Annotated in this window: 47 protein-coding genes and 6 tRNA genes (2 of these 53 cut by a window edge); 32 read left to right on the forward strand and 21 right to left on the reverse strand. The window is 67.0% G+C overall.

Features of this window, described 5'->3' with window-relative positions:
- Positions 1-893 carry the 3' portion of a mechanosensitive ion channel family protein gene (locus tag NMB40_RS01860; RefSeq protein WP_494359959.1) on the forward strand. The gene continues 253 nt to the left of window position 1, outside the view, so only the last 893 of its 1,146 coding nucleotides appear in the window; the start codon falls outside the window, past its left edge; it ends in the stop codon at positions 891-893.
- Here NMB40_RS01860 and NMB40_RS01865 read toward each other — a convergent pair whose 3' ends face one another.
- The 3 genes from NMB40_RS01865 to typA are packed head-to-tail and all read right to left on the reverse strand — an operon-like array spanning position 894 to position 4,904.
- Positions 894-2,504 carry an amidase gene (locus NMB40_RS01865; protein WP_494359960.1) on the reverse strand — a complete coding sequence of 537 codons (1,611 nt, stop codon included), beginning with the start codon at positions 2,502-2,504 and terminating at the stop codon, positions 894-896.
- Positions 2,505-2,560: 56 nt separating this feature from the next.
- Positions 2,561-3,046, reverse strand: a complete 486-nt coding sequence (locus tag NMB40_RS01870) for a DUF2127 domain-containing protein (RefSeq protein WP_282246931.1) — start codon at positions 3,044-3,046, stop codon at positions 2,561-2,563.
- A gap of 10 nt (positions 3,047-3,056) precedes the next feature.
- The gene (gene typA / locus NMB40_RS01875; protein ID WP_494359961.1) at positions 3,057-4,904 is read right to left on the reverse strand and encodes a translational GTPase TypA; all 1,848 of its coding nucleotides are present in this window, start codon (positions 4,902-4,904) and stop codon (positions 3,057-3,059) included.
- A 248-nt stretch (positions 4,905-5,152) separates the two neighbouring features.
- On the opposite strand from typA, the gene NMB40_RS01880 reads away from it, so the two are divergent.
- The 5 genes from NMB40_RS01880 (at position 5,153) to NMB40_RS01900 (ending at position 10,938) form a co-directional block, all read left to right on the forward strand.
- Entirely contained in the window at positions 5,153-5,647 is a 495-nt protein-coding gene (locus NMB40_RS01880) for a peptidylprolyl isomerase (RefSeq protein WP_282246934.1), read from the forward strand.
- Between the two features lie 114 nt (positions 5,648-5,761).
- Positions 5,762-6,748, forward strand: coding sequence for a malate dehydrogenase (locus NMB40_RS01885; RefSeq protein WP_070207580.1), 987 nt, complete (start codon positions 5,762-5,764; stop codon positions 6,746-6,748).
- 485 nt (positions 6,749-7,233) lie between these two features.
- Positions 7,234-9,111 carry a propionate--CoA ligase gene (gene prpE / locus NMB40_RS01890; protein ID WP_494359962.1) on the forward strand — a complete coding sequence of 626 codons (1,878 nt, stop codon included), beginning with the start codon at positions 7,234-7,236 and terminating at the stop codon, positions 9,109-9,111.
- 222 nt (positions 9,112-9,333) lie between these two features.
- On the forward strand, positions 9,334-9,828 hold the full coding sequence (locus tag NMB40_RS01895) for a hypothetical protein (RefSeq protein WP_282247319.1): 495 nt from the start codon (positions 9,334-9,336) through the stop codon (positions 9,826-9,828).
- 24 nt (positions 9,829-9,852) lie between these two features.
- Positions 9,853-10,938: a suppressor of fused domain protein gene (locus tag NMB40_RS01900; protein ID WP_494359963.1), complete on the forward strand. Its 1,086-nt coding sequence runs from the start codon at positions 9,853-9,855 to the stop codon at positions 10,936-10,938.
- 18 nt (positions 10,939-10,956) lie between these two features.
- Here the strand turns inward: NMB40_RS01900 and NMB40_RS01905 are convergent, their stop codons facing one another.
- From NMB40_RS01905 to NMB40_RS01925, 5 genes are all read right to left on the reverse strand, one after another.
- Positions 10,957-11,568, reverse strand: coding sequence for a glutathione S-transferase N-terminal domain-containing protein (locus tag NMB40_RS01905; protein WP_068849507.1), 612 nt, complete (start codon positions 11,566-11,568; stop codon positions 10,957-10,959).
- 89 nt (positions 11,569-11,657) lie between these two features.
- Complete coding sequence (locus NMB40_RS01910; protein ID WP_068849509.1) at positions 11,658-12,116, reverse strand: cell wall hydrolase; 459 nt, start codon at positions 12,114-12,116, stop codon at positions 11,658-11,660.
- 360 nt (positions 12,117-12,476) lie between these two features.
- On the reverse strand, positions 12,477-14,510 hold the full coding sequence (locus tag NMB40_RS01915) for an oxidoreductase (RefSeq protein ID WP_494359964.1): 2,034 nt from the start codon (positions 14,508-14,510) through the stop codon (positions 12,477-12,479).
- 61 nt (positions 14,511-14,571) lie between these two features.
- Positions 14,572-15,183: a membrane protein YczE gene (yczE, locus tag NMB40_RS01920; protein ID WP_494359965.1), complete on the reverse strand. Its 612-nt coding sequence runs from the start codon at positions 15,181-15,183 to the stop codon at positions 14,572-14,574.
- 100 nt (positions 15,184-15,283) lie between these two features.
- Complete coding sequence (locus tag NMB40_RS01925) at positions 15,284-16,309, reverse strand: zinc-binding alcohol dehydrogenase family protein (RefSeq protein ID WP_494359966.1); 1,026 nt, start codon at positions 16,307-16,309, stop codon at positions 15,284-15,286.
- Positions 16,310-16,680: 371 nt separating this feature from the next.
- Here NMB40_RS01925 and NMB40_RS01930 point away from each other — a divergent pair, with 371 nt between their 5' ends.
- From NMB40_RS01930 to NMB40_RS01945, 4 genes are all read left to right on the forward strand, one after another.
- On the forward strand, positions 16,681-17,778 hold the full coding sequence (locus NMB40_RS01930; protein WP_282247313.1) for an OmpA family protein: 1,098 nt from the start codon (positions 16,681-16,683) through the stop codon (positions 17,776-17,778).
- A 180-nt stretch (positions 17,779-17,958) separates the two neighbouring features.
- On the forward strand, positions 17,959-18,477 hold the full coding sequence (locus NMB40_RS01935) for a hypothetical protein (RefSeq protein ID WP_068849519.1): 519 nt from the start codon (positions 17,959-17,961) through the stop codon (positions 18,475-18,477).
- A gap of 19 nt (positions 18,478-18,496) precedes the next feature.
- Positions 18,497-19,336, forward strand: coding sequence for a pseudouridine synthase (locus NMB40_RS01940; RefSeq protein WP_494359967.1), 840 nt, complete (start codon positions 18,497-18,499; stop codon positions 19,334-19,336).
- Between the two features lie 56 nt (positions 19,337-19,392).
- A complete protein-coding gene (locus NMB40_RS01945) occupies positions 19,393-19,737 on the forward strand; it encodes a hypothetical protein (protein ID WP_494359968.1) in 345 nt (114 codons plus the stop codon).
- A gap of 60 nt (positions 19,738-19,797) precedes the next feature.
- On the opposite strand, the gene kbl is transcribed toward NMB40_RS01945, so the two are convergent.
- The gene (kbl, locus tag NMB40_RS01950; RefSeq protein WP_494359969.1) at positions 19,798-21,009 is read right to left on the reverse strand and encodes a glycine C-acetyltransferase; all 1,212 of its coding nucleotides are present in this window, start codon (positions 21,007-21,009) and stop codon (positions 19,798-19,800) included.
- Positions 21,010-21,158: 149 nt separating this feature from the next.
- Here kbl and NMB40_RS01955 point away from each other — a divergent pair, with 149 nt between their 5' ends.
- Positions 21,159-21,860 carry a TorF family putative porin gene (locus NMB40_RS01955; RefSeq protein WP_282247309.1) on the forward strand — a complete coding sequence of 234 codons (702 nt, stop codon included), beginning with the start codon at positions 21,159-21,161 and terminating at the stop codon, positions 21,858-21,860.
- A 67-nt stretch (positions 21,861-21,927) separates the two neighbouring features.
- Here NMB40_RS01955 and tdh read toward each other — a convergent pair whose 3' ends face one another.
- Positions 21,928-22,950, reverse strand: coding sequence for an L-threonine 3-dehydrogenase (gene tdh / locus NMB40_RS01960; RefSeq protein WP_210131951.1), 1,023 nt, complete (start codon positions 22,948-22,950; stop codon positions 21,928-21,930).
- A gap of 193 nt (positions 22,951-23,143) precedes the next feature.
- On the opposite strand from tdh, the gene NMB40_RS01965 reads away from it, so the two are divergent.
- The 7 genes from NMB40_RS01965 (at position 23,144) to NMB40_RS01995 (ending at position 32,086) form a co-directional block, all read left to right on the forward strand.
- On the forward strand, positions 23,144-25,312 hold the full coding sequence (locus NMB40_RS01965; protein WP_494359970.1) for a S46 family peptidase: 2,169 nt from the start codon (positions 23,144-23,146) through the stop codon (positions 25,310-25,312).
- Positions 25,313-25,811: 499 nt separating this feature from the next.
- Positions 25,812-26,456 (forward strand): histidine phosphatase family protein, encoded by a 645-nt coding sequence (locus tag NMB40_RS01970; protein WP_282248221.1) that lies wholly within the window; start codon positions 25,812-25,814, stop codon positions 26,454-26,456.
- A gap of 49 nt (positions 26,457-26,505) precedes the next feature.
- A complete protein-coding gene (gene folC / locus NMB40_RS01975) occupies positions 26,506-27,780 on the forward strand; it encodes a bifunctional tetrahydrofolate synthase/dihydrofolate synthase (protein WP_494359971.1) in 1,275 nt (424 codons plus the stop codon).
- A gap of 101 nt (positions 27,781-27,881) precedes the next feature.
- Positions 27,882-28,913: an SPOR domain-containing protein gene (locus tag NMB40_RS01980; RefSeq protein ID WP_494359972.1), complete on the forward strand. Its 1,032-nt coding sequence runs from the start codon at positions 27,882-27,884 to the stop codon at positions 28,911-28,913.
- Positions 28,914-28,928: 15 nt separating this feature from the next.
- Positions 28,929-29,717 carry a CvpA family protein gene (locus NMB40_RS01985; RefSeq protein ID WP_494359973.1) on the forward strand — a complete coding sequence of 263 codons (789 nt, stop codon included), beginning with the start codon at positions 28,929-28,931 and terminating at the stop codon, positions 29,715-29,717.
- A 29-nt stretch (positions 29,718-29,746) separates the two neighbouring features.
- Positions 29,747-31,213 carry an amidophosphoribosyltransferase gene (gene purF / locus NMB40_RS01990; RefSeq protein WP_068849542.1) on the forward strand — a complete coding sequence of 489 codons (1,467 nt, stop codon included), beginning with the start codon at positions 29,747-29,749 and terminating at the stop codon, positions 31,211-31,213.
- Between the two features lie 72 nt (positions 31,214-31,285).
- A complete protein-coding gene (locus NMB40_RS01995) occupies positions 31,286-32,086 on the forward strand; it encodes a ferritin-like domain-containing protein (RefSeq protein ID WP_494361025.1) in 801 nt (266 codons plus the stop codon).
- A gap of 394 nt (positions 32,087-32,480) precedes the next feature.
- Here NMB40_RS01995 and NMB40_RS02000 read toward each other — a convergent pair whose 3' ends face one another.
- Positions 32,481-33,968: a phospholipase effector Tle1 domain-containing protein gene (locus NMB40_RS02000; RefSeq protein WP_494359974.1), complete on the reverse strand. Its 1,488-nt coding sequence runs from the start codon at positions 33,966-33,968 to the stop codon at positions 32,481-32,483.
- Between the two features lie 218 nt (positions 33,969-34,186).
- Between NMB40_RS02000 and NMB40_RS02005 the strand changes: the two genes are divergently transcribed.
- Positions 34,187-35,443, forward strand: coding sequence for a zinc-dependent metalloprotease (locus NMB40_RS02005; RefSeq protein ID WP_494359975.1), 1,257 nt, complete (start codon positions 34,187-34,189; stop codon positions 35,441-35,443).
- A 47-nt stretch (positions 35,444-35,490) separates the two neighbouring features.
- Here the strand turns inward: NMB40_RS02005 and lpxH are convergent, their stop codons facing one another.
- From lpxH to NMB40_RS02050, 9 genes are all read right to left on the reverse strand, one after another.
- On the reverse strand, positions 35,491-36,231 hold the full coding sequence (lpxH, locus tag NMB40_RS02010; protein ID WP_494359976.1) for a UDP-2,3-diacylglucosamine diphosphatase: 741 nt from the start codon (positions 36,229-36,231) through the stop codon (positions 35,491-35,493).
- A 25-nt stretch (positions 36,232-36,256) separates the two neighbouring features.
- A complete protein-coding gene (locus NMB40_RS02015; RefSeq protein ID WP_494359977.1) occupies positions 36,257-36,796 on the reverse strand; it encodes a phosphatase PAP2 family protein in 540 nt (179 codons plus the stop codon).
- Positions 36,777-37,913 (reverse strand): glycosyltransferase family 4 protein, encoded by a 1,137-nt coding sequence (locus NMB40_RS02020; RefSeq protein ID WP_494359978.1) that lies wholly within the window; start codon positions 37,911-37,913, stop codon positions 36,777-36,779. The genes NMB40_RS02015 and NMB40_RS02020 overlap by 20 nt, the downstream gene beginning before the upstream one ends.
- Positions 37,914-38,060: 147 nt before the next feature.
- A complete protein-coding gene (locus tag NMB40_RS02025; RefSeq protein ID WP_494359979.1) occupies positions 38,061-40,979 on the reverse strand; it encodes a TonB-dependent receptor domain-containing protein in 2,919 nt (972 codons plus the stop codon).
- A gap of 346 nt (positions 40,980-41,325) precedes the next feature.
- Positions 41,326-42,852, reverse strand: coding sequence for an exopolyphosphatase (ppx, locus tag NMB40_RS02030; RefSeq protein ID WP_282247514.1), 1,527 nt, complete (start codon positions 42,850-42,852; stop codon positions 41,326-41,328).
- Between the two features lie 125 nt (positions 42,853-42,977).
- Positions 42,978-45,059, reverse strand: a complete 2,082-nt coding sequence (gene ppk1 / locus NMB40_RS02035; protein WP_494359980.1) for a polyphosphate kinase 1 — start codon at positions 45,057-45,059, stop codon at positions 42,978-42,980.
- On the reverse strand, positions 45,056-46,396 hold the full coding sequence (phoR, locus tag NMB40_RS02040; RefSeq protein WP_282247512.1) for a phosphate regulon sensor histidine kinase PhoR: 1,341 nt from the start codon (positions 46,394-46,396) through the stop codon (positions 45,056-45,058). The genes ppk1 and phoR overlap by 4 nt, the downstream gene beginning before the upstream one ends.
- A gap of 18 nt (positions 46,397-46,414) precedes the next feature.
- Entirely contained in the window at positions 46,415-47,104 is a 690-nt protein-coding gene (gene phoB / locus NMB40_RS02045; RefSeq protein ID WP_019185815.1) for a phosphate regulon transcriptional regulator PhoB, read from the reverse strand.
- 112 nt (positions 47,105-47,216) lie between these two features.
- A complete protein-coding gene (locus NMB40_RS02050; protein WP_494359981.1) occupies positions 47,217-48,857 on the reverse strand; it encodes a M48 family metalloprotease in 1,641 nt (546 codons plus the stop codon).
- A gap of 108 nt (positions 48,858-48,965) precedes the next feature.
- Here NMB40_RS02050 and grxC point away from each other — a divergent pair, with 108 nt between their 5' ends.
- From grxC to NMB40_RS02065, 3 genes are all read left to right on the forward strand, one after another.
- A complete protein-coding gene (gene grxC, locus NMB40_RS02055) occupies positions 48,966-49,262 on the forward strand; it encodes a glutaredoxin 3 (RefSeq protein ID WP_282247388.1) in 297 nt (98 codons plus the stop codon).
- Positions 49,259-49,651 carry a carboxymuconolactone decarboxylase family protein gene (locus tag NMB40_RS02060; protein ID WP_038690172.1) on the forward strand — a complete coding sequence of 131 codons (393 nt, stop codon included), beginning with the start codon at positions 49,259-49,261 and terminating at the stop codon, positions 49,649-49,651. The genes grxC and NMB40_RS02060 overlap by 4 nt, the downstream gene beginning before the upstream one ends.
- A 151-nt stretch (positions 49,652-49,802) precedes the next feature.
- The gene (locus tag NMB40_RS02065) at positions 49,803-50,810 is read left to right on the forward strand and encodes an isocitrate dehydrogenase (RefSeq protein WP_282247389.1); all 1,008 of its coding nucleotides are present in this window, start codon (positions 49,803-49,805) and stop codon (positions 50,808-50,810) included.
- 101 nt (positions 50,811-50,911) lie between these two features.
- Here NMB40_RS02065 and NMB40_RS02070 read toward each other — a convergent pair whose 3' ends face one another.
- Entirely contained in the window at positions 50,912-51,670 is a 759-nt protein-coding gene (locus NMB40_RS02070; RefSeq protein WP_282247390.1) for a Bax inhibitor-1/YccA family protein, read from the reverse strand.
- Between the two features lie 162 nt (positions 51,671-51,832).
- Between NMB40_RS02070 and NMB40_RS02075 the strand changes: the two genes are divergently transcribed.
- The 10 genes from NMB40_RS02075 to lon form a co-directional block, all read left to right on the forward strand.
- Positions 51,833-51,909: transfer RNA gene (locus NMB40_RS02075), tRNA-Pro, on the forward strand.
- Between the two features lie 46 nt (positions 51,910-51,955).
- Positions 51,956-52,032, forward strand: a tRNA-Arg gene (locus tag NMB40_RS02080).
- A 56-nt stretch (positions 52,033-52,088) separates the two neighbouring features.
- Positions 52,089-52,165, forward strand: a tRNA-His gene (locus NMB40_RS02085).
- 84 nt (positions 52,166-52,249) lie between these two features.
- A tRNA-Lys gene (locus NMB40_RS02090) sits at positions 52,250-52,325 on the forward strand.
- A gap of 388 nt (positions 52,326-52,713) precedes the next feature.
- Positions 52,714-52,789, forward strand: a tRNA-Lys gene (locus NMB40_RS02095).
- Positions 52,790-52,913: 124 nt separating this feature from the next.
- Positions 52,914-52,998, forward strand: a tRNA-Leu gene (locus tag NMB40_RS02100).
- A 190-nt stretch (positions 52,999-53,188) separates the two neighbouring features.
- Complete coding sequence (gene tig / locus NMB40_RS02105) at positions 53,189-54,484, forward strand: trigger factor (RefSeq protein ID WP_494359982.1); 1,296 nt, start codon at positions 53,189-53,191, stop codon at positions 54,482-54,484.
- Positions 54,485-54,549: 65 nt separating this feature from the next.
- Positions 54,550-55,176 (forward strand): ATP-dependent Clp endopeptidase proteolytic subunit ClpP, encoded by a 627-nt coding sequence (gene clpP / locus NMB40_RS02110; RefSeq protein ID WP_282247392.1) that lies wholly within the window; start codon positions 54,550-54,552, stop codon positions 55,174-55,176.
- 125 nt (positions 55,177-55,301) lie between these two features.
- A complete protein-coding gene (gene clpX / locus NMB40_RS02115) occupies positions 55,302-56,591 on the forward strand; it encodes an ATP-dependent Clp protease ATP-binding subunit ClpX (protein WP_068849575.1) in 1,290 nt (429 codons plus the stop codon).
- Between the two features lie 142 nt (positions 56,592-56,733).
- Positions 56,734-57,671, forward strand: partial view of an endopeptidase La gene (lon, locus tag NMB40_RS02120; RefSeq protein WP_494359983.1) — the 5' end (the start) only. Its footprint extends 1,528 nt past the window's final position; only the first 938 of its 2,466 coding nucleotides appear in the window; its start codon is at positions 56,734-56,736; the stop codon falls past the right edge of the window.

Genomic DNA, 57,671 nt, shown 5'->3' on the forward strand with positions numbered 1-57,671 from the left:
ATATCGGCCTGACCGCCTGCTTCATCTGGCTGCTGGTGCGCGCGGTGGCCGCCGGCGAGCAGGCGATCCTGCGCGACCACCCGATGGAAGTGGCCGACAACCTGGCCGCCCGCCGCATCCAGACCCAGACCCGCGTGCTCAGCCGCGTGCTGATGGGCGCCATCATCCTGGTCGGTGCCTCGATGGTGCTGCTGACCTTCCCGATGGTGCGCCAGATCGGCACCGCGCTGCTGGCCTCGGCCGGCATCATCGGCCTGGTCGCCGGCATCGCCGCCAAACCGGTGTTCGGCAACCTCATTGCCGGCCTGCAGATCGCGTTGACCCAGCCGATCCGGCTCGATGACGTGGTGATCGTCGAAGGCGAATGGGGGCGGGTGGAGGAGATCGGCAGCAGCTACGTCGTGGTGCGGATCTGGGACGAGCGGCGCATGGTGGTGCCGTTGACCTGGTTCATCGAAAACCCTTTCCAGAACTGGACCCGGCGCAGCGCCGACCTGCTGGGCACCGCGTTCCTGTGGCTGGACTATCGGGCGCCGATCGCGGCGATCCGCAGCGAGCTCGAGCGCATCTGCAAGGGCGAAGCGTTGTGGGATGGCCGCGTCTGCGTGACCCAGGTGACCGAAACCACCGACCACACCCTGCAGGTGCGCCTGCTGGTCAGCGCGCGCAATTCCGGCGATGCCTTCGACCTGCGCTGCATCGTGCGCGAACGCATGCTCGACTTCCTCGCCCGTGAACATCCGCAGGCGCTGCCACGCACCCGCGCCGAACTCCTCGAACGTCCCGATCCGCCGACGCGCACCCCGCGCTCGCAGCCCGCCGACGACGTGCGTTCACCCGGCGCAGAAGACGGCCCCCCGGCGGTGGTTCCCCTCGAAGACCCCGTCCAATAGCTACGGCAACAACGCCTGCGTCCCGAGCCGCGGCGGGCGACGCGCGCGGGTGCGTTGCTCGTAGTCGTACGCCAGCTCGATCAGCTTCGGCTCGCTCCAGGCCGTACCCATGAACAACAGCCCCAGCGGCAGCCCGTTCACGTGCGCCATCGGCACGGTCAGGCTGGGATAGCCGGCGACGGCGGCCGCGCTGTAGCTGCCGCCCGGGAAGTCATCGCCCTGGCCGGTACGGATCGGCCAGGCGACGCCCGTGGTGGGCGCCACCAGCGCGTCCAGGCGCTCGGCCTTGAGCACCGCGTCGATCCCGTCGGGGCCGGCCAGGCGGCGCGCCTCGGTGCGTGCAGCGATGTATTCCGGGCTGCCCAGGCCGCCAGCCTGCGCGGCCGTTTCCATCAGGTCCTGCCCGAACAACACCAGCTCCTTGTCGGCATGGGTGCGGTTGAAGGCGATGATCGCGTCCAGGTCGCGTACCGGGGCCTGGTGGCGGGCCAGGTAGCGCTGCATGCCGGCCTTGAACTCGTGCAGCAGCACCAGGCGTTCGGCGTCTTCCCACTGCCCTTCGGTAGGCAGCTCCACCGGCACCACCACGGCACCGGCATCGCGCAGCACGCCGATCGCGTGCTGCAGGGCAGGGGCCACGCCCGGCTGCTGGTCCAGCGGGCCGTGCAGGACGCCGATCCGGGCGCCACGCAGGCCGTCCGGATTCAGCCGTGCGGTGTAGTCATACACCGCCCGCCCGGGCATGGTCGCCGTGGCTGGGTCGGCGTCGTCGCGGCCGGCCATCGCGGTCAGCAGCGTGGCGGCATCGGCCACGCTGCGGGTGATGGGGCCGGCGGTGTCCTGGCTGAAGGAGATCGGTACGATGCCATCGCGGCTGACCAGGCCGACCGTCGGCTTGAGCCCGACCACGCCGTTCACCGCCGCCGGGCAGACGATGCTGCCGTCGGTCTCGGTCCCTACCGCGGCGGCCGCCAGGTTGGCGGCCACCGCCACCGCGCTGCCGCTGCTGGAGCCGCAGGGGTTGTGGCTGAGCCGGTACGGGTTGCGGGTCTGGCCGCCACGCGCGCTCCAGCCGGAGATTGACTGGCTGGAGCGGAAGTTCGCCCATTCGCTGAGATTGGTCTTGCCCAGGATGAGCGCGCCGGCTGCACGCAGCCGGCTGACCAGGAACGCATCGTCGGGGCGGAACCCGGCCAGTGCCAGCGAGCCGGCGCTGGTGCCCATCGGGCGCGCCCCGATGTTGTCCTTGAGCAGCAGTGGAATGCCGTGCAGCGGGCCGCGCAGCTGCCCGCGGCGGCGTTCGGCGTCCAGTGCCGCCGCTTCCTTCAATGCATCCGGGTTGAGCTCCAGCACGGCGTTGAGGCGCGGACCAGTGCGGTCCAGCCGGGCGATCCGTTCCAGGTACGCGCGGGTCAGGGTGACGCTGTCCAGTTCGCCGGCCGTCATCGCCGCCTGCAGCTGGGCGATATCGGCTTCGGCATAGGCGAACGGCGTATCGCGCGGGGCCGCGGAGGCGGCGGCATGGGCATGGTTGAGCCAGGGCACGGACGAGGGCGAGCAGCCGCCCAGCATTGCGATGGCCAACACGAGCGATGTCAGTGGCGCGCGCATCTGTGTATCCCCGGAACCAGCGCTCAGGCTAACCAGCGCCGCGCACGCTTGGCAACTCACGCCGGCGGGTGGGCCGGGCCGTGGCGCTTGCGGATGTCGCGGGCGAGCACGCCGACCACGATGAGGTTGATCACCAGCACCGACCACGAGGCCCAGCCCGGGTGGCGGATGATCGCGAAAATGTCGAACGGCAGGTAGATGCCGGCGGTGACGCAGCCCAGCCAGGACGCCCAGGCTTTGGCGCGCCAGAGCCCCCAGGCCTCGAAGAGATGCAGGATGCCGTAGGCAACCATGGCCGCAGCGGCCAGGTGGACGGCATCGGGGCTGATCATGTTGAGCAGCGAGGGCAGGGTGCCGTGATCCGGGTCCAGGCTGAAACGCCGGATCAGGGCATTGACCCCATCACGCAGTGGCTGCGGACCGAGCACTTCCAGCCCGGTCGCCGCCAACAGCGCCAGGACCGCCTTGCTGGCTTCCAGCAAGGCGATCAGGTGAAGCCCCGGATGCTTGTGAGGATCCGGGTTGTAGGGCGTGTCGGTCACGAGGGTCCGATCAGCCGCCGCGCGAGGCCTTCTTGCGGTCGCTTTCGGTCAGCCCCTTCTTGCGAAGGCGGATTTCCTTCGGGGTGATCTCGACCAGCTCGTCGTCTTCGATGAAGTCCAGGGCCTGTTCCAGCGAGTACTTGATGGCCGGGGTCAGCTGGATCGCATCGTCCTTGCCCGACGCGCGCATGTTGGTCAGCGGCTTGGTCTTGATCGCGTTGACGGTCAGGTCGTTGTCCTTGGAGTGGATACCGATCAGCTGGCCTTCGTACACGTTGTCGCCTTCAGCAGCGAACAGCTTGCCACGCTCCTGCAGCGGCCCCAGCGAGTAGGCGGGGGTGGCGCCCGGCGCGTTGGCGATCATCACGCCGTTCTGGCGCTTGGCGATGGCGCCCTGTTCCTTCGGGCCGTAATGGTCGAACACGTGGAACAGCAGGCCCGAACCCTGGGTCAGGGTCTTGAACTCGTTCTGGAAGCCGATCAGGCCACGGGCCGGGATCTGGTATTCCAGGCGCACACGGCCCTTGCCGTCCGGCTCCATGTTCTTCAGCTGGCCCTTGCGGGTGCCCAGCTTTTCCATGACGCCGCCCTGGTGCTGCTCTTCGATGTCCACCACGAGCTGTTCGATCGGCTCCATGGCCTGGCCGTCGATCTGCTTGATGATCACTTCCGGGCGCGACACGGCCAGCTCGTAGCCTTCACGGCGCATGTTTTCGATCAGCACCGACAGGTGCAGTTCGCCACGGCCCGAGACCAGGAACTTGTCGGCGTCTTCCAGCTGTTCCACCTTCAGGGCCACGTTGTGGACCTGTTCGCGGTCCAGGCGGTCCTTGATCTGGCGGCTGGTCAGGAACTTGCCACCGGACAGGTCCTTGTTGCCGGCGAACGGCGAGTTGTTGACCTGGAAGGTCATCGAGATGGTCGGCTCGTCGACGGTCAGCGCCGGCAGTGCTTCCGGGGTGTCCGGGTGGCACAGGGTGTCGGAGATGGTCAGCTCCGCGATGCCCGAGATGGCGACGATGTCACCGGCTTCGGCGGTGTCCTGCTCGATGCGCTCCAGGCCCAGGAAGCCCAGCACCTGCGCGACCTTGCCGTTGCGCTTCTTGCCTTCACGGTCGATCACCGCGACCTGCATGTTCTTCTTCAGGGTACCGCGCTGGATGCGGCCGATGCCGATCACGCCCACGAAGTTGTTGTAATCCAGCTGGCTGATGCGCATCTGGAACGGACCTTCCGGGTCCACTTCCGGCTTCGGCGCGTGCTGCATGATCGCTTCGTACAGCGGGGTCATGTCGCCGTCGCGCACGCTGTCTTCCAGGCCGGCGTAGCCGTTCAGGGCCGAGGCGTAGACGATCGGGAAGTCGAGCTGCTCATTGGTGGCGCCGAGCTTGTCAAACAGGTCGAAGACCTGGTCGATCACCCAATCCGGACGCGAGCCCGGGCGGTCGACCTTGTTGACCACCACGATCGGCTTGAAGCCCATCGCGAAGGCCTTCTGGGTGACGAAGCGGGTCTGCGGCATCGGGCCGTCCATGGCGTCGACCAGGATCAGCACGGTGTCCACCATCGACAGCACGCGCTCCACTTCGCCGCCGAAGTCGGCGTGTCCGGGGGTGTCGACGATGTTGATGCGGTTCTTCACGCCGGTACGCTTGTCTTCCCAGGTGATGGCCGTGTTCTTGGCCAGGATCGTGATGCCACGCTCCTTTTCCTGGTCATTGCTGTCCATCACGCGCTCGGCGAGCACGGTGCGCTCGGACAGCGTGCCGGACTGCTTGAGCAGCTGGTCCACAAGGGTGGTCTTACCGTGGTCGACGTGGGCGACGATGGCGATGTTGCGAAGATTTTCGATAGACATGCGAAAGGGGGCCAGTCGGCGCCGGATTTGGAAAAAGAAGTCCATCATTATACGGCTTTGCCGGCCAAACGCGAAAAGAACCTTTGGCCTATTCAGGCACCGACCTCCCGGGCCGGGTCTGCGGGATCCTGAGGGGCTGCCAACGGCGGGTGCTACCGGGCCTGTTCGACCATGGTCAGGTGGGTCCCGGTCGCGTGCGCGGTGTATCCTTATGGGCTGACGACAACCCCCGTAATCCAAGGATCCTCATGTCCCTCATCGCCACTTTCGACACCACCCAGGGCCCGATCAAGGTCGAGCTGTTCGCAGACAAGGCGCCGCTGACCGTGGCCAACTTCGTGAACCTGGTCAAGAACGGCTTCTATGACGGCCTGATCTTCCACCGCGTGATCCCCGATTTCATGATCCAGGGCGGTTGCCCCAAGGGCCAGGGCACCGGCGGCCCGGGCTACAAGTTCGAAGACGAGAAGAACGGCGTGAAGCACCAGGTCGGTTCGCTGTCCATGGCCAATGCCGGCCCGAACACCAACGGCAGCCAGTTCTTCATCACCCACATCAAGACCGACTGGCTGGACGGCAAGCACACCGTGTTCGGCCAGGTGCTGGATGGCCAGGCCATCGTGGATTCGGTCAAGCAGGGTGACGTGATCCATTCGATCACCCTGGAAGGCGACACCGACGCCGTGCTGGCCGCCCAGGCCGACCGCGTGGCCGAGTGGAACAAGCTGATCCCGGCCAAGTAATTCCCTTTCAACGGCCTCCCTCGCGGGAGGCCGTTGCGCATTTCCGGCCGCCCCGCCAGGTCTCTCCCCGCCCGGTGGCCACTCCCACACAGCTTCTTAGCAGAGGAAATCCCCATGAAAGCACCTGTTCGTGTTGCCGTGACCGGCGCCGCCGGCCAGATCGGCTACGCCCTGCTGTTCCGCATCGCCTCCGGCGAAATGCTGGGCAAGGACCAGCCGGTCATCCTGCAGCTGCTCGAGCTGCCGGTCGACAAGGCCCAGGCCGCCCTGCGCGGCGTGATGATGGAACTGGAAGACTGCGCGTTCCCGCTGCTGGCCGGCATGGTCGGCACCGATGACGCCGAAGTGGCGTTCAAGGACGCCGACATCGCCCTGCTGGTCGGCGCGCGTCCGCGCGGCCCGGGCATGGAGCGCAAGGACCTGCTGCTGGAAAACGCCAAGATCTTCACCGCGCAGGGCGCGGCGCTGAACAAGGTGGCCAGCCGCAATGTGAAGGTGCTGGTGGTCGGCAACCCGGCCAACACCAATGCCTACATCGCCATGAAGTCGGCGCCGGACCTGAACCCGCGCAACTTCACCGCCATGCTGCGCCTGGACCACAACCGTGCGCTGAGCCAGCTGTCGTCCAAGCTGGGCAAGCCGGTCGGTGGCATGGAGAAGCTGGTGGTGTGGGGCAACCACAGCCCGACCATGTACCCGGACTACCGTTTCGCCACCGCCGATGGCGCGTCGATCGCCGATGCGATCAACGACCAGGAGTGGAACGCCAACACCTTCATCCCGACCGTGGGCAAGCGCGGCGCGGCGATCATCGAAGCCCGTGGCTCGTCCTCGGCTGCCTCGGCCGCCAATGCCGCCATCGACCACGTGCGCGACTGGGTGCTGGGCAGCAACGGCAAGTGGGTCACCATGGGCGTGCCGTCCGACGGTTCCTACGGCATTCCGGAAGGCGTGATCTTCGGCTTCGCGGTGACCACCGAAAACGGTGAGTACACCCTGGTCAAGGACCTGCCGGTCGACGACTTCAGCCAGAAGTACATCGACAAGACCCTGGCCGAGCTGGAAGAAGAGCGCGCTGGCGTCGCCCACCTGCTGGGTTGATCGCGGCTGGCCGGCCTTTGGTTGGCACTCGATGAGAAAACGCCGGGCTTGCCCGGCGTTTTTTTTCTTCGATCACTTCCATCGCGAGGGTTGAGGGCCACGCCGCGGCCGGTAGGCCCCTGTGCAAATGTCCCCCGGCCGCCGCCCTTCGGCGACGGCCTCCTCCTTTACTTTGCCAGGAGCCTACCGGCCGCGACGTGGCTCGGCTTGCGTTTCGCGATGGAAAAGAGGACGCCGGGGGCCAACGCCGGTGGATCGAGTGCCGGGGCGCCTTACCCTTGGAGGCGAAGTAAAGGAGGAGGTGTCGGCCTCTGGCCGACGCCGGGGGACATTCGCCGGAAAGGGTAAGGCGCCCCGGCGCTCGATTCACCGGCAACCGCGTTTGATTCTGCCGTGCGCATGCGCACCGTACGACCAAGGTAGGACAGTTCATGTGCCGCCATCGGACTATGCTCGATCCCATGACTTTGTCTGGGAGGGCTGTCATGCGTTACGAAGATGTCTACCGGCGATCGGTGGAGGAACCCGAAGCGTTCTGGGCCGAGGAAGCGCACCGGATCTACTGGCATGTACCGCCGCAGCAGATCCTGGATTACAGCAACCCGCCGTTCCGCCGCTGGTACGTGGGTGGCCAGACCAACCTCTGCTACAACGCGGTGGACCGGCACTTGGCCGAACGCCCCGACCAGCTGGCGCTGGTGGCCATTTCCACCGAAACCAACGTCACCCGCGAGATCACCTACCGCGAGCTGTACCGCGAAGTGAATGCGTTCGCCGCCGTGCTGCAGCGGCTGGACGTGCAGCGTGGCGACCGCGTGGTCATCTACATGCCGAACATGGCAGAAGCGGTGTTCGCCATGCTCGCCTGCGCGCGCATCGGGGCGATCCATTCGGTGGTGTTTGGTGGTTTCGCCGCGCACAACCTTGCGCTGCGCATCGACGACGCCGCGCCCAAGCTGCTGATCGCCGCCGATGCCGGCAAGCGCGGCGGCAAGGTGATTCCTTACAAGGCCATGGTCGATGCCGCCTGCGCCGAGGCGAAGTCGCCGCCGCCGCACGTGCTGATCGTGTCGCGCGGGCTGGACCCGGCCGAACCGAAGGTGCCCGGCCGCGATGTCGACTACGCCACCCTGCGCGACGAGGTCGGCGACCAGGACGTGCCGGTGGTGTGGCTGGAATCGAGCGAGCCCAGCTACCTGCTGTATACCTCCGGCACCACCGGCAAGCCCAAGGGCGTGCAGCGCGATGTCGGCGGTTACGCCGTCGCGATGGCGCAGTCGATGGAAACCGTGTTCGACTGCAAACCGGGCCAGGTGATGTTCTCCACCTCGGACGTGGGCTGGGCCGTGGGCCATTCCTACAACGTGTACGGCCCGCTGATCGGCGGCTGTACCTCGCTCCTGTACGAAGGCCTGCCGACCAACCCGGATCCGGGCATCTGGTGGGCATTGTGTGAACAGTACGGCGTGCGCACGCTGTTCTCCTCACCCACCGCGATCCGCGTGCTGAAGAAGCACGATGCCGACTTCATCCGTCGCCATGACCTCGACGCACTCAAGTACGTGTTCCTTGCCGGCGAACCGCTGGACGAACCCACCGCACACTGGATCAACGATGCGCTGGGCAAGCCGATCATCGACAACTACTGGCAGACCGAAACCGGCTGGCCGGCGCTGACCCTGCTGCCGGGCGTGGACCTCAAGCCGGTGCGTTTCGGCTCGCCGGGCTTCCCCAACCTCGGTTACCGCATGAAGGTGATCGACGAGAACACCGGCGCCGAAGTGCAGGCCGGGCAGAAGGGCGTGCTGGTGATGGTGCCGCCGCTGCCGCCGGGCTGCATGAGCACGGTCTGGAACGACGACGACCGCTTCATCCAGAGCTATTTCAGCCACTTCAAGGAACTGCTGTACAGCTCGCTGGACTGGGCGATCCGCGACGAGGATGGCTACACCTTCATCCTCGGCCGCACCGACGATGTGATCAACGTGGCCGGGCACCGGCTCGGCACGCGCGAGATCGAGGAATGCATCTCCGGCCATCCCCTGGTGGCCGAAGCGGCGGTGATCGGGGTGAAGGACGAGCTCAAGGGCCAGGTGCCGCTGGTGTTCGTCACCCTCAAGCAGGCAGTGGAAGGCGATGGCAGCGCGGTGGTGGCCGAGATGATGCAGCGGGTCACCCAGAGCCTGGGCGCCGTCGCGCGTCCGGCGCACATCCACCTGGTCAACGCCCTGCCCAAGACCCGCTCGGGCAAGCTGCTGCGCCGCTCGCTGCAGGCCCTGGCCGAACACCGTGACCCGGGCGACCTGTCCACCCTGGACGACCCCGGCGCGCTGGACGAGATCCGCCGGGCATTGGGGCGGTAAGCCCCACCCGAATCCCGGCGACCGTGTCCCGTGCTGCGGTGCATTACCCGCCGCGCGGGACCTCGGTTAAGCTGCCGGGGTGATCGTTGTGGGCCCGATGCGCGACACGCCGGGGATGGCGTGCGCGGCCCGGGCCACTGTCTGGACGAACGCAAGGGGGCGCACGGGTTCCGGTCTTCACCGGGCCGTGCGTGCAGGGGGACCAGGTAACAGGGGGAACACATGGCGTACATCCATGCCAAGACGGCGGCTGGCCGTCAGGAAATCGAAGACCGCGCGCGCCGGCTGGTGCCGGGGTTGCGCTCCATTCTGCTGATGGTTGATGGTCAGCGCGATGACAACGAATTGACCGCGATGTTGCCCGGGCTGCGCGCGCCGGACGACGCGCTGGCCCAGCTGGCGGAGATGGGCCTGATCGAAGTGGTCGGCGGTGCGCTGGCGCCCGCCGCGCCGCGTGCGCTCACCTCCGGTCGCGAACAGGACCCGGTGCTGTACAAGCAGCTGTATGACTGGATGAGCGAATCGGTCCGCAGGCATCTTGGCCTGAAGGGCTACTTCATGCAGCTCAAGATCGAGCGCTGCACCGATGCGGCCAGCCTGGAAAAACTCTGGCCGGACATGGCCGCCGCCGTGTCCAAGGCCAAGAGTCCCGCGTTGGCCAACCGTTGGCTGGAGGAGACGCGCGCGCTGCTGCACAGCGATGCGCAGCCTGCCTGACGGGAGCGGCACGGCGCAGCGGTGATGGCGTACATTGGCGTCCTTCCGGGACGCCAGGAGCAGCGCGTGGACGAACAGGACAACGGTACACCGGGCTGGGACGCGATCAACGCGGCCCTGGCCGCGCTGTATCCCGGCCAGGAGCCGCGCCATTACGGCACGGCGCTGCCGTATACGCTGGGCGGCCGCGATCCGCTCGATGGCATCAGCGTGTACCGCGCCGCGCTGCCGCGCCCGCACTGGCACTACGTGACCTACGGCTTTTCCGAGCTGTACGACAAACAGAGCGATGACACCGACAGCAGCGGCTTCGGGTTCGAGCTGACCTTCCGCCTGGCGGCGGAGCCCGGCGAAGAAAACCCGCCGAGCTGGCCGATGAACCTGCTGCAGAACCTGGCGCGCTATGTGTTCGGCAGTGGCAATGCGTTCGAAGCCGGGCACCACATGGATGCCAATGGGCCGATCGCGCTGGACACCGATACCTGCCTGCGCCACCTGGCGTTCATGCCGGATCCGCAGCTGCCCGCGCGGGACACGCCCAATGGCGGACTGGCGTTCCTGCAGGTGATCGGGCTGAGCGACGACGAGATGGCGGCGATCAAGCGCTGGTCGACCGATGGGGTACTGCAGGCATTGGCGCCGCGCATGCCGCTGTGGGTCACCGATCTGCACCGTGCCAGCCTGCTGGATGATCCGGCGCTGGTGCGGCAGCTGCAGGAAGGCAGCGAGCGCGAAGGGTCCAGTACCGCCGTCCTGTTCGTGGAGACCCTGGACTGGCGCGAAGAAGGCGACCAGGTCGTGCTGGTGCTGGGTGCCGGCCAGGTGCCCAATGTGCTTGACCTGCTGCCGCTGCGCCTGCGCCATGGCAACCCGTTGACCATCGTCAGCCGCAAACACGAATGGGAGTTCGCGCCCGGTGACCGCGATGCCGTCGCCAAGGACGGGGAGGGCATGCGCTGCACGCTGAGTGCGCAGGGCCTGGACGCGCTGGAGCAGCAGGTGCGTCCGGAGCGCGGGCGCTACCCGGTACCGGGGACGGCGCTGGTGGTGGAGGTGGTGCCGACCGCACTGCGCGATGCGCAGGACAACGTGGTGCGCGAGATCGGCTGATCGCGCGCACCGGGTTGCTTATTGCAGGCCTTCGGCCTTCAGCGCGGCCTGCACGCCGGTGTCGGCTTCCATCCGGGTCTTGAACGCAGCGAGGTTGTCCAGGCCGGCCAGGTCGACCTTGGCGCCGGCCGCCCAGCGCAGGGTGATGTAGAAGTACGCGTCGGCATAGCTGCGGAAGCCGGCCAGCCAGGGCTTGTCGGCAAGCTGGCGGTTGGCGGTCTCGAACAGGCCGCGCAGGCGCTTGCGGGCGGCGTCGCGGATCGCGTCGTACTGGCTGTCATCGGCGATGAACTTGGCCGGTGCGAACAGCGGCGAGAACGCCGGGTGCACGTCCGAATTGACGAAGGCCAGCCAGCGGTTGGCTTCAGCGCGCTGCTGAGGGCTGCCGTCGCCGCCCAGGCCGGCCTGCGGGTAGCTGTCGGCGATGTAGCCCATGATGGCCGCGTTCTGGGTCAGCACGAAGCTGCCGTCGACGATGGTCGGCACCGAGCCGGCCGGATTGATCGCAAGATAGGCCGGGGCCTTCAGGGTGTCCTTGTCGAGCAGTTCCACCTCGAACGGCTGGCCGGTCCACTGCAGGGCGATGTGGTCGGCGGTGGAGCAGGCACCGGGCTTGCTGTACAGCTTCATGGGGAACTCCGTCGGGATGCAGGAAAGGTAAGCGGCCCACTATTCCAGAGCCGGCCCCGCATCCTCAACGGTATGGCCGTAACAGATCGTTACGACGCGCGTGGCTTGAGTTTCTGCACGCGATAGAACGTGTGGTCACCGATGGTGGCCACCTGGTAGGCGTTGCGCCAGCTCGGGCTGGCGATGGACAGCGCGGCGAAGTGGCTGGCACCAGGCACGATTTCCTTGCGCTCGCCTTCCGGCAGCGCCCAGTTGCGCTCGGCATCGAAGGCCACGGTCATGGCTTCTTCCCAGGCATCGGTGTTGCCCAGCTGGGTGCCCGGCGCCACGATGGTCGGTGCGAACTGCTTGCGTGCGGTGACCACCTTGCACATCGAATCGCCCCACAGCCCGCTGTCCAGGCGGCGCAGCGCCACTTCCGCAACGGCTTGCTGGCCGCGCAGGGTCTGGTCACGCGCTTCGAGGTAGACGGTCGTGCTCAAGCACAGCGAATCGGCGGCCGGCTGGGGCAACAACTGCGACAGCCAGAGAATCCAGGCCAGTTTCATAAATCTCCTTGCTCCGTATGGGCCGCACCTGGCTGTCCATCCGATCAACGGGATGGGGCGGGGGTGTACGACTTGGCGTCATGGGGAGGCGGCCATCGGGGCCGCCCGGGAGCGGCACCCGAAAGACGTGGGGGCCGCGCGCTCACTCGAACTGGGTGGTGAGCGGGAAAGTTGGCGCACGATAGGGGGGCATTTCGCAACGCATCCTGAACCGAAAGGCTTGACATTCAGGTTCGGACGGAGGTCATTTTCGCCCATTCAGGTGACGACCAACGGTCGTCACCTACCGTGAATCGGCGTCGCCGGCCGGTTTAGCGCGGGCACGCGGTAGGGCACGACCGTTGGTCGTGCCTCCCTGAATCAGAGCGACGCGGCCAGGCGGCTGCCCTGGTTGATCGCGCGTTTTGCGTCCAGTTCCGCGGCCACATCGGCGCCACCGATCAGGTGGGCATCCACGCCTGCGGCAAGCAGCGCGGCATGCAGGTCGCGGCGCGGTTCCTGGCCGGCGCAGACCACCACGTGGCTCACCGGCAGGGTCTGCTGCTGGCCATCGATGCGGATGTGCAGGCCGTCGTCGTCCACGCCCAGGTACTCCACCCCGCCGAGCATCTTCACGCCCTTGGCCTTCAGCGTGGCGCGGTGGATCCAGCCGGTGGTCTTGCCCAGCCGTGCGCCGGGCTTGCCCGGGCTGCGCTGCAGCAGCCAGACCCTGCGTGCGGGCGCCTCGGGCTGCGGCCGTGCCAGCGCGCCGCGTGCCTCGAAGTGCGGGTCCACGCCCCATTCGGCCATCCAGCGGGCCGGGTCCAGGGCCGGCGAGGGGCCCTCGTGCACCAGGAACTCGCCCACGTCGAAGCCGATGCCGCCGGCACCGATGATCGCCGCTTCCGCGCCGACCTGCACCCGGCCCAGCAGCACATCCAGATAGCTGACCACCTTGGGATGGTCGGCACCCGGGAAATCGACCTGGCGCGGGGTGATGCCGGTGGCGACCACCACCGCATCGAAGCCGGCCAGCGTGGCGACGTCGGCCACGGTGTCGAGCTTCACGCTGACCCCGGTTTCCTCCAGCTTGTGGCGGAAGTAGCGCAGCGTTTCGTGGAATTCTTCCTTGCCGGGAATGCGCTTGGCCACGTTGAACTGGCCGCCGATCTCGCTGCCGGCGTCGAACAGGGTGACCGCATGGCCGCGTTCGGCGGCCACGGTGGCGCAGGCCAGGCCGGCCGGACCGGCACCGACCACCGCGACCTTCTTCGGCGCCGTGGTGGGGCGGTAGACCAGTTCGGTTTCATGCACCGCGCGCGGGTTGACCAGGCAGCTGGCGGTCTTGTTCTCGAACACGTGGTCCAGGCACGCCTGGTTGCAGGCAATGCAGGTATTGATCGCGTGCGCACGGCCGGCGCGCGCCTTGTTGGCCCATTCCGGGTCGGCCAGCAGCGGCCGCGCCAGCGACACCATGTCCGCGCCGCCGCCGGCCAGGATGTGTTCGGCCACGTCGGGCATGTTGATGCGGTTGGTGGCGATCACCGGCACGCGCACATGCGGCTTGAGTTTGGCGGTGACCCCGGCGAATGCCGCGCGCGGCACCGAGGTGGCGATGGTGGGCACGCGCGCTTCATGCCAGCCGATGCCGGAATTGATCAGGGTGGCGCCGGCCGCTTCAATGGCCTTGGCCTGCTGCACGATCTCGTCCCAGTTGCTGCCGTCCTCGACCAGGTCGACCAGCGACAACCGGTAGATGATGATGAAATCCGGGCCGCACGCTTCGCGGATGCGGCGCACGATCTCCACCGCGAACTGCATGCGCTGGGTGGCGTCGCCGCCCCAGCGATCGCGGCGCAGGTTGGTGCGGGGGGCGATGAATTCGTTGATCAGGTAGCCTTCCGAGCCCATCACCTCCACGCCGTCGTAGCCGGCCTCGCGGGCCAGCCGCGCGCTGCGCGCGTAATCGGCGATATGCCGTTCCACGCCACGTGCCGACAGCGCACGCGGGGTGAACGGATTGATCGGCGCCTTCTTCTTCGACGGCGCCACCGACAGGGGGTGGTAGGCGTAGCGGCCGGCGTGCAGCAGCTGCAGGCAGATCTTGCCGTCATGGCCGTGTACCGCCGCCGTGAGCTGGCGGTGCGGACCCACTTCCCACGGCCAGGACAGCTTGCCGCCGAACGGCTTGAGCCAGCCCACCACGTTGGGCGCATAGCCGCCGGTGACGATCAGCCCGACCCCGCCCGCCGCGCGTTCGGCGAAATACGCCGCCAGCCGCGGGAAGTCGCGCGCGCGGTCTTCCAGCCCGGTGTGCATGGACCCCATCAGGATGCGGTTGCGCAGGGTGGTGAAGCCCAGGTCGAGCGGGGCGAACAGATGGGGGTAGGCGGGAGTTTCGGCGGCTGGCGACATGAAGATACGCTTGCGTACGGTAGGTGCGAAGGGTGCCGCGTATCGCCTTTGCACGCAAGGGTCACCGCAGGGCGGGCGCCGGCTCCGGCTTGCGTACACCGAACAGGGGAAGGGTGTAGCCGCAGAGGGGGCCGATGAGCACGGCGAAGGCGAGGGTGCCCAGGCCGACGTTGCCGCCCAGGTACCAGCCGATGACCAGCACGGTGCCCTCGATCAGGCTGCGCACCCGCCAGATCGGCCAGCCGGTGCGGGCATGCAGGCCGGTCATCAGGCCATCGCGCGGGCCCGGTCCGAAGCGGGCGCCGATGTACAGGCCGGTGGCGACCGCCACCAGCAGCAGACCCAGGGCAAACATCGGCACCTGCCACACCAGTCCGTGCACCTCCGGCAGCAGCCACAGGCCGAATTGCGCGCTCGGTCCGATCAGCAGCACGTTCAACACGGTGCCCAGGCCCGGCTTCTGCCGGATCGGCCACCACAGCAGCAGCACCAGGGCCCCGATCACGTTGGTGGCCACGCCGAACGACAGCGGCGTCTGCAGCGCGATGCCCTGGGACAGCACATCCCAGGGCGCCACGCCGATCGCGGCGCGGATCATCACCGCCGCGCCCATGCCGTACAGGAACAGGCCGATCAGCAGTTGCAGCAGGCGCAGAGGCAGCGAAGTGGGCATGGCGGTGTCATCGACAGGGCGTTTGACTGTAGGGCGCGCGCCGCCGCGCCGACAGATACAGATGCAGGCGAAAGCGCGCGCACACCGCGCGGGCCAACGCTCACTCCCAGCCGGACAGCACCAGTTTCCCGGTGACACCGCCGCCTTCCAGCAGGCGATGGGCCTCACGCAGGTTGGCGGCATTGATGCTGCCCAGCGAGGTATGCGCGGTGCTGCGCAGTTCGCCGGCGTCGACCAGGCTGGCCACCCGGCTGAGGATGCGGTGCTGTTCCACCATGTCCGCGGTCTGGAATCGCGAGCGGGCGAACATGAACTCCCAATGGATGCCGATGCACTTGGCCTTGTAGGGATCGCCGATGCGCAGCGGGCCACGCGGTTCCACGATCAGGCCGACATGCCCCTGCGGTGCCAGCAGTTCGCCCAGCACTTCCCAGTAGTGGTCGGTGTCGGCCAGGTTCAGGGCCACCTCCACCTGCGCGATGCCCAGCGCCTGCAGCTGTGCGGGCAACGGTTGGCGGTGATCCACCACGTGGTCGGCGCCCATCCGGCGACACCATTCGGCCGAGTCTTCACGCGACGCGGTGGCCACCACGGTGAAACCGGCATGGCGTGCCAGTTGAATCGCGATGGCACCCACGCCGCCTGCACCGCCGATGACCAGCAGGGTCTGGCCAACGTGGCGGCGATCATCGAAATGCAGCGGCATGCGCTGGAACAGCAGTTCCCATGCGGTCAACACGGTCAGTGGCAGCGCTGCGGCTTCGGCGAAATCCAGCGTGGTCGGCTTGCGTCCCACCAGGCGTTCATCCACCCACTGCCATTGCGCGTTGCTGCCCGGTCGCGTCACGTCGCCGGCGTAATACACCTCGTCGCCAGGCGCGAATGCAGTGACCTGTGGCCCCACCGCTTCGACAGTGCCGGAAGCGTCATAACCGAGGATGCGCGGCGGCGACACTTCGCCTGCGCGGGGTGCGCGCTGCTTGGTGTCGACCGGGTTGACGGAAACGGCCTGTACGCGCACCAGCAGGTCGGTTCCCTGGGGCGCGCCGGGTTCAGGAACCTGCAGATCACGCAGTGCATCCGGATCGTCGATGGGCAGGTAGTGCGTGAGGCCTACGGCTTTCATGGCGGCTCCCGTGGAGGTGAACACCTTCATCATAAGGTCGCTTTTGAACCTGTTCTGCAGCTGAATAACTGCCCTGCGACAAACTGCATCAAATACTGTGGCGGACCCTTGAAAACTCTGGGAAAGTGCCGAAAACCCTTGCCATTGTTGGGTCTTGCGGAAGTTCACCAACCTGTATAGGGTGCCACCAGCTGGACCCGGTGGAGGTCTGGTCGCTGATTTCACATGTTACGTGACCGTTAACATCGCCTTCACTCCCCTGAGCATAATGTTCGCGGCGGTGGCGTGCTGAATCGGCAGTCTTAAACGACGCAGTAGTGCTGGCCCATGCCTCTACCGGTTTCATACCCCCGAAATAGGAGCTGTATTACATGAACAAGAAGATCCTCACTGCCGCGCTGCTGGGCGGCCTGGCGTTCGCCCAGGCAGCCTCCGCGCAGTCGTCTTTCGATGACCGCTGGTACCTGACCGGTTCGGCCGGCTTCAACTTCCAGGATAGCGACCGTCTGACCAACGACGCTCCGTTCGTTACCCTGGGCCTCGGCAAGTTCATCAGCCCCAACTGGTCGCTGGACGGTGAGCTGAACTACCAGAACCCGAACTTCGACGACAACCAGGACCTGAACTGGAGCCAGTACGGCGCCTCGATCGACCTGCGTCGCCACTTCATCTCCGAAGGCCGTGGCTGGAACCCGTACCTGCTGATGGGGCTGGGCTACCAGAAGTCGGAAGAGGAATACAACAACTTCCCGTCGCCCGACAGCCCGGGTGAGCGCAAGGACGGCAACTTCGCCGCCAAGGTCGGCGTCGGCCTGCAGACCACCTTCGACAAGCGCGTTGCAGTCCGCGCCGAAGTGGCCTACCGCGGTGACTTCGACGACAAGAGCGTTGCTGCTCCGGACGAAAGCTGGTTCGGCGACGTGCTGGCCTCGGTCGGCGTCGTGATCCCGCTGGGCCCGCCGCCGGCTGCCCCGGTTGTTGCCCCGCCGCCGGTTGCCCCGAGCTGCGCAGACCTGGATGACGACGGCGACGGCGTCAACAACTGCGACGACAAGTGCCCGGATTCGCAGCCGGGTCAGACCATCGGTCCGGACGGTTGCCCGGTGCCGGTCTCCATCGACCTGAAGGGCGTGAACTTCGACTTCGACAAGTCGAACCTGCGTCCGGACGCCGTGGCGATCCTGTCTGAAGCCACCCAGATCCTGAGCCGTTACCCGGATCTGAAGGTTGAAGTCGCTGGTCACACCGACTCGAAGGGCACCGACGAGTACAACCAGAAGCTGTCCGAGCGTCGCGCCACCGCCGTGTACAACTACCTGACCACGAACGGCATTGCCGCTTCGCGTCTGGTGGGTCCGATCGGCTACGGCGAGAGCCGTCCGATTGCGCCGAACACCAACCCGGATGGTTCGGACAACCCGGAAGGCCGTGCGAAGAACCGTCGTACCGAGCTGAACGTCCAGAACTAATCCTTCTGGTAGTACAGGTTCAGGACAGGGCCCGGCATTGCCGGGCCCTGTTTTTTTTGCGGAATGCACAAAATCGGCAACAAATCCAACAAGTTGCCGTATTCATTGAATGTGGGATCTTGAAAGCCGTTGTGGCGCTGTTAAACTCGGCGCGTCGACCTCTTTCCTGGATGCACTCCCATGCTGCGTATTGCACTGGCCGCCGCGCTTGGCCTGGCCCTGGTTCCCACCGCCTACGCAGCCGTGGATTGCTCCGCTTCGGCCACGAGCGTCAAGCCGCTGCCGTTGCCGGCCACCGCGATTGCCCCGGTGGCGTCCGAGCTGTATATCCGCAACGTGCAGCTGGGCATGCCCGCGGGCGTGCTGACCTCCAATTTCGACCAGCAGCAGTCGCTCGACCGCGTGCTGCAGCGCCTGCGCATTGATGGCTGCCAGAACATCGCCAAGGCGATGCCGGGCGCCCCGGCGATCAAGCCGAACGATCCGGCCGCCTACAAGCCGCAGACCGAGTTCGACAACACGCCGTGGCGCTTCGACATGAGCCAGAACGGCAAGCGCATGACCGCCGATGAGTTCGATGCGTGGATGAAGTCGCGCGGCGTGCGCGTGGTCAAGCCGCGCGCGGCTGCCGCCGCCGCACCCGCACCGGCACCCGCCGCCGAAGCACCGGCTGAGACCAAGCCGGGCGGCAAGAAGTAAGCAACGCGCGCGGCGCCCGATGCGCAACCGTCGACCCCCAGCCGCGCCCACCGCTCGACCACGCCGCGATCCGCGGCGTGCGTCCGCCCCCGCCAGACCCGCCGCCCAGGCCGGCGATGCGCCGCGCCATGGGTTGGCGCGCGTGCTGTCCAAGGCCGGGCTGTGCTCGCGCACCGAAGCCGCGCGCTGGATCGGCGATGGCCGGGTGACGGTCGATGGCCGCACTATCAACAACCCCGAATTTCCGATCATCGACGGCCGCAACGTGGTGCGTGTCGATGGCCAGCCGCTGGATGCGCCGCGCCGCCTGCACATCGTGCTCAACAAGCCGCGCGGCCTGGTCACCACCGCGCAGGACGAGCAGGGCCGCGACACCGTGTACCGCTGCTTCGATGGGGCAGGGCTGCCGTGGCTGGCGCCGGTCGGCCGGCTGGACAAGGCCAGTGAAGGCCTGCTGCTGTTCAGCAACGACCCGCAGTGGGCCGCGCGCCTGACCGACCCCACTACCGGGCCGGACAAGACCTACCACGTCCAGATCGATGCCATCCCCGATGCCGCGCAGCTGGCCGCGCTGTGCACCGGCGTGGACGACGATGGCGAGTTCCTGCGCGCCCGCCAGGCACGCCTGCTGCGCAGTGGCGACAAGACCGCCTGGCTGGAAGTGGTGCTGGAAGAAGGCCGCAACCGCCACATTCGCCGCCTGCTGGCGGCCTTCGACATCAACGTGCTGCGGCTGGTGCGCGTAGGCATTGGCCGGCTGCCACTGGGCACGCTGGCCAAGGGCGCCTGGCGCGAACTGGAGCCGCACGAACTGGACCTGCTGACTGCCACGGCCGACGCCGCCGTGGCCGATACCTGAGATGGGGCAAGGGATGGCCTGCGACCGAGATTCCGACCACTACCGGGAGTAACGCCATGCACGTCCACCGCTTTACCCGTTCCCTGCTGCGCAGCGCTTGGCTGCTGCTGCCTGCCGCGCTGCTCAGCGCCTGCGGCGGCCATAAGGAGGTGGCCAAGGCCACGCCGCCGCCGGTGACCGACAAGATCGTGGAGATCCAGCCCACCGAGCGCGATGGGCGTGGCGCCTACCGCTTCCACATGAGCAACGGCGAAAAGCGCATGAGCGCCGACGAGTTCGATGCGTGGATGAAGGCCAACGGCATCCGGGTGGCCAAGGGCAACCCGAATGCAACGCCGGCGGCCAAGCCGGTGGTGGTGGCCAGCAAGGACGAGGCGAAGGGCAAGAAGAAAAAGAAATGACGCGCGATGCGCGTCATTTCGGAGGTTGCACCCTGCATGTCAGTGGGGCAGGGCCCCGCTCTACGCCTTGATGACGCCCAGCTCCAGGCCGATCCGGGTGAACGCATCGATCGCCCGGTCCAGGTGCGCGCGGGTGTGCGCGGCACTGATCTGGGTGCGGATGCGGGCCTGGCCCTTGGGCACCACCGGGAAGAAGAAGCCGATCGCGTAGATGCCTTCCTCGAGCAGGCGCTCGGCGAACTTCTGCGCCAGCGGCGCGTCGTACAGCATCACCGGGCTGATCGGGTGCACGCCGGGCTTCACGTCGAAGCCGGCGGCGGTCATCTTCTGGCGGAAGTAGGCGGTGTTGTCGGCCAGGGTGGTGCGCAGGTCGTCGGCGGCGGCCAGCATGTCGAACGCCTTGATCCCGGCAGCCACCACGTGCGGTGGCAGCGAATTGGAGAACAGGTACGGGCGCGAGCGCTGGCGCAGCAGCTCGATCACTTCGGCGCTGGCGGTGGTGAAGCCGCCCAGTGCGCCGCCCATGGCCTTGCCCAGGGTGCCGGTGATGATGTCGATCTTCTCCAGCACGCCCTTGACCTCGGCCGAGCCGCGGCCGGTGGCGCCCAGGAAGCCGGTGGCGTGGCATTCGTCGATGTGCACCAGCGCGTTGTACTTCTTCGCCAGCGCGGTGATCTCATCCAGCGGGGCGATGAAGCCGTCCATCGAGAACACGCCGTCGGTGGTGATCAGCTTGGTGCGGCAGCCGGCGGCATCGGCGGCCTGCAGCTGGGCTTCCAGGTCGGCCATGTCGCAGTTGGCATAACGGAAGCGCTTGGCCTTGCACAGGCGCACGCCGTCGATGATCGAGGCATGGTTGAGCGCGTCGGAGATGATGGCGTCGTTCTCGCCCAGCAGCGGCTCGAACAGGCCGCCGTTGGCGTCGAAGCAGGCCGCGTACAGGATGGTGTCCTGCTTGCCGAAGAAGCCGGCGATCTGCTGTTCCAGCTGCTTGTGCAGGTCCTGGGTGCCACAGATGAAGCGCACCGAGGCCATGCCGAAGCCGTGGCTGTCCAGCGCGTCCTTGGCCGCCTGGATCAGGTCCGGGTGGTCGGCCAGGCCCAGGTAGTTGTTGGCGCAGAAGTTCAGCACCGTGCGGCCGTCGTCCAGGGTGATCTCGGCCGACTGGGGGCTGGTGATGACGCGCTCGGACTTGAACAGGCCCTGGGCGCGGATCGCCTCCAGTTCCTCGACATAGTGCTGGGTGAGCGGGGCGGTCGGGGCGTCGGTCATGGCAGGCGGTCATCGGCACGGGAAAACCGGGATTTTACAGGCCACCGCAGGAAACGGTTGCAGATGGGATTGTTGCATCGCAATATCAATCAGGTTAAAAATCTGTAAACACGCGCTGCATCCACCCCCACGTCCCGGAGAGACCCCGCATGAACCACGCCACGCGCTGTACTGCCGCCGCTGTGCTCTGCGCCGCCTTGCTTGCCCCGTTTGCCGCCAGTGCCCAGGACGAGGCCGAATCGCCGTTCAGCTGGAACGTGACCGGCGTGTCCGATTACGTGTTCCGTGGCGTCTCCCAGACCGACGAAGACCCGACCGTGCAGGCCGGCTTCACCTACACCTCGCCGGTCGGCCTGTACGCCGGTGTGTGGGGTTCGGGCGTGGACTTCGGTGACGGCGGCCCGGATGCCGAAGTCGATTACTTCATCGGCTACGGCGTGGACGTCACCGACAGCGTCAACTTCGACGTGATGCTCAACCACTACAGCTACCCCGGTTCGAGCGAACTGGCGTACACCGAGCTGATCACCAAGACCAGCTTCGCCGAGCACTACAACGTGACCGTGGCCTACACCAACGATGTCTGGAACACCGACACCGATGGCTGGTACTTCGCCGCCGGCACCGAATGGGCGCTGCCGAACGAGTTCAACCTGACCGCCAACGTCGGCCGCAGCACGTTCAAGGACAGCGTCGCCCAGGACTACACCGACTGGAACGTCGGCGTGAACCGCACCTGGGGCCTGTTCACCCTGGGCCTGGGCTACTACGGCACCGACGGCAACGGCCGCGACAACTCCGGCAAGCTGGCCGACAACCGCGTGGTGTTCACGGTCGCAGTAGGCCAGTAACCCGCGCTGGACCACCAAAGAAAAAGGCACCCGATAGGTGCCTTTTTCGTTCCAGCGGCAGGTGCCGTCAGTTCCAGCTCAGGACCACCTTGCCGGCCTTGCCCTGTTCCATCAGGTCGAAGCCCTTCTGGAACTCGTCGATCGGCAGCTGGTGGGTCATCACCTTGCCGAGCGGGAAGCCGGACAGCACCAGCTGGGTCATCTTGTACCAGGTCTCGTACATCTTGCGGCCGTAGATGCCCTGCACGGTAAGACCCTTGAAGATGATCTTGTCCCAGTCGCAGCCCGCGCCCTTGGGCATGATGCCGAGCATGGCGATCTTGCCGCCGTGGTACATGCAGTCGAGCATGTCGTTGAACGCGCGCGGGTTGCCGCTCATTTCCAGGCCCACGTCGAAGCCCTCCATGTGCAGTTCCTTCATCACGTCCTTCAGCGAGGTGTTGGCCACGTTGACCACGCGGGTGGCGCCCATGTCGGCGGCCAGCTTCAGGCGGAAGTCGTTGACGTCGGTCACCACCACGTTGCGCGCACCGATGTGCTTGCAGATGCCGGCGGCGATGATGCCGATCGGGCCCGCACCGGTGATCAGCACGTCTTCGCCGATGACGTCGAATTCCAGCGCGCAGTGCGCGGCGTTGCCGTACGGGTCGAAGAAGGCGGCCAGCTCGGACGGGATCTGGTCGGGGATCGGCCACAGGTTGCTGGCCGGCATCACCATGTATTCGGCGAAGGCGCCGTTGACATTCACGCCGATGCCCACGGTGTTCGGGCACAGGTGCGGGCGGCCGCCGCGGCAGTTGCGGCAGTGGCCGCACACGATGTGGCCTTCGGCCGACACGCGCTGGCCGATCTCGTAGCCGGTCACGCCCGGGCCGATCTCGGCGATGCGGCCGACGAACTCATGGCCGATGGTCAGGCCCGGCTTGATCGTGCGCTGGCTCCACTCGTCCCACAGGTAGATGTGCAGGTCCGTACCGCAGATGGCGGTCTTTTCCAGCTTGATCAGGACCTCGTTCGGGCCCGGCACCGGCACCGGCACTTCTTCGAGCCAGATGCCCTTGGCGGCTTCACGCTTGACCAGGGCCTTCATTGTTTGCTGCGCCATCGGGGTGGAACTCGTCTGGGGGAAAGGCGGAATTATAGGGCCGGCAGGGGCCGGGGCATGTTGCGGTGCGAGGGGGAAGCCACGCAGGGCGTGGCTCTACCTCGCCGTTACGTGGCAGTCGGCGCATGGACAGCCCTACCCCCGCTACAATCGGCGGTTCTTTCATCAGGGGCCGCTCATGCGCTCGAACCTGCTTGCCTTCTCCGTCGTCGCCAGCCTTGCGCTGGTCCAGGCCGCCCATGCCGCTGAGGGCATGTGGGTGCCGCAACAGCTGCCGGAGATCGCCGGGCCGCTCAAGCAGGCGGGCCTGAAACTGTCCCCTGAACAGATTTCCGACCTGACCGGCGACCCGATGGGCGCGGTGGTCGCGCTGGGCGGCTGCACCGCCAGCTTCGTGTCCCCGCAGGGCCTGGTGGTGACCAACCACCATTGCGCCTACGGTGCGATCCAGCTCAATTCCACCGCCGAGAAGAACCTGATCAAGGACGGCTTCAACGCGCCGACCCTCAAGGATGAGCTGAGCGCCGGCCCGAACGCGCGCGTGTTCGTGCTCGACCAGATCACCGACGTCACCGACCAGGCCAAGGCCGCCATCGCCGCCGCCGGCAAGGACCCGCTGGCCCGCACCCGCGCGCTGGAAGCGTTCGACAAGGCACAGACCGCCGCGTGCGAGGCCGATGCCGGCTTCCGCTGCCGCCTGTACAGCTTCTCCGGCGGCAACACCTACCGCCTGTTCCGCAACATGGAAATCAAGGACGTGCGGCTGGTCTATGCGCCCCCGGGCAGCGTCGGCAAGTTCGGCGGCGACGTCGACAACTGGATGTGGCCGCGCCACACCGGCGATTTCTCCTTCTACCGCGCCTATGTAGGCAAGGACGGCAAGCCGGCCGCCTTCTCGGCCGACAACGTGCCGTACCAGCCCAAGCACTTCCTGAAGTTCGCCGACCAGCCGCTGGGCGCCGACGACTTCGTGATGGTGGCCGGCTACCCGGGCCGCACCAACCGCTACGCACTGGCCGGTGAGTTCAACGAAACCGCCGACTGGACCTACCCGACCATCGCGCGCCACTACAACGCGGTGCTGGCGCTGATCGACAAGGCCGGCAAGGCCGATGCGGACGTGAAGGTGAAGTACGCCGCCACCGCCGCCAGCATGAACAACGTGGCCAAGAACTACGCCGGCCAGCTGGAAGGTTTCAAGCGCATCGACGCGGCCGGCCAGAAGCAGGCCGAAGAGGCCGCCGTGCTGGCCTGGCTGAAGAAGCAGGGCGCTGCCGGCAAGCCGGCGCTGGCCGCGCACGCGCAGCTGATCAAGCACCTGGATACCAGCAAGTCCACCCGCGAGCGCGACCTGTTCGTGGGCCAGTTCAACAACACCTCCGCCGTCGGTGCCGCGCTGGCCCTGTACCGCCTGTCGATCGAGCGCGCCAAGCCGGATGCCCAGCGTGAAGCGGGCTACCAGGAACGCGACCTGCCGACCATCGAAGGCAGCCTGCGCCAGATGGACCGCCGCTACGTGGCGGGCATGGACCAGCAGCTGCAGCAGTACTGGCTGAACCAGTACGTGGCCCTGCCGCAGGCCCAGCGCAGCAATGAGGTGCTGAACCAGTGGCTGGCCGGCAGCGATGCCGCCGCCGTGGACGGGCTGGTCAAGAAGCTGTCGGGCACCAAGCTGGGCAGCCTCGACGAGCGCCTGACCTGGTTCAAGGCCGACCGCGCCGCCTTCGAAGCCAGCACCGACCCGGTCATCCAGTACGCGGTGGCCACCATGCCGGCGCTGCTGAAGCTGGAAGAGCAGAAGAAGACCCGGGAAGGCGAATCGCTGCTGGCGCGCCCGGCCTACCTGCAGGCGCTGGCCGATTACAAGAAGAGCAAGGGCGAGTTCGTCTACCCGGACGCGAACCTGTCGCTGCGCATCACCTTCGGCAACGTGATGGGCTATGCGCCCAAGGACGGCGTGGCCTACACCCCGTTCACCACGCTGGAAGGCATCGTCGCCAAGGAAACCGGCGCCGATCCGTTCGATTCGCCCAAGGCGCTGCTCGATGCGGTCAAGGCCAAGCGCTACGGCGGCCTGGAAGACAAGCGCGTGGGCTCGGTGCCGGTCAACTTCCTGTCCAACCTGGACATCACCGGCGGCAACTCCGGCTCGCCGGTGCTGGACGCGCACGGCAAGCTGGTCGGCCTGGCCTTCGACGGCAACTGGGAATCGGTCAGCTCCAACTGGGTGTTCGACCCGGTGATGACCCGCATGATCGCGGTGGACAGCCGCTACATGCAGTGGATCATGCAGGAAGTGGCGCCCGCGCCGCAGCTGCTGAAGGAACTGAACCTTACTGGTAGGTAACGACCGTTGGTCGTTACACCGATTAACGAACCCCGCGGCAATGCCGCGGGGTTTTTTGTATGGCGCTGGATCAAACGCGGCTGCCGGTGGATCGAGCGCCGGGGCGGCATACCCTTTCCGGCGAATGTCCCCCGGCGTCGGCCAGAGGCCGACACCTCCTCCTTTACTTCGCCTCCAAGGGTATGCCGCCCCGCCACTCGATCCACCGGCGTTGCACCCCGGCTTCCGCTTTTTCCTGCCAACCGCAAGCCGAGCCCCGTCGCGGCCGGCAGGCTCCTGGCAAAGTAAAGGAGGAGGTGTCGGCCTCCGGCCGACGCCGGGGGACATTTGCACAGGGGCCTGCCGGCCGCGACGGGGCCCTCAACGCTCGCGATGAACGTGATCGAAGACGGAAGAAGAACCGTTTGCCCAGCAAGGTATGATGGCCGTTCCCCACGATCGTTCATATCATGTGAACGATTGCGACTGTTCTCCTCTCCCCCAAGGACCTCTAGTTCGCATGCGCATCCTGCTTGCCCGCCACGGCGAAACCCCCTGGAATGCCGAAGGCCGTTACCAGGGCCAGATCGATATCCCGTTGTCGCCGATCGGCGAAGCCCAGGCCCAGGCCCTGGGTGAACGCCTGAAGTCGGTGGACATCACCCGTGCCGTCGCCTCGCCGCTGTCGCGCGCGCAGCGCACCGCGCAGCTGGCCCTCGGTGCCGACCGCGCCGACATGCTGCTGACCGAGCCGGAGCTGCAGGAAATCGCCCACGGTGAGTGGGAAGGCCTGCTGGCCAGCGAAATCAACGAAAAAGACCCGTCGCGCCTGCAGGCCTGGCGCGACGAGCCCGATACGGTGCTGATGCCCGGTGGCGAATCGCTGCGGCTGGTGCTGGACCGCAGCTGGCGCGGCCTGGCCCGCGCCGCCGAAGGGCTGGGCGAGCACGACACGCTGCTGGTGGTGGCCCACGACGCGGTCAACCGGGTGATCCTGTGCCGGATCCTGGGCCTGCCGCTGTCGCGCCTGTGGACCTTCCGCCAGGCGCCGACCACGCTTAACCTGCTCGAAGGCGCCGACCTGGACAGCCTGGAAGTAGTGCGCCTGAACGACTGCGCGCACCACACGCCGTTCTTTGGCGAGGCCAAGCACCGCGCGCTGTGATTCCACCCCGTTTTCGTTTTCCGTTCCACGACCACCACGATCTATCGCCATGACGACCGCCCGCCCGCATTCCCTCGCCGAATGGCTCAGCTACATCGAGCAGCAGCACCCGGCCACCATCGACATGGGGCTGGAGCGCGTACGTGCGGTGGCCACCGCCATGGGCCTGGGCCAGCCGGCGCCGCACACCATCGTGGTGGGCGGCACCAACGGCAAGGGCTCCACGGTGGCCTTCATCGAGGCCATCGCGCGGGCGGCGGGCTGGAAGGTGGGCGCGTACACCTCGCCGCACCTGCTGCAGTACAACGAGCGCGTGCGCATCGACGGTGAGGACGCTTCCGACGCGGCGCTCATTGCCGCCTTCAATGCCATCGAAGACGCGCGCGGCAGCACCACGCTGACCTATTTCGAGTACGGCACGCTGGCCGCGTTGCACCTGTTCGCGCAGGCCGGGCTCGACCTGACCGTGCTGGAAGTGGGGCTGGGCGGGCGCCTGGATGCGGTCAACATCGTCGATGCCGACGTCGCGGTGATCACCACCGTGGACATCGACCATGCCGACTGGCTGGGCGAGGACCGCGAAGCGATCGGCGTGGAAAAGGCCGGCATCATCCGCGGCTGGAAGCCGGTGATCCTGGGCGAGACCGATCCACCGTCCAGCGTGCTGGCGCGCGCCTACCTGCTGGGCGCCAACGCGATCCGCGGTGGCAGCGATTTCTTCGCCGATGCCATCGACGGCCAGCACTGGTCGTGGCGTGACGTGGGCTTCCGCATTGAACTGCCGATGCCGGCGCTGCGCGGCCCGATCCAGCTGCGCAATGCCGCCTCGGCGATTGCCGCGCTGCGCGCGCTGGACAAGCCACTGCCGCGTGCGGCCATCGTCGAGGGCGTGGCCCAGGCCCGCATCCGCGGCCGCCTGCAGGCGTTCGAGCGCAATGGCGTGGAAGTGCTGGTGGATGTCGGCCACAACCCGCAGGCCGCGCGTGAGCTGGCTGCTGCGTTGAAGGCCGCGCCGATCACCGGGCGTACCGTGGCCGTGTTCGCCGCGCTGCAGGACAAGGATGCCGAAGGCGTGGTCGAGGCGCTGGCTGATCGCGTCGATGGCTGGCACCTGGCCGGGCTGGAAGGTGCGCGCGCACAGAGCGCGCCGGCCCTGCAGGCACGCCTGGCCGGCACCGCCGCCGCCGGTGCGTCCACCCATGCCGATGTGGCCACGGCACTGCAGCAGGCCCTGTCATCGGCCAGGGCCGGCGACCGCGTGCTGGTGTTTGGTTCCTTCCATACCGCCGCGCAGGCCTTGCTGTGGCTGGAAAACGCCCGCTGAGGCGGGCAGCAAGCGACAACGTTCAGCCGTCTTCGACGCCGCACACGCGTGCGCCCGTATAATCGCCGTGGCATTCCGCCGCGCCGCCCTGCCTGCCTTCCGTGGATACTCCTCTGAAACAGCGACTGATTGGTGCCATCGTCCTGGTGGCGTTGGCCGTGATTTTCCTGCCCATCCTGGTCAAGGGGCCTGCCCCTGACAGTGGCGTGGCCAACGTGCCGATCACCGCGCCGGATGCGCCGGCCGATGGCCAGTTCCAGACCCGTGAACTGCCGCTGGTCGTGCCGACCGGTGGCGCCACCGGCCTGCAGAGCGGGGTCTCCAGCACCCAGCCGCTGCAGCCCGACGCAGCCGCACCGGCCGAGCCGGCGGCCGCCGATACCTCGCCGGCGGTGGCTGCGGGCAACTATGCGGTCAGCTTTGGCGCCTATGGCAGCCAGGCCGACGCCAACGCGGTGATCGCGTTCCTGAAGAAGGCCCAGCTGCCGGGCTTCAGCGAACCGGCCACGATCAACGGCCGCCAGGCCTGGCGCGTGCGCGTGGGGCCGTATGCCGATCGCGCGCAGGCCGAAGCGGCGCGCCTGGAAGCGGTCAAGGTGCGTAACGACGTCAAGGCCGAAGTGGTGACCCTGGATGCGCGCGCCGACACTGCCGTGGCTGCTGCTCCGGCGCCGACGCCGGCCGCCGCGACGGCACCGGCCGCATCCAGCGCCGCTGCCGCACCGGCCGCCGCCACGGTGAAGACCGAAGCGCTGCCGCCGGAACCGGTGGCGGCGGCCAAGCCGGCACCGAAGCCGGAAGCGCCCAAGCCGGAGCCGAAGCCGGCCGCAGCCAAGCCCGAACCCGCCACCGCGGCCGCCAAACCCGTGGCCGTGCCGACCGCCCCGGCGGCCAGCAGCGTCGGCTTCGCCGTGCAGCTCGGCGCGTTCGGCCAGGCGACCGAAGCCAACGCCCTGCGCGACAAGGTGCGCGCGGCCGGCTTCAGTGCGTTCGTGGAGCAGGTACGTACCGACAAGGGCACGCTCAACCGCGTGCGCGTCGGTCCCGTCGCCAACCGTGCCGAGGCGGAGAACCTCAAGGCCCAGGTTGCGTCGAAGGTCGGCGTAGCCGGCATGGTCCGGCCGCATCCCTGATGCGGCCCCCCGCACATGATTGATTTCGTGCTGCTGGCGGTGATCGGCATCTCGACCCTGCTCGGGGTGATGCGCGGTTTCGTCAGCATCGTCATCAGCACGTTCTCGTGGCTGCTGGGCGGCTGGGCCGCGCTGATGTTCGGGCGCAGCGCCGCCGCGTGGTGGTCGGCCCCGGCCGCGCCGGGCACCGGCCATTATTTCGCCGGCTACCTCACCGTGTTCCTGCTGGTGATGGTCTCGGTCTGGGCGATCGGCCTGGTGATCCGCCAGGCGGTGCGCTCGACCAGCCTGAACGGCGCCGACCGCATGATGGGCGCCGGCCTGGGCCTGGCCCGGGGCGGCCTGATCGCCTGCGCGCTGCTGCTGCTGGGCTCGTACACCCCGCTGACCCGTGAAGCGACCTGGCGCGACTCGCACCTGCGCGCGATGCTCGACCCCGGCGTGGGCTGGATGCAGGCCAAGATGCCGCGCATGCCCGAGCTGCCGCAGATGCCCAACCTGAAGGACATGCAGGGCCTGCCGATGGCGCTGCCGGAGGTGAACATGGCGCAACTGCCCATCGGAGAGTTGGGCAAGCCGGGCGCGACAGGCGATAATGGCGTCCTTGGCCAGTTGCTGGGTGGGCGCGGATGGCCGCGACCGCTGGATGAGACCCCGCAGCAGGCGGTGGACCCCGCCGATGTGTGGGCCAACCAGGCACGGCCAGGCTCCCCCCAGAACATCGACCCGGCGCTCGTGCGCCCGGACGACACCGCTCCGGCACGGAGCGGTTCCCCCGGCCAGGCACGGCCACCTTCACAGTAGATGGGCCCAGCCCAGCGGAGATTCGCACCATGTGTGGCATCGTCGGTATTGTCGGCAACCAGAACGTCGCCGGGCAGTTGTATGACGGCCTGACCGTCCTCCAGCATCGTGGCCAGGACGCGGCGGGCATCGCCACCGCGGATGGCACCCGGCTGCGCGTGCAGAAGGCCAACGGCCTGGTGCGCGATGTGTTCGACGCAAAGACCATGTCCACCCTGGAAGGCCGCGTCGGTATCGCCCATGTGCGGTACCCGACCGCAGGTTCCGAAGGCATGGACGAGGCGCAGCCGTTCTACGTCAATTCGCCGTACGGCATCGCGCTGGCCCACAACGGCAACCTGATCAACACCGAGGCGCTGCGCCAGCAGGTGTTCGAGCAGGACCGCCGCAACGTCAACACCGATTCGGACAGCGAAGTGCTGTTGAACGTGTTCGCGTTCGAACTGGATGCGCAGCGCCAGCTGACCCCGGAAGCGGCGATCCGCGCCGTGGCCGGCGTGCACCGCCGCTGCAAGGGCGGCTATGCGGTGATCAGCGTGGTGCTGGGCCTGGGCCTGGTGGCGTTCCGCGACCCGCACGGGATCCGCCCGCTGGTGCTGGGCAAGCGCGCCCACGCCGAAGGTGATGAGTACATCGTGGCCTCGGAATCGTCGGCGCTGGACGTACTGGGCTTCCAGCGCGTGCGCGATGTGCGCCCGGGCGAGGCGCTGGTGATCACCGCGCGTGGCGAGCTGTTCTCGGAAGTGTGTGCCGAGCCGGCCGAGCACAGCCCGTGCATCTTCGAGTACGTGTATTTCGCGCGCCCCGATTCGATGATCGACAACGTGTCGGTGCACAAGGCGCGCATGCGCATGGGCATCAAGCTGGGCGAGAAGATCCTGCGCCTGCGCCCGGACCACGACATTGACACCATCATCCCGATCCCGGATACCTCGCGCGATGCGGCGCTGGAAATCTCGAACGTGCTCGGGGTGAAGTACCGCGAAGGCTTCATCAAGAACCGTTACATCGGCCGCACCTTCATCATGCCGGGGCAGGGTGAGCGGGTGAAGTCGGTGCGCCGCAAGCTCAACCCGATCCACCTGGAATTCCGCAACCGGGTGGTGCTGCTGGTGGACGATTCGATCGTGCGCGGCACCACCAGCCAGCAGATCGTGCAGATGGCGCGCGACGCCGGTGCACGCAAGGTGTACCTGGCCAGCGCGGCGCCGCCGGTGCGCTATCCGAACATCTACGGCATCGACATGCCGGCAGCGGAGGAGCTGGTGGCGCACAACCGCAGCGTGGAAGAAATCGAGGCGCACCTTGGCTGCGACTGGTTGATCTACCAGGACATCGAGGATATGGAAGCGGCGGTGCGCGAGGGCAACCCGGAGCTGAAGTCGTTCGATTCGTCGTGCTTCAATGGTGTGTACCCGACGGGTATCGAGCCGGGCTATTTCGAGCGCATCCAGCAGTTGCGTTCGGACGATGCCAAGCACAAGCGCCGCGCCTGAGGCCTGGCGGTGAGCGCAACGTTGCCGCGGGACGAGGCGGCCGGTGACCTGCTGCGCGCGGCGCAGCAGTGCATGGCCGAGGCGGACCCGCTGCGCAAGGTGGCGCTGACGCAGCAGTATGCGGCGCAGTTCCGCGCGGGGCAGTTGAAGGTGCGCGCGGATGCGCCGCCGCCCGAGCCGATCCGCATGCCGGGGCGGCCGCCGCAGCTGCAGCTGGTGCACCCGCGTGAGGTGCCGCGGCGGGGGTTGGGCAATGCGGAGGGGCGCGCGGCGTTCATCCATGCGATCGCGCATATCGAGCTCAATGCCATCGATCTGGCGTGGGATGCGGTGTATCGCTTCCGCGGGCTGCCGGGGTCGTTCCATGCGGACTGGGTGGGCGTGGCCGACGATGAGTCGCGCCACTTCCTGCTATTGCATGGGCGGTTGCAGGCGCACGGGCACGATTACGGCGATTTCGCGGCGCACAACGGGCTGTGGGAGATGTGCGAGAAGACGGCGCACGATGGCCTGTCGCGGATGGCGCTGGTGCCGCGCGTGCTGGAGGCGCGCGGGCTGGATGTCACGCCGGGGATGATCACCAAGCTGCGTTCGGCCAACGACCATGCTACTGCCGATGTGCTGGAGATCATCCTGCGCGAGGAAGTGGCGCACGTGGCTGCGGGGACGCGCTGGTACCGCTGGTATTGCGAGCGTGCCGGTGTAGAGCCACGCGCACGCTTCATCGCGCTGCTGAAGGAATACGCCAACGGGTTCCTCTACGGCCCGTTCAATCTCGAAGCGCGGCTGTTGGCCGGCTTTGAGCAGGACGAGCTGGCGGACCTGATCGAGCAGGCGGGTCGTACTGGCCACGCATCGCAATCGGCGCGATAACCATGCCGTTGTGCCGGGCGTTGCCCGGCTTCATGCATCTGGGCGAACAGCGGGTGGCCATCGGTTCCCTGGTTTGGCGGGTCGGTGCGGGTTTGCGGGGGACGCCGTAAACCCATCCATGGGGGCTTGGTCGCCGCTTGCACGTGTGCGCTGTCCTGCGCACACGGCAAGACCGGGGTTGGGCTCCTGCCCAACCCGTCGGGCGTATACGCCCGACCCATGCGGCTCACACCCCCGCAAACCCGCCCCGACCCACCTTCGACGGTGTATCGGTCGTCGCGGGAACAGCGGGCCGCGTCGCGGTAGGGTCGAATCCCAATCGACTGCCGATAACGGTGAAACGCGCGGTGGCGCATGAAAACCATCGACACCGCCGACGCAATTCAAAACCCCGTTAAACGTTCCGCAACACCACCCGCTTCCCGTCTTCCGTGGGCCGGTTGATATAAAACAATCCCGGCCCCGGCCGGTATGGCAATTCGCGGGTTGCATCATCGGCCGCATACAACAATGCGGTGTCACCGAGCGCATCGAAATTCCAATGCGCCGATTGCATCAGGTAGCGCTGTCGCAACAGCAGTTCCTGCGCTGCATCGAGCGCTTGGCCTGCCACCAGGCGTGCGGCAATGGGCTTCAGCTCATCCGGCAACGCCATCGCCGGATCCGCATCCGGCGCGCGTGCCCAGATCACGCCGGCGGCTGCTGCACGCTGGTGGATGAGCCGCAGTGCGACCAGCTGGTAGCGCCAGTCGATCTCGCGTCTGAGCACCACCGCGGCGTGCGCGAACAGGACCCACTGCGGCAGCACGCTGTCGCTGCCGGCCACGCGCATCTGCTGCCAGCGATGCCATACGTCGACCCAGACGCTGTCGTCGCCCAGGCCCAGTGCGGCCTGCCATCGGCGGCACGCGGCCTGTGCGCGCAGGTAGACCTGGGTGCTGCGCAGCAGGGCCAGCGGTGGGGTGGTGGTGTCGGGTACGTCGTGGGTGCGGATGCGCTGGCCTTGTGGGCGGGTCAGCAACTTGGGTCCTTCGATGCGCTGGTCGTAGCCGCCGCCGATGTTGGCGTGCACGCCGGGCAGGGCGATTTCCTCATGTTCGGGCGCGACGGAGGTGAGCGCGAAGTAGTGGCGGTGCTCGTCGCGCGCGGTGACCTGGACCACCTTGTCGGCACAGCCGGCGGGCAGGTTGACGTGGGGCAGTTCGTCGCGCTGGCGCGCGTCGATCGCGACCACGGTGTCGAACAGGCCGACGAAGCGCACGGGGCGGATCGTGGGGGCGGAGGGCAGGGTCCAGCCGGTGCGGCGCAGCTGTTCGTGCAGCCAGAGGCGGCCGTCGGCGGCGTTGAGCCGGTTGACTGCGTCGCGTGCGGAGGCGGCGCCGCGCGAGAAGCCGAACAGGTCCAGGCGGACGCTGGTCAGTGTGTGTGGCGGGAGGGTGCGGGCCAGGGCACGCAATGCTTCGGGCAGGCGTACGTCGAGGGCGCGGTGGACTTTGGCCTTCACGCCGCTGGGGCCGATGCCGAACGCCAGCCCCATCAGGTCGTCGTCCTTGCCGGTACGGGTGCCGGCGCCTTCGATGTAGATCGCCAGCGACAGGGTGCCTGGCAGGGTCGGCGCGGTTCGCCGGTGGTCGGGGTAGAGCGCGTGCAGCCGGGCGATGTTGGTCAGCCCGTTGCTGAAACTGCTGGTCAGGCGGCTCTGGTAGGGCGAGGCGTCATCGGCCAGCACGGCGGGGGCCGGCGGCCGCGGTGCGGGGGTGGTGCTGCCGGGTGGGCGCGAGGCGTGCAGCAGGTTGTCGGCGTTGTTGCGGGTGCCGTCGAAAAATAGGCCGATCTGCAGCGTGACCGGCACGGTGGTGGTCGGAGTGGGCTGCCCAGCCATGGCCTCGGTTCCCCTGTCGATGCGCGTTTAAGGTAGCGCGAAAGCGACACGAAGGCGACGTAACTGAACCGCTGTGGCCGCCGGTCACAGTTCGGGAATCTCATTGGTGGCCTCTATTGAATTCACGCGATCGATAGGCGCCAGATGGTCTGGCCTGTCGACAGGGGCGGCGGCGCGAACACGTTCACTTCCGAAGTTCACTCAACGAGAGAGGCGACATGATGTCCAGTTCGATGAGAAAGACCGCAGGTGCGATCACGTTGTTCCTGGCCGCCGTGGGTACGGCGGCGGCCGCACCCCTGTTCCAGCCGGTGACGGTGTTGAGCCGCGCCGGTGCGGCCAGCCAGCCGGCCGCGCAGGCGGTGCTGTCGGCGCCTTCCAGCGCCGCCGTGCAGGAGGTCCGTGTCGAGGCAGGCGCGGTGGTGGCGGCGCAGCGGCAGCTGGAGTTCGAGCTGCTCGGCACACCCGTGCAGGCCCTGAAGCAGCGGGTGGAAAGCCTGCCCGATGGCGGCAGCATCTGGTACGGCAGCCTGCAGAACGCAGGTTCGAAACTGACCCGCCAGGCTGGTGCGCAGGATCCGGGCAATTCGGTGATCCTGGTGCGCAACGGCGACACGGTCACCGGTTCCATCCGCAAGGACGGCACGCTGTACCGGCTGCGTCCGCTCAGTGATGGCCGCCACGTGCTTGTGCAGGTGGATGAGTCGCGCATGCCGGCCGAACACCCGGCCGACTACAACACGCTGCCAAAGATCGAGATGCCGGCCAGTGATCGTGCCGGCATTGCAGCGGCTTCGTCGGGCACGCCGGCCACCATCCGCGTGCTGGTGGTGGCGACCAATGCGGCGGTCAGCGCCTATGGCGGCAACATGCAGTCGCTGGTGCAGCTGGCGGTGGCCGAATCCAACCAGGGCTACACCAACAGCAACGTGGGCATCACCATGCAGCTGGCCGGCTACCAGGCGGTGGCGTATACCGAGTCGGGCAATTTCAGCACCGACCTGGCGCGCTTCCGTTCGACCAGTGATGGGTACATGGATGCCATCCACACCACCCGCAACAGCACCGCGGCGGATGTGGCGGTGCTGATCATCAACAACAGCAGCTACTGCGGGTTGGCATCGGGCATCGGCTCCACCGCGTCGAGCGCGTTCGCGGCGGTGTACTGGGACTGCGCCACGGGCTACTACTCGTTCGCGCATGAGATCGGCCACCTGCAGAGCGCGCGGCACGACATCGCCACCGACTCCAGCACCTCGCCGTACGCGTACGGCCATGGATATCGTTACCAGCCGGCCACCGGTTCACGCTGGCGCACGATCATGGCCTACGACTGCACGTCCGGCTGCCCGCGCCTGAATTTCTGGTCCAATCCCAACATCAGCTACAACGGGATTCCGATGGGCATCGCCTCCAGTGCCGACAACCAGCGCGTGCTGGTCAACACCAAGGCGGCGGTTGCCGCGTTCCGGTAATCCACGGGGCACGCGGCGGAAGCATATCCGCCGCGTGCTGGCCGGCCTCAGGCCAGTGAATCCAGCGTCCACCCCTGCGGGGTAACGCGCAGCACCGAGCCCTGCTCGTACCAGTCGCCCAGCACGATGCGCGTGCACGCGCGGCCGCCGGCCTGCAGGCTGTGGATCGCCGGGCGGTGGGTGTGGCCATGGATCATGGTGTCCACGCCGTGGCGCACGAACGTGGCGGTCACTTCGTCGGGTGCGACGTCGGTGACGGTTTCGAAGGTGGCGCGGTCGCCCTGTTTCATTTCCGACTGGCGTGCCTGGCTGGCATCGCGCGCTTTCTGCGCGAAGGCGATGCGTGCGGGCAGCGGCTGGGCCAGGAACTGGGCCTGGAACACCGGGTCGCGGGTCTGTGCGCGGAACTGCTGGTAGGCCACGTCATCGGTGCACAGCAGGTCGCCGTGCTGCAGCAGCACCGGGGTGCCGTACAGGTCGATCACGCTCGGGTCGGGCAGGATGCGGAAGCCGGCGCGGCGGGCGTAGTCCTCGCCCACCAGGAAATCGCGGTTGCCGCGGATGAAGTACACCGGCACCCCGGCGGCAGCGACTGCCTTGAGCGCATCGGCCACCGCATCGGCGGCGGCCGAGGGGGTGTCATCGCCGATCCAGGCCTCGAACAGGTCGCCCAGGATGTACAGGGCATCGGCCTGCATCGCCTCGCGGCGCAGGAAGTCCAGGAACAGGTCGGTGATGGCTGGACGGCTCGGGTCCAGATGCAGATCGGAGATGAACAGCGTAGTCATGCCGCCATTGTATTAGGTTGTCCGATCACACCGGCAACGGCAACCACTGCAGGCTGGCGCCTGCCAGCGCCGTGGCAATCGCCGTCGCCGCCAGCACATCACTGGGGTAATGCAGCCCCAGCACCACCCGCGATACCCCGACCGCCGCCGTGAACGGCACCAGCACCGGGGCCAGCCACGGGTAGTAGGCCAACGCCACGATCGTGAACGACACCGCATGCAGGGTGTGTCCGGACGGGAAGCTGAATTCGTCCAGCGGTGCCACCCAGGCGCGGATGCGCAGGTCGGCTGCATACGGGCGGGGGCGCCGGGTCCAGCGCTTCAGGCTCTTGTACAGCAGCAGCGCCATCAAGCCGGTGGCGGCCATGTGCAGCGACGCGCGCAGGCCATCGAAGCCATCCACCAGCACCAGCACGCCCATCAGCGCGTACCAGAACACCCCGTCGCCGAGGCGGCTGACCACCGAGAACGCGCGGCGCACGCGGCGGTGCCGGCAATAGTGGTTGGCGCGCCGGCACCAGCGGGTCTCGCGCCCGCGCAGGGCATCAAGCGGCGTGGTCCGCATGCGACCTCCGGGCCGTGGCCAGTTCGGCAAGCAGGGCCTCGAACTCGGCGACGACCTGCTGCGGATGCAGCCGCGTCATCGCCACGGCCGCATTGCGGCCCAACCGTTCGCGCTCGGCGTCGTCGCCGGCCAGGCGCACGGCCGCATCGACGAAGGCGTTGTCATCGTCCACCGCTACCCCGTTCTCATGGGTGCGCAGGTGCTCGCGGGCCGCGCCGTAATCGAACGCCACCGTAGTCACGCCACTGGCCATCGCTTCCAGCGTGACGTTGCCGAAGGTCTCGCTGCGGCTGGGGAACAGGAACAGGTCGCCGCTGGCGAAATGGCGGGCCAGCGCATCGCCGCGCTGCACGCCACAGAAGATGAAGTCCGGGTTTTCATGGGCCAGTTTCTCGCGGGCCGGGCCATCGCCCACCCACACGAAGCGGGCCTTGGGCCGCACCTGCTGTAGTTTGCGGAACGCTTTCACCGCCAGTGCCAGGTTCTTTTCCGCGGCAATGCGGCCCACGTAGATCGCCGCGAAGCCGCTGCCGTCGATGCCCCATTCCTCGCGCAGCGCCGGGTCGCGCCGGGTCGGCTCGAACTGGCTGCTGTCCACCGCGCGTGCGAGCAGGCGCACCCGGTCGAAGCCCTGGTCGCCGAGGAACTGCTGCAGCTCCTGGGTCGGGACCAGCGTGGCATCGGCCTGGTTGTGGAAGCGCCGCATCCAGCGCAGCGCGGCGGCCTGCAGCCAGGCCACGCCGTAGTCGGGCAGGTATTCGTCGAAGCGGGTGTGGAAGCCGGTGGCCACCGGGATGCCCAGGCGCCGCGCGGTGCGCAGTGCCGACCAGCCCAGCGGGCCCTCGGTGGCGATGTAGATGGCGTCCGGGCGCTGCTGCTGCCACTGCCGGGCCAGCCGCTTGGGGGCCGGCAGGCCGAAGCGCAGGCCGGGGTAGCGTGGCAGCCCGGCGCCCTGCACCAGCAGCGCGCCGCCGGCACCGGTGTCGTCGGCCTGGCGCGGGCGGACCAGGTCCACCTCATGCCCGGCCGCGCGCAGTCCCTGTTCCAGCCCCTGCACGGTCAGGGCAACGCCGTTCACTTCGGGGGGGTACGTTTCAGTGACGATGGCATAGCGCATGGCGGGCCTCCGGTTTGAAGGCATGCTCGGGGTTGGCGATGTAGCCGACATGACATCGACATGACCGCCGCATGACGCCGCGCCGGGCACGAAAAAACCACGGCCCCGAAGGGGCCGTGGTCATCGTGCATCAACCGCGCGGGGCGATCAGAAGCGCTGCTGGTACTTCATGTAGATGAAGCGACCGATGTCATAGCCGCCGTAGTACGAGAAGGCCGAGTTCGGCTTGCTGTACATGATCGGGCCCAGCTTGTCGAAGACATTGTTGGCACCGACCGACACGGTGGCTTCCCACGGCAGGGTGTAGCGGAACTGCAGGTCGTGGAAGGTGACCGAACCGCGCTCGTTGTAGTTGCGCGAGCCCTTGTACCACGGCGCGTACTGGCCCGGATCCGAGCATTCTTCCGGGTACAGCGCGATGTTGGCGCACTGCTCCTTCACCCCGGAGTAGTAGCGGGCGGTCCAGCTCATGCCGAAGTTTTCCAGGTCCCAACCCAGCACCAGGTTGGAACGGACGCGGAAGCCACTGCCGATGCCGTTGGTGGGGGTCGGCACGACGCTGGCGTCATTGGTCGAACGGTAGATGTTGCTCGACACGTACGTGGTGGCCGAGTTCAGCGAGAACTTGCCGAAGTCGGTGTCCATCCGGTAGTTCAGGTCCAGGTCGTAGCCTTCGGTTTCGAGGAAACCGGCGTTGCGGTTGCCGAACTTCAGGTTGGTCACGATGCCGGTGACCGGGTCGCGGTCGAAGCGCGAGCAGCGCGCGTCGATGCCCTGCTCATAGCAGTCGATCAGGATCTGGGTGGGGGTATCGGCAATGATGGTGTTGTCGATGCGGATCTTCCACCAGTCCAGCGAGGCGTTGAAGTTCTGGATGAAGCCGGGGCTCCAGACCAGGCCCAGCGTCTTGCTCTTGGAGGTTTCCGGGGTCAGCGTCGGGTTGGAGCCGGAGGTGAACGGCACCGGCGTGGCATCGGTAGCCACGGTCACCGGCGTGCCGCCCTGGCGCAGCTGGCGGAACGTGGCGGCGTTGGTGATGTCACGCGAGCAGCGCGCGCGCACTTCGGCGCTGGTGCGCGAGGAGCCGAACACGGTGTCGCACGGATCGCTGAACTGCGCGAAGGTTTCCGAACCGCCACCGAACAGGTCGTTGATGGTGGGCGAGCGGAAGCCCTCGGCCCAGGTACCACGCACCATCAGCGAGTCGATCGGCTTCCACTTGAAACCGAACTTGCTGTTGAGGGTGTTGCCGAAGGTGTCGTAGTCCGAGAAGCGGGTGGCGCCGTTGAAGGTCAGTTCCTTCGCACCCGGCAGGTCGGCCAGCACCGGGATGTTGAGCTCCAGGTAGGCTTCGTTGACGGTGTAGTCGCCACCGGTCGGGCCGGCGGCCAGGTTGGTGGTGGCACCGGTCTGGGCCAGCGCGTCGGGGGTGTACTTGCCTTCTTCCTTGCGGCTTTCAACACCGAAGGCGAAACCCAGGTCGCCGGCCGGCAGGGTGAAGATGGAACCGGCGATGTTGGCGAAGAAGTTTTTCGAGGTGGTGCGGCCCTTGGTGGTTTCTTCCGGGAACAGCCACGCCTGCAGCTCTTCATTGCCGTACAGGCCGTTCGGCGCGGTCACGCCATAGGCCACCAGCGGGTTCCACGGCTTGCACACGTCGAACGAGATCGGGGCGGCGGCGGTACCACACTGCACCTGCCCCTGAGCGTTGAGGAACGACGGACCCACGCCGCCGGCGACGCGCGCCTTGTGCAGGTTGCCGGTGGCCACCGACTCCAGCTCGTTGCGGTTGTACTGGTAACCGGCTTCCCAGTCGAAATAGCGTTCGCCGATGTCGAACGAACCATCGAACGAGGCCACTGCGCGGTAGGTCTTCAGGTTGCTGGTGGTAACGCGCGGGATTTCCCAGGTACGACGGTTCCAGGCCACGGCGGTCGGCGTGGCATAGCCGTGCTGGTTGCCGAACGGATTGAAGTAGCTGTTGATCGACATCGAGCCGACGCCAGCGGTGCTGGACTGCAGCGGATAGCCGGCGATCTGGCGGCTTGACTCACGCTCGTTGTAACCCAGCTCGGTGCGGAAGTTGATGCTGTCGGTGATCGCGAAGCGACCATCGAAGTACACCGAATCGCGCTTGAGCGGATACATCACGTGCATCTGGTCGTTGGCGTTGCTCACGTCACCGGTGAACGGGGTGGTGTCGGTGCGGTGGTAGTTGCCCGGCAGGGTCGGGTCCGAACCCCGGTTGAGCGAGTAACCGCAGCCGGCGGTGGCCGTGCAGCCCGGGCCGCGCAGGCCGGTGATCTGGCCGTACTGGCTGATGGTGGTCCAGTTGCTGGAATCCAGCGGGTGGCGGTCGGTCATGCCGTACTGGCTGAAGCCACGGTTACGCGCCCACACGCCCTTCTCTTCAGCGTGTTCGGCCGACAGGGTCAGCGAGATGCGGTCATTGCTCCAGCCGGCCACCACGTCGAAGCGGTCTTTGGCGCCGTCGCCTTCGCTGTACTGCCCGTGGTAGACGTTGGCGGTGACGCCACTGACATTGCCGCGGGTGATGATGTTGACCACGCCGGCCATCGCGTCGGAACCATAGATGGCCGAGGCGCCGTCCTTCAGCACTTCGATGCGTTCGACGGCCGAGACGGGCAAGGTCGACACGTCCTGGTAGCCGGAGGTGCTGATGCCAAGCCGCTTGCCATTGACCAGCACCAGCGTGCGCTGGGTGCCCAGGTTGCGCATGTCGATGTAGGTGCCGCCGGCGTTCTCACCGGCGGTCAGCGCGTTCGCGCGGCTGATCGTCGGGCTGCCCATGGCGGTCACGTTCTGCAGGATGTCGGCGACCGAGCTGAAGCCCTGGCGCTCGATGTCGGTGCGGCTGATCGCAAACACCGGCTGCGCGGTTTCCACGTCCACCGTACGGATGCGCGAACCGGTGATCTCGATGCGATCCAGGTTGGTGGGGTTCGGCGCGTCCTGTGCCATGGCCGGGGCGGCCACCAGGCCAGCGGTACCGGCGACCAGGGCGTAGCGGATCGCCTGCCCGAGTACGTTGATGCGTGAAGTCATTTGGCTCTCTCTCTGGTTCAGAACTGAATCAAAAGAGGTCGGCGGGGTCCCAAGTGCCCCGCGTCCCTCGAAAACCAGCCCAAATGGGCCGGTGATCCGATCTTAGTCCCAGTCGTTAAGGCTGTGTAAAGCCTTTTGCCAAAAAAAGTTCACGCGATCGTAACCAAAGAGACAAATGCCCATGAAAATCAATGGATTGTGAAACTTTGCCCCATCGGTGGTCTGTGTCTTTATGTGTCGTAATGTAACGTATTGATGCGATGCAGCATGAGAAATCGCGCACGCTTCCGGAGGGAGGCGTGGGGCGGGCAGCGCGTTGGGAGCGATGTGGAGCCGCGAACGCGGCTCAGGCCACGAACGGGCGGAACTGGACGCCAAGCCCGGCCATGCCGTCGGTTTCGCCGATCAGGTCGGCACGCAGCAGCGGGCGGGCATCGATGTAGGCCTGCGGCAGGATCAGCGACAGGCGGCTGTCGTCGGCGCTGAGCTCCAGCGCCGGCACGGGGGTATCTTCGTGGGCGCGGTTGAGCAGCACCGCCAGCCGGAGCAGGGCGGTCATGCGCCGGGCCGGCAGCAGCAGGCGCTCGGGCAGGGCATCAAAGGCGGATTTGGAGACGTTGCGGCGGTGGCTGCGCACCAGCGCGGCCAGCAGCTGCTGTTCCTGGCGCGAGAAGCCGGCGATGTCCGAGTTCTCCAGCACGTAGCTGCCATGCACGTGGTAGCCGCTGTGGGCGATCATCAGGCCCAGCTCGTGCAGGCGCGCGGCCCAGCCGAGCATGCGCGCGTCGTCCGGGTCCAGGTTCCAGCTGCCTTCGACCTGGGCGAACAGGTCCAGCGCGGTGCGCTGCACGCGTTCGGCCTGGACGGTATCGATGCCGTAGCGCAGGGTCAGCGCGTCGACCGATTCGTCGCGCAGGTCGTTTTCGCTGGCGCGGCCGAGGATGTCGTACAGGATGCCCTCGCGCATGGCCGCCTTGCTGACCAGCAGCTTCTGCAGGCCCAGCGCCTGGAACGCCGCTTCCAGCACCAGGATGCCGCCGGCGATGATCGGGCGGCGGTCGGGCGACAGCCCGGGCAGGTTGATGTCCTCGATGCGCTTGGCCTTGAGCAGCTCATCGCGCAGCTGCGGCAGGGCTTCGGCGGTGATCGCGCCCTTGCTCAGCTTCATGGTGGCGCAGATTTCGCTGATCGCCTTGTGCGTGCCGGACGAGCCCAGCGCTTCGTGCCAGCCCAGCGAGCGGTACTTGGTGGCGAACTGCTGGAACTCGGCGCCGATCTCGGTCAGCGCATCCTTCCAGCGCCGCTTGCTCAGCTTGCCGCCCGGGAAGAAGCGCCGGGTGCTGGCGATGCAGCCGGCCTGCAGGCTTTCGCGCTCCAGGGTCTGCATGCCCTGGCCGATGATGAATTCCGTGGAGCCACCGCCGATGTCGATCACCAGCCGGCGCTGGTCCGGCTTGGGCGGCTGCGCATGGGCGACGCCCAGGTAGATCAGGCGGGCCTCTTCGCGCCCGCTGACCACTTCAATGGCATGCCCCAGCGCGGTTTCGGCCGGCATCAGGAACGCCTGCGGCGAGCGCAGCTGGCGCACCGTATTGGTGGCCAGGGCGCGCACGCGCACCGAGGGAATGCCGCGGATGCGCTGGCCAAACCGGGCCAGGCATTCCAGCGCGCGCTGGCGCGCTTCCGCCGACAGGCCGCCCTTGCCATCCAGGCCGTCGGCCATGCGCACGGTCTCGCGCAACCGGTCGACCACGCGCAGCTGCCCGAGCGTGTAGCGCGCGATGACCATGTGGAAACTGTTCGAACCGAGGTCGACGGCGGCGAGCAGGTCGCCATCCTGCAGGGCGGGCGGAGTCGTGGAGGTATGCGGCATGGGCGAATGGTAGCCGAAGGGTGGGTCGCGGCGTCACCGCGCGGCCTTCACATGATGCGACCGGTGGCCGCATCGAAGGAATCCCGACCAACGGGCGGGATCTACCCGGGTTGCAGATCTGCGATCTACAACCCTTGCATCAACGTCATCTGCGCCGAGTGCGGGGGCTGGTCGTGGCCGGGGGTGCACTTGCGGTACTCGCCGTCGGCGTGCAGTTCCCAGGCGTTGAGGTTGTCGTCCAGGTAGTTCTGCAGCACGTCGCGGTAGACCTTGCGGGCCAGCTCCGGGTCCAGGATCGGGAAGCAGGTCTCCACCCGGCGCAGCAGGTTGCGCTCCAGCCAGTCGGCGCTGGCGCAGTACAGCTCGGACGCGCCGTCGTTGCCGAACCAGTAGACGCGGCTGTGTTCCAGGAACCGGCCGACGATCGAGCGCACCCGGATGTTGTCCGATACCCCCGGTACGCCCGGGCGCAGCGTGCACGCCCCGCGCACGATCAGGTCGATCTGCACGCCGGCCTGCGACGCGGCATACAGCGCGCGCACCACCTGCGGTTCGTTGAGGGCGTTCATCTTGGCGATGATCCGCCCGGGGCGGCCCTCGCGGGCCAGGTGCATCTCGCGTTCGATGCGCTGCAGCAGCCCGTCGTGCAGGGTGAACGGCGATTGCAGCAGGCGCTTCAGGCGCGTGCGCGGGGCCAGCCCGGACAGCTGCTGGAACAGCAGGTGCACGTCGTTGCCGATGTCGGCATCGGACGTGATCAGGCTCAGGTCGGTGTACGCCCGCGCGGTGCCGCTGTGGTAGTTGCCGGTGCCCAGGTGCACGTAGCGGCGCAGCTTGCGGCCCTCGCGGCGCACGATCAGCAGCATCTTGGCGTGGGTCTTGTAGCCCACCACGCCGTACACCACCTGCACGCCGGCTTCCTGCAGGCGGTCGGCCAGGCCCAGGTTGGCTTCCTCGTCAAAGCGCGCACGCAGCTCCACCACCACGGTGACGTCCTTGCCGTTGCGCGCGGCCTGGATCAAAGCATCGACGATCAGCGAGTCCTTGCCGGTGCGGTACAGGGTCTGCTTGATTGCCAGCACGTTCGGGTCCACAGCGGCCTGCTTGATCAGGTCCAGCACGGCGGTGAAGGCGTCGAAGGGGTGGTGCAGCAGCACGTCCTTGCGCGCCACCACTTCGAAGATGCCGTCGCTGTCGCGCAGCGTGCGCGGGCTCATCGGCGGGTATTTCAGTTCCGGCCGGGCCAGCAGGTCGTACAGCTGGATCACGCGGTTGAGGTTGACCGGGCCGTCGATGCGGTACACCGCGTTCTCGGTGAGGCCGAAGTTCTGCAGCAGGGTCCGCACGATGTCGCGCGGGCAGTCCTGGGCGATCTCCAGCCGCACCGCCGGCCGGTAGCCGCGGTCGACCAGCTCGTCGCGCAGCGCCAGCGCCAGGTTCTCCACTTCTTCCTCGTCCACCACCAGCTCGGAATTGCGGGTCACCCGGAACTGGTAGGCGCCTTGGACTTCCATGCCCGGGAACAGCTCGCCGACGAACGTGGACAGCACCGAGGACAGGAACACGAACGTCTGCGGGCCGCCCAGGGTCTGCGGCAGCTGGATGATGCGCGGCAGCGAACGCGGCGCGCGCACGATGGCCAGGTGGCCGGCGCGGCCGAACGCATCGGTGCCCTTGAGCACCACCACGATGTTCAGCGATTTGTTGAGGATCTTCGGGAACGGGTGCGAGGGGTCCAGGCCCAGAGGCGACAGCACCGGCATGATTTCGTTGCGGAAGTACGCGCGCAGCCAACGCTTCTGGCGGTGGTTCCAGGAGTGCCGGCCCAGCACGTCGATGCCGGCCTCGTGCAGGGCCGGGCGCAGCGTGTCGTTCCAGCAGCGGTACTGCTGGTCCACCAGTTCCGCGGCGCGGTCATGGATGGCATTGAGGATGGTCTGCGGCGCCATGCCGTCCGGTGCCGGCGGCAGGCCGAATTCCTGCGCGTGGCGCACCGCGGCGGCGCGGATCTCGAAGAACTCGTCCAGGTTGGTGCAGGAGATGCACATGAAGCGCAGCCGCTCCAGCACCGGTACCTGCGGATCCATCGCCTGGGCCAGCACGCGGAAGTTGAAATCCAGCTGCGACAGCTCGCGGTTGATGTACAGGGCCGGGTCGCGCAGTGGATCGGTTTCCGCCGGCAGGGCGATGGGAACGAGGGTGCTCATGCGGAGGAGTCTTCTGCAGAGGAAAGGGTGGCAACGTCGGTGCGCTCGCGCACGTGGTCGGCATCGAAGTGGCACGAGAACACGCTGCCCTTGCCGACCTCGCTCTGGATCTCCAGGCGCGCGTGGTGCAGGCCCAGGATGTGCTTGACGATCGACAGGCCCAGGCCGGTGCCGCCGCTTTCGCGCGAACGGCTGCTGGAAACGCGGTAGAAGCGCTCGGTCAGGCGCGGCAGGTGGGTGGCGGGAATACCATAGCCGGTATCGCGTACCGCCAGCACCACGCCGTGGCCTTCGCGGGCCAGCTCCACCTCGACCCGGCCGCCGGCCGGGGTATAGCGCACCGCGTTGGTGACCAGGTTGGAGAAGGCGCTGTGCAGTTCCTTGTTGGAGCCCTGCAGGTCCACCCCGGCGCTGTCGATCACGCTGATCTGGTGGCGGCCCTGGCTGTGCGCCTCGGCTTCGCGGCGCAGCGTGGCCAGCATCGGCGCCATCGCCACGGTTTCTTCTTCGGTGTGTTCCTGCGATTCCAGCCGCGACAGGGTCAGCAGGTCTTCGACCAGCTGGGCCATGCGCTGCGACTGCTTGCGCATTTCCTCCAGCATCGGCCCGGTGCCGGGGAAATCCTCCGGCTCCATCATGTCCAGGTAGCCGTGCACCACCGTCAGCGGCGTGCGCAGCTCATGCGACACGTTGGCCACGAAATCGCGGCGGACCTGCTCCAGCCGCAGCAGCTTGCTCACATCGCGCGCGATCAGCAGCCAGTAGTCCGGCGAATAGGGAATCAGGCGCAGGTTGAGCCGGATCGCCGGATCGACCGGGGAGGGCACGTCCAGGATCGGTTCGGCATTGCGGCCGCCGGCCAGCCAATGCGCCAGCGGCATCGGCTGCAGGCGCGCGACCAGGGCCTCGCCCAGGTCGCCCGGGTGATGCAGGCCCAGCAGCGTGGTGGCCGATTCGTTGAACCACTGCACGCGCTGGCTGTTGCGGTCCACCACCACCACCGCATCCGGCAACGCGGCGGCAGCGGCGCGGTAGCTGCGCAGCATGTCCAGCAGGCGCCGCTTGCGCGTGCGCATTTCCAGCTGGTTGCGGTACAGCAGCCGGTCCAGTTCGTTCCATACCCCATTGCCGCCGCTCATGTCCCAGCGCTGGCGCGCGGTGAGCCGGCGCAGCACCTTGCGCAGCCGCCAGTAGTGCCAGGCCAGCGCACCAATGGAGGCCAGCGCGATGCACATCCACACATGCCCGGTGGCGAGGCCCACCAGGCCGGCGGCAAGCAGCAGCACGGCGAGGGTGGCAAGGGTTTTCAACCAGGCGGAGCGGATGTGGCGCGGCATTGCGGTCCCAGGGAAAAATCAGGTCGAGGTCGAGAACCGGTAGCCTGCACCGCGCACGGTCTGCACCATGTTCTCAGCGCCGAACGGCTCCAGCGTCTTGCGCAGGCGGCGGATGTGCACGTCGATGGTGCGCTCCTCCACATATACGCTGCCGCCCCACACATGGTCCAGCAACTGGGCACGGGTGTATACGCGCTCGGGGTGGGTCATGAAGAAGTGCAGCAGGCGGTATTCGGTCGGGCCGATCGGCACCGGCTGGTCGCCGGCGAACACCCGGTGCGCGGCACCGTCGATGCGGATGGTGCCTACCGCCACGCTGCCGTCCTCGTCATCGTCGCGCGCCCGCCGCATCACGGCGCGGATGCGGGCCAGCAGTTCGCGGGCCGAGAACGGCTTGACCACGTAGTCGTCCACCCCGGCTTCGAGCCCGCCGACGCGGTCGTTCTCTTCGCCGCGCGCGGTCAGCATGATGATCGGCACCTCGCGGGTGAGGGCCTCCTTGCGCCAGCGCCGGGCCAGATCCAGCCCGCTGGTGCCCGGCAACATCCAATCCAGCAGGATCAGGTCCGGCACGCGGTCGGCGATCGCCGTCTGCGCTTCACGGGCGTCACCGGCGTGGATCGGGTCGTAATCACCCTTGCGCAGGGCAAAGGCGACCATTTCGCGGATCGCGGGTTCGTCATCGACGATCAGGATGCGTTTCTGCACGTGCCCACCGTATTACTCATCAGACCGGGATTGAGCCCAGTAGACTACGGTTTCATGACATGTTTGTGACGGCCATGGGGGCATTGCCATCCCACGGTCATCCGGGCGCGGTTCAGCGCCGTTCCAGCTCCGGGTCGTTGATGCCCTGCCGGCGCATCTCCAGCACGGTGGGGGTGATGCTCTCGATCCGCGAATCCACCCGGGCACGGCCCACGTAATCCAGTGCGGGCTGCTTCTTGAGCGCCTGCAGCTGCATCAGCGCCTGCTCCGGCCGCCCGTTCAGGAATGCGGCCTCGGCATAGGCCTCGCTGGCGCGCAGGGTGTCGCCGGCCAGCTCGCTGGCGCGGGCATAGCGCTGCTGGAACACCGGATCATTGCCGCTTTGCGACAGCAGCGGCCGCAGCATCGCCTGCGCGCGCTGGCCCGCCTCGCGCCCCCCCTGTTCGTTCAGCATCTCGGCGTAGGTCAGCGCCACCGGGCGGCTGCCGGGGTGCTGGCGGAGCAGGGCGTCGAAGCGGGCATTGGCCTGGGCCGGCTGGCCCGAGCGCGACTCGGATTCGGCCAGTGCCAAGGCCACCCACAGGTTGTCCGGGTGGTCCTTGAGCAGCTCGGTGAGGTCGCGCCGGGCCTCGGCCGCGCCGCTGTTGCGCAGGCGCGCCAGGGCCAGCCCATAGCGCTGGGCATCGTTGAGGCCGCTTTTCTGCTCGCGCTGCAGGTTCTGGTATTCGGTGGCCAGCTCGCCCGGGGTATCGGCGCTGAGCACGCGCAGGCGCTCGCGCGCCCACTCGAACTGGCCGGTGCCGCCCCGGCTGAGTGAATTGACCGAGATCTGCATCGAGGCCGGCAGCAACGGGTTGCTGCGCCGGACCAGCGGGTCGGACAGGGCCGGGTCGGCCGGGTCCACCCGTTCCTGGCGCACCCCGCCGGGCACCTCGGTGGTGAGCAGCACCGTGTCCTTCTTCATCTGCTCGGCACGGGCCTTGGCTTCGCTGATGCGGGTGGTGTTGACCGGGTGGGTCTGCAGGAAATCCGGCACCGAATAGCCGCCGGCATTGCCGCGCATCGAGGCGGACATGCGTTCGAAGAAGCCGGCCATCGCATCCACGTCGTAGCCGCTGCGGGCCAGGGTGCGGATGCCCAGGCGGTCGGCTTCGGATTCATTGCTGCGGGTGTAGTTGATCTGGCGCTGCCGCATCAGCCCCATGCCGGAGGTGATCGCGGCCATGGTGGCATCGCCGGAAGAGTTGCCGCCGGCCTGCTGCGCGGCCACCACCGCCGCCAGCATGCCCAGCAGGATCGGGATCTGGTCGCGCTGGGCCCGTTCCACCCCGCGCAGCACGTGCTGCTGGGTGACGTGGGCGATTTCGTGGGACAGCACCGCCGCCACCTCATCCTCGCGCTCGGCGGTCAGCACCAGCCCGGCGTTGACCCCCACGTAGCCGCCCAGGGTGGCGAAGGCGTTGATCTGCCGGTCGCGGAGCATGAAGAACGTATAGGACTGGCGCGGCTGGGCGCTGTTGGAGCCCAGCCGCGCGCCCATGGTCTGCAGCCAGTCGTCCACCAGCGGGTCATCCAGCAGGAAGCCGTAATTGCGCAGCTCGCGCAGCATCATCCCGCCGTACTCGGCCTGGCGCGCCGGGGTCAACAGTTCACCGGCCGACGAGCCGATGTCCGGCAGCTTGCTGTCCTGGGCCGACGCCAAGGGGGCGGCCAGGGCCAGGGTCAACGCGGCAGAGAGCAGCAAAAGGCGCAAACAGGAACTCCTGGGGGCTGCGGGTGATCCGCAGTGTTGCGGTGATGACATGGAAAATCCAGCGCAGGGCTACCATATACAGACACTCGTTCCGCTGTGGAGTTTCCCGTGAGCCAAGATGTCGCTTCCAACCCGGGTGGGAAGCCGCCCATCACCATCTATTCGACCGCCGTCTGCCCGTACTGCGTGGCCGCCAAGAACTTCCTGAAGAGCAAGGGCGAGAGCTGGACCGAAGTCCGCATCGACCTGGACCCGGTCGAGCGCGAAAAGATGATGGCCAAGACCCGCCGCACCAGCGTGCCGCAGATCTTCGTGGGCGAGGTCCATGTGGGTGGGTACGACGACATGATCGCCCTGCACCGGGAAGGAAAGCTTGAGCCGCTGCTGAACGGAGAGGGCGCATGAGCGCTGCGGACGACGGCAGCAAGGACCGGATCGCCGAGTTCACCGAGTTCCGCCAGCGCATGAACCAGCGCATCCTGGGCGAGCCCAACCAGGTGGTGCGGCGCTTCTTCGCGCTCGACACCCAGACCTACCAGGCCGGCGCGCTGGATGTGAAGACCAAGGAGCTGCTGGGCCTGGTCGCCTCGATGGTGCTGCGCTGCGACGACTGCATCAGCTACCACGTGGCCCAGTGCAAGGACGCCGGGGTGACCCGCGAGGAGTTCTTCGAGACCTTCTCGGTCGGCCTGGTGGTCGGCGGCTCGATCGTCATCCCGCACCTGCGCCGCGCCGTGGACTTCCTGGACCAGCTGGAAGGCGGCGCCGCCGCCCCGGCCGTTCACGAACATTGATGGATTCCGCCCGACCAACGGTCGGGCGCTACCAATGGCTAATTTGGGGTCCCTTGGGCGGGTGAGGCATAATTGCGGGTGAAACTTCCCTTGCGCCCCTGCTCCGGGTCCCTTACGGACGGCGCTCCCCCTCGGTTCGGAAACAGATCAAATGACGCAGAAAATCACGGTCATCCGCGGTGACGGCATCGGCCCGGAGATCATGGACGCTACGCTGTTCGTGCTCGGCAAGCTGGACACCGGCTTTGAATACGAAGATGCCGACGCTGGCCTGGTCGCACTGGAAAAGCACGGCGACCTGATGCCGGCTTCCACCCTGGAGTCGATCGCACGCAACCGGATCGCGCTGAAGAGCCCGCTGACCACGCCGGTCGGTGGTGGCTTCACCTCGATCAACGTCAGCCTGCGCCGCCACTTCGACCTGTACGCCAACGTGCGTCCGGCGGTGTCGTTCCCGAACACCAAGTCGCGTTTTGGCGACGGCGTGGACCTGGTCACCGTGCGTGAGAACACCGAAGGCGCGTACCTGGCCGAAGGCCAGGAAGTGTCTGCCGACGGCGAAACCGCGTTCTCCGGCACCCGCATCACCCGCAAGGGCTCCGAGCGCATCGTGCGCTACGCCTTCGAGCTGGCCCGCAGCACCGGCCGCAAGAAGGTCACCGCCGTGCACAAGGCCAACATCATCAAGTCGACCTCGGGCCTGTTCCTGGCCGTGGCGCGCGAAGTGGCGGCCAAGTACCCGGACATCGAGTTCCAGGAAATGATCGTCGACAACTGCTGCATGCAGCTGGTGATGCGTCCGGAACAGTTCGACGTGATCGTCACCACCAACCTGTTCGGCGACATCATCTCCGACCTGTGCGCCGGCCTCGTCGGCGGCCTGGGCCTGGCCCCGGGTGCCAACATCGGTGAGAACGCGGCGATCTTCGAAGCCGTGCACGGCACCGCGCCGGACATCGCCGGCCAGGGCAAGGCCAATCCGTGCGCGCTGCTGCTGGCGGCCGCGCAGATGCTGGACCACGTCGGCCAGACCGAGAACGCCGAGCGCCTGCGCAAGGCCATCGTGGCCACGCTTGAAGCCAAGGACTCGCTGACCGGCGACCTCGGCGGCACCGGCAATACCATGGGCTTCGCCCAGGCCATCGCCAGCCGCCTGTAACCGGGCGTGGTAGAGCCGACGGTAGGGCCGACTGTTGGTCGGCTGCTCCAAAAAGAAAGGGCGCCCTCACAGGCGCCCTTTTTTCATCCAGGCGCGTTGAATCAACGCGACTGCAGCTTCGACAGCAGGCGCAGGAACTCCACGTACAGCCACACCAGGGTGACCATCAGCCCGAACGCGCCGTACCACTCCATGTACTTCGGTGCGCGCGCCGCGGCGCCGTTTTCGATGAAGTCGAAGTCCAGCACCAGGTTGAGTGCGGCCACCACCACCACGAACAGGCTGAAGGCGATGCCCAGCCAGCTGGCTTCATGGATCACCGGCACGTTGATGTCGAAGAAGCCCAGCACGAACGAGGCCAGGTACAGCAGCGCGATGCCGCCGGTGGCCGCGACCACGCCCAGCTTGAAGTTCTCGGTGACCTTGATCAGGCCGCTGCGGTAGGCCGCCAGCAGGGCGAACAGGGTGCCGAAGGTGAGCAGCACCGCCTGGAACACGATGCCCGGGAAGCGCACTTCCATCACCGCCGAGATCGCGCCCAGGAAGAAGCCTTCCACCAGCGCGTACATCGGCGCGGTGACCGGCGACCATTCCTTCTTGAACACCGTCACCACGGCCAGGACCAGCCCGCCGATGGCGCCGCCGATGGCGTAGATCATCGCGCCCGGTGCGATCTGGCCGTCGGCGCCGATGGCCTGGCTCCAGGCGAAGGCAGCGGTGAGTACGGCCAGCAACAGCAGGATGCCGGTCTTGTTGACCGTGCCGTTGATGGTCATCACCTGGTCGGGCGAGGTCACCACCGAGCCGCTGGCCAGGTCGAGGAACGTCGACTCCGAAAGTGCAGGATTGCCGCTGCGCATTGCCAATCTCCTTGAAGGGTAGGGTTAGGGCCGTCCGGCCGCTGGAGAAAGCATAGCGCCCGATCATGAATGTGAAAAACCTTGTGAAAACCGTTGACAGATGCCTCGCCGATTCCCACAATAGCCGACTCTTTCGGGGGGAACCTCGAGGGATCAAACCACCGGGGTATAGCGCAGTCTGGTAGCGCGCCTGCTTTGGGAGCAGGATGTCGGGGGTTCGAATCCCTCTACCCCGACCACGTCCCGCTGCTCAAAACGGGATGGGAATGCGACAATCCGGTCAGGGCGCCCGTAGCTCAACTGGATAGAGCACCGGCCTTCTAAGCCGGCGGTTACAGGTTCGATTCCTGTCGGGCGCACCATCGGTGCACACGCGGGGCTGCTTCAAAGGTTGTAGACGAATAAACAGGTTTCAGTGGTGGCTGTAGCTCAGTTGGTTAGAGTACCGGATTGTGATTCCGGTGGTCGGGGGTTCGAATCCCCTCAGCCACCCCACTGATTTGAAGAACCCGTTTCACCGGAAGTGAAACGGGGTTGCAAAAAAAGGCGCAAACGCTACACTATGCGCCTGAGTTTTCAGGGCTGTTAGCTCAGTTGGTAGAGCAGTTGACTCTTAATCAATAGGTCCAAGGTTCGAATCCTTGACAGCCCACCAAGACAGAAGCCATCCGGTTCGCCGGGTGGCTTTTTTCTTGCGCGCGATGCGGCATCCCGCAGCCACGCAGGGCGTGGCTCTACGTCCAGGCGTTGCGTCGACACGCACACCGTGTCCGCGTGATTCCATCCCAATCGTCCTGTGCACGTAACAATTCGTAGTGCCACGCCCTGCGTGGCAACCGCGCGCAGCGCGGCCCGGGTGTCCGAAGCCGATCACGTGCCGGTCCCGGCGATGCCGCCGGCGTTTGGGCCCGGCCGAAGCCGCCCGTCAGGCGTTCATGATCCCGGAGCCAAGCCAGCCACGCAGGGCGTGGCTCTACGAGGGGTGCAAAAAAACCGCTTGCAACACCGTGCGGCATTGCGTCATAATTCGCCTCCCGATTTTCGGGCTGTTAGCTCAGTTGGTAGAGCAGTTGACTCTTAATCAATAGGTCCAAGGTTCGAATCCTTGACAGCCCACCAAGACGAAAGCCATCCGGTCAGCCGGGTGGCTTTTTTCTTGGCTGCGATCTGGCATCCCGAAGACACGCATGGCGTGTCCCTACCGGCGACCTGCTTCCGGTCTTCACGTACAATGCGCACCAGCGCGAAAGTGGCGGAATTGGTAGACGCCCTGGATTTAGGTTCCAGTGCCGCAAGGCGTGGGGGTTCGAGTCCCCCCTTTCGCACCAGCTGACGGGGCAGGGGACTCCCTGAACACGCCCCGGATTGACGTTCCCGGCACCATGCTGGCGGCGCTGGCCGTTATCGGCCAAACTACAGGGCTGCGGCGGGCAGGCGCGTCCACGACCCCGCGTTCTCAACCCGTTTCATCCAATCACATCGTGCCGGGGGCGTCGCCACCGGTTGGCAGGAGTCAACATGCAAGCTTCGATCGAATCCACCGGCAATCTGGAACGCCGCCTGACCTTCTCGCTGCCGGAAGACCGCCTGCAGACCCACATCAGCGGCCGCCTGGGCGAAATCGCCCGCACCGCGCGCATCAAGGGCTTCCGCCCGGGCAAGGTGCCGGCCAAGGTGATCGAGCAGCGCTTCGGCCAGCAGGTTCGCAGCGAAGCCGTTGACGGCCTGCTGCGTGAAACCTTCGATGCCGCCGTGCGCGAGCACGAGCTGCGCATTGCCGGTGCGCCGCGCATCGACAAGGGCGACGCAGGTGAATTCTCCTTCGTGGCCACCGTCGAGCTGGTGCCGGACTTCGGCGACGTCGACGTCAGCAAGCTGACCGTCGTGCGCCACACCGCCGAGATCAACGATGCCGACATCGACCAGATGATCACCAACCTGCGCGAGCAGCGCCGCAGCTGGAGCCCGGTGGACCGTGGCGCCCAGGACGGCGACCTGGTGGCACTGGAAACCTGGTCGCGGGCCGGCGACGAGCGCCTGCCGGCCGAAGGCACCGAAAAGGGCAGCGTGGTGGTGGGCCAGGGCATGATGTTCGAGCAGATCGAACAGGGCCTGGTCGGCCTGGCCAAGGGTGAAGAGAAGACCCTGGATGTCGAGTTCCCGGCCGACTGGCGCGTGCCCGCGCTGGCTGGCAAGCAGGTCAAGGTCACCGTCAAGGCGGTGGACGTGTCCGCGCCGGTGCTGCCGGAAGTGGATGCCGAGTTCATCAAGAGCTTCGGCGTGAAGGGCGGCGACGTGGAACAGTTCCGCAAGGACATCCGCGCCAACCTGGAGCGCGAGCTCAAGGGCGCCCTGATGAACCGCCTGCGCCGTGAAGTGGGCGAGCAGCTGATCGCCGCCTACGCCTCGGTCGAAATGCCGCCGCGCCTGGTCGACAACGAAGCCCGCGCCATGCTGGCCCAGCAGGTCGAGCAGATCCGCCGCAGCGGCCGCAACCCGGGCGAAATCCCGGCCGACGCCCATGAAGGCTTCAAGGACGCGGCCGCCAAGCGCGTGCTGGTCGGCCTGCTGGTCGGCGAAGTGGCCCGCAGGAACGACCTGCGCCTGGATCCCAAGCGCCTGAACGAAACCATGCGCCTGATCGCCTCGACCTATGAAGAGCCGGAGCAGGTCATTGAGATGTACCGCAACGACCCCCAGCTGATGAGTGGGCTGCAGAACCGCGTGATGGAAGAGCAGGTGATCGACTGGATCGCCGAGCGCGCCCAGCACACCGAGCAGCCGCTGTCGTTCCAGGACGCGATCCGCCAGTAAGCGGCCCGTGTTTTACGCCCCGCGCCCCGGCGCGGGGTCGTTCCCCCTCAAATAGGTGCCTCACAATGGACAACCGAACCAAAGCCCTGAACATGGTTCCGATGGTGGTCGAACAGACCAGCCGCGGCGAGCGCGCCTATGACATCTATTCGCGCCTGTTGAAGGAGCGCCTGATCTTCCTCGTGGGCCCGATCGACGATCACATGGCCAACGTGGTGGTGGCGCAGCTGCTGTTCCTGGAAGCGGACAATCCGGAAAAGGACATCAGCATCTACATCAACTCGCCCGGTGGCGTGGTCACCGCCGGCATGGCGATCTACGACACCATGCAGTACATCAAGCCGGACGTGAGCACCATCTGCGTCGGCCAGGCCGCCTCGATGGGCGCGCTGCTGCTGGCATCCGGCGCGGCCGGCAAGCGTTATGCGCTGCCGAACTCGCGCGTGATGATCCACCAGCCGCTGGGCGGTTTCCAGGGCCAGGCCACGGATATCGACATCCACGCCCGTGAAATCCTGACCCTGCGTTCGCGCCTGAACGAAGTGCTGGCCAAGCACACCGGCCAGTCGCTGGAGACCATCGCGCGCGACACCGAGCGCGACAACTTCAAGAGCGCGGCCGATGCGGTGGCTTACGGCCTGGTCGACCAGGTGCTCGAGCGCCGTCCGGAAGAGTCGATCACCCCGGCCTGATGTGCCGCCAGGCCGGGAAACCGGCCTGTTTCCGCAGGGTCGGGCTGGACTGGCGTCCTCCCGACCCTGTGCTATTCTCGAATCGAACCCCCGTTCAGCGGGTGGGGTAACTGGGTAAGCGAAGCATGAGCGAAGACCGCCAAGGTCGTTCCACGGAAACCGGCAAGATCCTCTACTGCTCCTTCTGCGGAAAGAGCCAGCACGAGGTGCGCAAGCTGATTGCTGGGCCAAGCGTGTTCATCTGCGATGAATGCGTGGAGCTGTGCAACGACATCATCCGTGAAGAGCTCGAGGAAAAGGCGCAGTCGGCGCGCAGTTCGCTGCCCAAGCCGCGCGAGATCCTCGAAGTCCTGGATCAGTACGTGATTGGCCAGAACCGGGCCAAGCGCACGCTGGCCGTGGCCGTGTACAACCATTACAAGCGCATCGAGAGCCGCCAGAAGAACGACGAAGTCGAACTGGCCAAGTCCAACATCCTGCTGGTCGGTCCGACCGGTTCGGGCAAGACCCTGCTGGCCGAAACCCTGGCCCGCCTGCTCAACGTGCCGTTCACCATGGCCGACGCCACCACGCTGACCGAAGCCGGTTACGTGGGCGAGGACGTGGAAAACATCATCCAGAAGCTGCTGCAGAAGTGCGACTACGACGTCGAGAAGGCGCAGCAGGGCATCGTCTACATCGATGAAATCGACAAGATCTCGCGCAAGAGCGAGAACCCGTCGATCACCCGTGACGTGTCCGGCGAAGGCGTGCAGCAGGCGCTGCTGAAGCTGATCGAAGGCACCGTGGCCAGCGTTCCGCCGCAGGGCGGCCGCAAGCACCCGCAGCAGGAATTCCTGCAGGTGGACACCAAGAACATCCTGTTCATCTGCGGCGGCGCGTTCGCCGGGCTGGACAAGGTGATCCAGGCGCGTTCCAACGATTCCGGTGGCATCGGCTTCGGCGCCAAGGTGAAGAGTTCCGAGCGCAAGCAGGAAGTGGGCAAGGTGCTGGCCGAAGTCGAGCCGGAAGACCTGATCAAGTTCGGCCTCATCCCGGAATTCGTCGGCCGCCTGCCGGTCGTGGCGACCCTGGAAGAGCTGGACGAGGCGGCCCTGGTCAGGATCCTGACCGAGCCGAAGAACGCCATCACCAAGCAGTTCAAGAAGCTGTTCGAGATGGAGCACGTCGAGCTCGAGTTCCGCCCGGACGCCCTATCGGCCATTGCCCGCAAGGCACTCAAGCGCAAGACCGGTGCCCGTGGCCTGCGTACCATCGTCGAATCGGTCCTGCTGGACACCATGTACGACCTGCCTTCGGCAGAAAACGTCAGCAAGGTGGTGGTGGACGAATCGGTGATCGAACACAAGTCCGAGCCGTACCTGATCTACCAGACCCCGCCGGCCCCTGAACAGAAGGCGGCAGGTGCTGAATAATCGGTTCAAGCAGTTGAATTGATGGACCTTTTTCAGAGCATCTTGCATCTGGACGCCGATGGCCCCATAACGGGGCCATCGGCTTTTTTGTATCCGGGTGACGCTGCCCGGAGGCCATCCCCACTGCTCAACTGGAGCCCACATGGCCCGTTCCCCTACTGAGACTCTCGACCTGCCGGTACTGCCGCTGCGCGACGTGGTGGTGTTCCCGCACATGGTCATTCCGCTGTTCGTCGGCCGCGACAAATCCATGCATGCGCTGGAACAGGCGATGGAGGCGGACAAGCGCATCCTGCTGCTGGCGCAGAAGTCGGCCGAGACCGACGACCCCACCGCCGCTGATCTCTACCAGGTCGGCACCCTGGCCCAGGTCCTGCAGCTGCTGAAGCTGCCTGACGGCACCATCAAGGTGCTGGTTGAAGGCCTGTCGCGCGTCAACGTCACCCAGGTCACCGAGCGCGACGGTTCGCTGCACGGCGTGGCCGAGGAAATCGAATCGGACGACGCGCGCGAGCCGCGCGAGGTCGAGGCCATCGCCCGTTCGCTGATGTCGCTGTTCGAACAGTACGTCAAGACCAACCGCAAGCTGCCGCCGGAGCTGCTGCAGACCCTGGCCGGCATCGATGAATCGGCGCGCCTGGCCGACACCATCGCCGCGCACATCAGCGTGCGCCTGGCCGACAAGCAGCGCCTGCTGGAAACCCTGCAGGTCGGCGACCGCCTGGAAATGCTGGTGGGCCTGGTCGACGGCGAGATCGACGTGCAGCAGATGGAAAAGCGCATCCGCGGCCGGGTCAAGTCGCAGATGGAAAAGAGCCAGCGCGAGTACTACCTCAACGAGCAGATGAAGGCGATCCAGAAGGAACTGGGCGACCTGGACGATGCGCCGGGCGAGCTCGAAGAGCTGGCCCGCAAGATCGCCGAGGCGGGCATGCCCAAGCCGGTGGAAACCAAGGCCAAGGCCGAGCTCAACAAGCTCAAGCAGATGTCGCCGATGTCGGCCGAAGCGGCCGTGGTGCGCAACTACCTGGACTGGCTGCTGGGCGTGCCGTGGAAGAAGCGCACCAAGGTGCGCAAGGA

It is taken from the genome of Stenotrophomonas sp. FBCC-B152 (genome assembly GCF_059134105.1).

Bases quoted from the DNA above. Each gene is read 5' to 3' on its own strand.
- NMB40_RS01970 (WP_282248221.1), top strand. From the start codon at position 25,812: ATGCGCATCCTGCTTGCCCGCCACGGCGAAACCCCCTGGAATGCCGAA.
- NMB40_RS01925 (WP_494359966.1), bottom strand. From the start codon at position 16,309: ATGAAAGCCGTAGGCCTCACGCACTACCTGCCCATCGACGATCCGGAT.
- NMB40_RS01935 (WP_068849519.1), top strand. From the start codon at position 17,959: ATGCTGCGTATTGCACTGGCCGCCGCGCTTGGCCTGGCCCTGGTTCCC.
- typA (WP_494359961.1), bottom strand. From the start codon at position 4,904: ATGTCTATCGAAAATCTTCGCAACATCGCCATCGTCGCCCACGTCGAC.
- yczE (WP_494359965.1), bottom strand. From the start codon at position 15,183: ATGCCCACTTCGCTGCCTCTGCGCCTGCTGCAACTGCTGATCGGCCTG.
- NMB40_RS01885 (WP_070207580.1), top strand. From the start codon at position 5,762: ATGAAAGCACCTGTTCGTGTTGCCGTGACCGGCGCCGCCGGCCAGATC.
- ppk1 (WP_494359980.1), bottom strand. From the start codon at position 45,059: ATGAGCACCCTCGTTCCCATCGCCCTGCCGGCGGAAACCGATCCACTG.
- NMB40_RS01865 (WP_494359960.1), bottom strand. From the start codon at position 2,504: ATGCGCGCGCCACTGACATCGCTCGTGTTGGCCATCGCAATGCTGGGC.
- phoR (WP_282247512.1), bottom strand. From the start codon at position 46,396: ATGCCGCGCCACATCCGCTCCGCCTGGTTGAAAACCCTTGCCACCCTC.
- NMB40_RS02060 (WP_038690172.1), top strand. From the start codon at position 49,259: ATGAGCGCTGCGGACGACGGCAGCAAGGACCGGATCGCCGAGTTCACC.
- NMB40_RS01910 (WP_068849509.1), bottom strand. From the start codon at position 12,116: ATGAAACTGGCCTGGATTCTCTGGCTGTCGCAGTTGTTGCCCCAGCCG.
- NMB40_RS02005 (WP_494359975.1), top strand. From the start codon at position 34,187: ATGATGTCCAGTTCGATGAGAAAGACCGCAGGTGCGATCACGTTGTTC.
- NMB40_RS01930 (WP_282247313.1), top strand. From the start codon at position 16,681: ATGAACAAGAAGATCCTCACTGCCGCGCTGCTGGGCGGCCTGGCGTTC.
- NMB40_RS02015 (WP_494359977.1), bottom strand. From the start codon at position 36,796: ATGCGGACCACGCCGCTTGATGCCCTGCGCGGGCGCGAGACCCGCTGG.
- NMB40_RS02000 (WP_494359974.1), bottom strand. From the start codon at position 33,968: ATGGCTGGGCAGCCCACTCCGACCACCACCGTGCCGGTCACGCTGCAG.
- NMB40_RS01895 (WP_282247319.1), top strand. From the start codon at position 9,334: ATGGCGTACATCCATGCCAAGACGGCGGCTGGCCGTCAGGAAATCGAA.
- clpX (WP_068849575.1), top strand. From the start codon at position 55,302: ATGAGCGAAGACCGCCAAGGTCGTTCCACGGAAACCGGCAAGATCCTC.
- NMB40_RS02025 (WP_494359979.1), bottom strand. From the start codon at position 40,979: ATGACTTCACGCATCAACGTACTCGGGCAGGCGATCCGCTACGCCCTG.
- folC (WP_494359971.1), top strand. From the start codon at position 26,506: ATGACGACCGCCCGCCCGCATTCCCTCGCCGAATGGCTCAGCTACATC.
- NMB40_RS01900 (WP_494359963.1), top strand. From the start codon at position 9,853: ATGGCGTACATTGGCGTCCTTCCGGGACGCCAGGAGCAGCGCGTGGAC.
- tig (WP_494359982.1), top strand. From the start codon at position 53,189: ATGCAAGCTTCGATCGAATCCACCGGCAATCTGGAACGCCGCCTGACC.
- NMB40_RS01985 (WP_494359973.1), top strand. From the start codon at position 28,929: ATGATTGATTTCGTGCTGCTGGCGGTGATCGGCATCTCGACCCTGCTC.
- NMB40_RS01880 (WP_282246934.1), top strand. From the start codon at position 5,153: ATGTCCCTCATCGCCACTTTCGACACCACCCAGGGCCCGATCAAGGTC.
- NMB40_RS01915 (WP_494359964.1), bottom strand. From the start codon at position 14,510: ATGTCGCCAGCCGCCGAAACTCCCGCCTACCCCCATCTGTTCGCCCCG.
- NMB40_RS01965 (WP_494359970.1), top strand. From the start codon at position 23,144: ATGCGCTCGAACCTGCTTGCCTTCTCCGTCGTCGCCAGCCTTGCGCTG.
- tdh (WP_210131951.1), bottom strand. From the start codon at position 22,950: ATGAAGGCCCTGGTCAAGCGTGAAGCCGCCAAGGGCATCTGGCTCGAA.
- kbl (WP_494359969.1), bottom strand. From the start codon at position 21,009: ATGACCGACGCCCCGACCGCCCCGCTCACCCAGCACTATGTCGAGGAA.
- NMB40_RS01995 (WP_494361025.1), top strand. From the start codon at position 31,286: ATGGCCGAGGCGGACCCGCTGCGCAAGGTGGCGCTGACGCAGCAGTAT.
- NMB40_RS02020 (WP_494359978.1), bottom strand. From the start codon at position 37,913: ATGCGCTATGCCATCGTCACTGAAACGTACCCCCCCGAAGTGAACGGC.
- NMB40_RS02065 (WP_282247389.1), top strand. From the start codon at position 49,803: ATGACGCAGAAAATCACGGTCATCCGCGGTGACGGCATCGGCCCGGAG.
- purF (WP_068849542.1), top strand. From the start codon at position 29,747: ATGTGTGGCATCGTCGGTATTGTCGGCAACCAGAACGTCGCCGGGCAG.
- lpxH (WP_494359976.1), bottom strand. From the start codon at position 36,231: ATGACTACGCTGTTCATCTCCGATCTGCATCTGGACCCGAGCCGTCCA.
- clpP (WP_282247392.1), top strand. From the start codon at position 54,550: ATGGACAACCGAACCAAAGCCCTGAACATGGTTCCGATGGTGGTCGAA.
- prpE (WP_494359962.1), top strand. From the start codon at position 7,234: ATGCGTTACGAAGATGTCTACCGGCGATCGGTGGAGGAACCCGAAGCG.
- NMB40_RS02070 (WP_282247390.1), bottom strand. From the start codon at position 51,670: ATGCGCAGCGGCAATCCTGCACTTTCGGAGTCGACGTTCCTCGACCTG.
- NMB40_RS01905 (WP_068849507.1), bottom strand. From the start codon at position 11,568: ATGAAGCTGTACAGCAAGCCCGGTGCCTGCTCCACCGCCGACCACATC.
- NMB40_RS01955 (WP_282247309.1), top strand. From the start codon at position 21,159: ATGAACCACGCCACGCGCTGTACTGCCGCCGCTGTGCTCTGCGCCGCC.
- NMB40_RS01940 (WP_494359967.1), top strand. From the start codon at position 18,497: ATGCGCAACCGTCGACCCCCAGCCGCGCCCACCGCTCGACCACGCCGC.
- ppx (WP_282247514.1), bottom strand. From the start codon at position 42,852: ATGCCGCATACCTCCACGACTCCGCCCGCCCTGCAGGATGGCGACCTG.
- NMB40_RS01945 (WP_494359968.1), top strand. From the start codon at position 19,393: ATGCACGTCCACCGCTTTACCCGTTCCCTGCTGCGCAGCGCTTGGCTG.